The sequence below is a fragment of the Flagellimonas meishanensis genome, from assembly GCF_019880545.1.
Lineage (GTDB): Bacteria > Bacteroidota > Bacteroidia > Flavobacteriales > Flavobacteriaceae > Flagellimonas > Flagellimonas meishanensis.
Genome location: NZ_JAINVW010000003.1, coordinates 1 through 57,671 on the forward strand (window position 1 = coordinate 1; position 57,671 = coordinate 57,671).

Genomic DNA, 57,671 nt, shown 5'->3' on the forward strand with positions numbered 1-57,671 from the left:
CATTCCGAACAGGGAAGTTAAGCCCGTTAGCGCCGATGGTACTGCCACACCAGGTGGGAGAGTAGGTCGCCGCCTTCCTCGAACGCCCCCCCATCACGGAGGGGCGTTTTTTTGTTTTTATGCACTATCTTTAGCATAAAACCAAAACATGCGCACAATTCAACTTCTCCTAGTCCTCCTAATTATTTCTTCGTCTGTTTTTTCCCAAAACAATCCATTAAAAGCATTGGTCGGCGGGACATTGATTGATGGATATGGTTCAGACCCCATTAAAAATAGTGTAATACTTATAGAAGGCGAACGCATCAAAGCAGTAGGGACGGTCGAAACACTCACAGTTCCTGAAAATGCCGAGATCATATCCACAGAAGGAATGAGCGTATTGCCAGGATTATGGGACATGCACGTACACACCATGATCAATGGTCATGCGGACTATGCCCATTGGGACAAAATCTATCCGCCATTGTTCGAAGATGTGATAATGCCCTCTTCCGCCCATCAATTGTTAATGGCTGGAGTAACCAGCGCTAGGGATTTGGGTGCGCCCTTGGAAGAAAGTATTGCGGTAAGGGATGCCATCAATTCGGGAAAAATACCTGGAGCAACACTTTATGTTTCAGGTCCCTTTATACAACACGAACCTTACCCAGGCACAGAGGATTTTAGATGGGGTGTTGATGGCCCTGAAGATGGAAGAAGGAAAATCAGAAAACTGGCAAAGGCTGGAGTGGATGTCATCAAACTGATCGATCACGACCAGATGACCATGGAGGAATTAAAGGCAGTGGTGGATGAATCACATAAGAATAACTTAAAGGTGGTTGCCCATGGGCATCGACCTGAAGAGATACGGAGGGGATTGGAAGTAGGTGTGGATTGTTTTGAACATACGGGATTGTCGTCGGCCCCAAGATATCCGGATGATGTTATGGAAATGATCAAGGAAAGAACAGCACAAATGAACAAAGGACCTTTGTTTTGGTGTCCGACCGTTGAGGGACTTTACAATTACGAATATGTAAGGGACAATCCCGAGAAACTGGATAACGACTCATGGCATTTGGGCCTGCCCGACAGTGTTATCACGGACATCAAGAATAGCTTTAAACACCCTGACAGATTACCCTATTTTCAATTGACTCCTTCAAGAAGGCCTACATTACAAACCAAAATTAAACAATTATTGGATGCCGGTGTGGTACTTCTAATTGGCACGGATAGCGGTATCCCCATGAAGTTCCATAGTCAATCCACCTGGAACGAACTCGATGTCTGGGTAAACGAGTTTGGTATCGATCCCATGTATGCCATTCGTTCCGCAACCTACTGGCCCGCACTTTGGACAGGTGTGGCGGACGAAGTTGGAACTATCACCCCAGGTAAGTATGCTGACATTATAGCCGTTGATGGGGACGTTCTCCGTTATATCAGCTTGCTCCAGGATGTAGACTTGGTAATCAAACATGGTAAACGTTACAAATAGCTTGCCTTGACGTTTAAATCCGAGTCAATTTTACTGGAGGAAAAATGGAATGCCTATTCGCATGGGTTTGGAATTCTATTGGCCGTTCTTGGCGGGTTCGTACTTTTTCAAAAGAATTTGAGCGACACTCGGAATCTTTTTTGGAGTGTTTTAGCATACTGCATTTCATTGATTTTGTTGTTCACGGCATCCACAGTCTACCATGCAGTTCAAAATCCAAAATTGAAGCAGAAACTGCGGATATTGGACCATATAAGCATTTATTATTTGATTGCCGGAACCTACACCCCAGTGTGCCTAACAGTGCTCCTACCGTCAAAAGGTTGGTTGCTCTTTTATCTCGTTTGGGGTATCGCTTTGTTTGGAACCCTATTAAAAATCTTCTTTACGGGAAGGTTTGAAGTGTTTTCTTTGGTGCTTTATGCCATAATGGGCTGGGTAATAATTATCGATCTACCTTTTCTTCTACAGGCGATGTCCACGGAAGGATTGTTTTGGCTTTCCTTGGGAGGTGCTTTCTACACTGTTGGAATCCTTTTTTATGCGATAAGAAAAATTCCTTTTAACCACTTAATATGGCATTTTTTCGTATTGGGCGGTGCCATAAGTCATTGGATGATGGTTTACCAATTGTTTACATGATGAAGCCATGGAGGACTCACATGAAGTAGGCAACGGCGATTCCTAGAATAATCACCATCAGCTTTCGAAAATCAAAAGAATGCCCTTTAGAGCTTTCAAAAAGGATTATGGTGGAAATATGCAGGAACACACCAATGGCAACGGAGGTCAACAAATGTCCATAATCATCCACCCAAGGGGCGTTCAACGCCAAATAGCTTCCCAAAGGCGTCATCAATGAAAACAATAGCATAAAGAGCAAAATAAAGCGGACTTTCATCTGTGAGTTGATCAGAAAGATGCTCAAGATAAGTGCCACGGGAATTTTATGGACAACAATACCATAAAGCATGGAATTGGAACCATCCAAGGGCACTCCCTCTATCAGGGCATGCACAGATAAACTCAAAAAAAGCATCAATGGAAACTTGTTTTCCGTTAGCTCATGGTGCATATGACCGTGTTCCGCTCCTTTTGAGAAAAACTCAAGAAATACCTGGAACAGAATCCCTACCAACACGAATAGGGCAATATGTCTAGGGTTTCCCGTATCGTATACTTCTGGGAGCAACTCAAAAAAGGTGAGGGCCAGCAAGAACGCTCCACTAAAGGCCAATAAAAGATTGATTGCTCCTACGTTTTTGGGCCGGGTCCACCAAACCAAGGCAAAACTGACCCAAACGGCCAAGATGGGAATAAGGAGTACTAGGGCAAAAGGAATATTCATCGGTTATGTTGAAGGGTCAAAAATAGCCTATTTTTGTCGAAAGTCTTAGAGAGGAAATGGTGGGAAACTTTAAAATGCTGGCAAAAACCCTATATGGTTTTGAACCGATTTTGGCCAAGGAGTTAAGAAACTTGGGTGCTGGAAATGTAAATGAAGGGGTCCGGAACGTAACATTCGAAGGGGACCTTGGTTTTTTGTACAAGGCCAATCTTTGTCTTAGGACCGCGCTGAAGGTGCTAAGGCCCATCAAAACCTTTAAGGTTTTTACGGAAAGGGACCTTTATCAAAATGTTTATGCCATTGATTGGGCATCCTATTTTGATGTGGACAAGACCTTTGCCATGGATACTACCATGAGTTCGGAGGTTTTCAAAAACTCCATGTATGTCTCCCAAAAGGGAAAGGATGCCCTGGTGGACAAGTTTAGGCACCAGGTGCAAAAGCGTCCCAATGTTAACTCGCAAAATGCGGATGTTCGCATCAATATCCATTTGTTCGACAACACCTGTACGGTTTCTTTGGACAGTTCCGGGGATTCACTGCACCAGAGGGGCTATCGAATCGCCACGAACATTGCCCCCATCAATGAGGTGCTTGCCGCCGGACTTTTATTGATGACAGGGTGGGATGGCAGGACAGACTTTTTGGACCCGATGTGCGGTAGCGGCACCTTTTTGATCGAGGCAGCCATGATAGCATGCAACATACCGGCCAATATCAATAGGGAATCTTATGCTTTTATGCAATGGAAGGATTATGATGCCGAGCTACATGAAAAAATAGTGAATGCGAGCCTGAACAGGACCAGAGAGTTCCATCATAAGATAATGGGGTGCGACAAAGCCCCTTCCGCCGAGCGCAAGGCAGAGGAAAATGTGGAAAACTCCCAGCTATCAGAATATATCGATATTGAGCGGAAGGATTTCTTCAGAAGTGAAAAACCTGTGGATGGAAAACTGCACATGGTATTCAATCCACCGTATGGAGAGCGTTTGCCCATAGATGCGGATGAATTCTACAAAAAGATTGGTGATACCTTAAAACAAAATTATCCTGGAACGGATGCATGGATGATCACTTCCAACTTGGAGGCGCTTAAAAGTGTTGGACTTAAAACCTCGAGGAAAATAAAGGTCTTCAATGGCAAATTGGAATCCCGATTGGTTAAGTACGAGATGTACAGTGGCAGCAAAAAGGATAGGTTTGCCAAGGAGGATGGCTAAATCTGATTTGTAACCTCCTAGATCACTTGTCGGACCAAATCGCCAGTTCATTTCCCGATGGATCCAAAAAATGGAATCTGCGGCCACCTGGAAATGAAAAAATATCCTGTACCAGTGTACCTCCGAATTTTAGCACCTGATCTTTGATTGCGGCTAAATCTTCATGATACAAAACAACCAATACCCCATTGACTATCTCTTCTCCTTCTTCGATGGTTCTAAAACCACCTTCAATGCCGCTATTTTCAAACGCGGTATAGGTGGGGCCATAGTCCGTAAATTTCCAGCCAAAGGCGAAGGTGTAGAACTCCTTTATTTTGCTGATGTCCTTGGTCTTGAATTCCACGTAGTTGATTAACGTGTTTGGTGATTTCATGGCTATTACTTCTTAAGGTATCCCTTTATAAACATAGAAAAAATAAAAATCAAAATTGAATGTGCCGTCGGTATCGCAACAAGCAATATCAGTCGACCTATTCCATATGGGTCATTTCTTGCAAAAGATGACTTTCCGTAGATAATATACAGCCCATATAGTAAGGCCAGAACGAGGTTTATAATGATGAACGGCCAAAAAAAGGCCCATTTTCGCAATAAATAACAGCTAATGGCCCCAAAAAACAATGGCACCAAGAAAAAAAGCAAATATTTCATGACACATGATACTATAAAATGATTGGGGGCTGCTGCGCATTGAAAGTACCAGAAAGTTACGATTTAATTTGACTCATCAAATGTAGGTTTCTCCCTTTTCTTTTTAGATTTTTTGTACAATGGAAGGAAATAGGAAATGGAATAGTTGTACCCTACGCCAAAGTTACTTCCATCCGTAACCCTATTGAATCCGGGTATCCACAGATTTGGAAATCGGTCCGCTTCTTTGTTTGTTACCAGAAAGCCCAAGCGGGCACTCATCCCAATATAGATGTTGGCAAAAAGCTCAGCTTTTATTCCCAGAACGAACTCCAGCCAAGAAGCGTTCAATCCGCTGAACTCTTCCCCTGGGACCGCCCCCGGTAAAAACTCAGGATTAAAGAATCGGTCACTGTTGAAAACATTGTATTCGTTAAGGGTTTGGCTAAAGGAAGCCGCAGCAAATCGACCACCAAGGGTAATGGCATTGTTCATCCCGAACCAATTTTCATAGGTATTGACATCCACGCCTACCTTTAAATAGCTACCCGATGTGGTGAAATTATACAGTAGCGTATTACCCAGGTCTTCTGTCTGCGTCTTTTCCTCATTGCCCAGTTCAGCGGCCAAATACAGTTTTTGGGTAAGGCGATAATCCCCAACAAGCTCCAGTCCGGTGTAATCCTCATCGATAAAGGAAAAAACCAATCGGCTAATATCGGCACCTACCCTAAGACCATATTCTTCCTTGTATTCCACCGTGTCCTTAGGTTGAAGGTCAATGGGTTTGTCCTGTGCGGTCAACCAAAATGAAAACGAAATGGCAAAAAGGCTAATGAAATATCTTAACATGGATATTGTTGGAGTTTTCTACTGTGGGTTGAACAATTTGGATATCCTGGATCCAGTTTTCGGTACCCGTTGTTAATGTCACGGTCAATTCATCAAAATTAGAAACGAAACCACAGGCCCTGGAAACAAAGTTTTCCCGAATTTGGTACGAGATGGTCAACGTGTCGATATTTCCCGTTTCTTCCTGGGTATCAGCGTCATCCGAAGAATCAGAAATAAATGTATACGTAGTGGTCACCTCACTTGTCCGCAGGGGAACGGACAGGGAATCTGGTGAATCGCTTCTATCGTTGAAGGATTCGTTGTCCAAAATGGTCGCTATGTCCGAATTGATAATTCGAAGGGTAGGGACCTGTTTGGCTTCTGCGGTATCTACCACATCAAAAAAACCAATGACCAATAGGGGCGTGTCACCGTCAACACAGATATCGTCTTTTTCGCAGGATGAAACATGCACGAGCATGATTGTAATTAGTAAGATGGGGAGTATTTTTCTCATACCTGTTAAATAGGCTTCGGCTAAAATTGGTTATACCCTTCGTGTCAAAAGTACAACATTTTCCACGTGATGGGTCTGGGGAAACATATCTACTGGTTGCACCTCAGCTACCTCATATTTTTCTTTCATCAAAGCCAAATCCCTGGCCTGGGTGGCACTGTTGCAACTCACATATACAATTTTATTGGGAGCAACCTGCAATAGCTGGTCCACCACATTTTTGTGCATGCCGTCCCGGGGAGGATCTGTTATCACCACATCGGGATATCCATGGGTCGCAATAAAGGTGTTGTTGAAAACACTTTTCATGTCACCGACAAAGAACTCCACATTGTTGATGTTGTTATACTGGGCATTTGTCCTGGCATCGGCTATCGCTTCAGGCACGGACTCCACACCTATTACTTTTTTGGCGTGTTTGGCTACGAATTGCGCAATGGTGCCCGTTCCGGTATACAGGTCGTACACCAGTTCGTTTCCACCTAGTCCGGCAAAGTCACGGGTCACCTGGTATAGCTGATGGGCCTGTTCTGAATTAGTCTGATAAAAGGATTTTGCGGTGATTTTGAACTTCAAATCCTCCATCCGCTCAAAAATGTGGTCACGTCCAGAAAAGCAAATCACCTCTTGATCATAAATTGTATCGTTTTGCTTTGGGTTGATGACATAAAGCAAGGATGTTACTTCTGGGAATTGTTGTTGGATGTGCTCCAAAAGCAGTTCCCTTTTTTTCGCATCATCTTGAAAAAATTGGATCAACACCATAATTTCTCCAGTGGAGGATGTCCGAATCATAAGGGTGCGGAGCAGTCCCTCCTGTTTTCTTGGATTGAAAAAGGAAAGACCATTTTCGGTAGCAAAGCTTTTTATTTCCAATCGTATGGCATTGGAAGGGTCCTTTTGGAGATGACATTTTTTTATATCCAAGATCTTGTCCCACATACCGGGTATATGGAAACCAAGCGCATTTCTATCCTTGATTTCGTGGTCGGAAACAATTTCATTCGATGTCAACCAACGGCTATCGGAAAAGGAAAACTCCATCTTGTTCCGATAGAAATACTGGTTTTTTGAACCCAATATCGGACGTATTTGAGGCAATTCAAGACCACCAATGCGCTTGAGGTTGTTCTCCACCTCTTTCTGCTTGTAATGAAGTTGGTGTTCGTAACCCATATGCTGCCATTTGCAGCCCCCACAAACACCGAAATGGTCACAGACCGGTGAAGTTCTTTTTTCGGATAGTCTATGAAAATGTGTCGCAACCCCTTCAAAATAGGCTTTTCGTTTTTTGGTTGTCATCACATCAACCACATCTCCCGGCACGGCATTGGAAAGAAAAATAATACGCCCGTCTGGAGCCTTACCGACCGACTTTCCCTTGGCACCGGCATCGATAACCACCACATTTTCGAACGAGGTTCGTCTGTTTTTTTTGCGCATGAGGCAAAAGTAAGCATAGGTTTTCATAAAGAACAACTAACTTGTTGATTTGGGTTGAAGAAATGACCATCGCTTTTTTGAACCTTTTTCTCCTTTCCATGTCTATTGATTGGAAATAGTTATGAAAGCAACTGATAGAGTTTTTGATGGGTTACTTGTTTTAGAGTATCGGTCCGGTAACAAAAAGTCCTTGTCCTTATTGGTGAAACGACATCACCTTAGATTGTGCAGGCATGCTTATGGTTATACCAAGGATTTTGAAGCTTCAAAGGATATTGTACAGGATGCATGGAGCTCCATAATCCATAACATGCAATCTCTAAAAAAACCTAATAGTTTTGGAAGTTGGGCAACCATGATAGTAACCAGAAAATCATTGGATTACCTCAACAAGAAAAATAGGGATAGGATAAAATTGGAAGACTATTCCTATGATACGGAAACCTTGGAAGGACCTGACGAAACCGAACCGGAAATACAGCACCTTCTAGTGGCGATAAAGGAATTGCCAGAAAATCAGCGGATGGTCTTGCGGTTGTTCTATGTGGAGGAATATTCACTCAAGGAAATCGCAGACATCTTGGAAGTATCCGTGGGAACAATAAAATCCAGGTTGTTTCATGCAAGGGAAAAATTAAAAATGATTTTAAAAAACAATAAGAAATGAAAGATGACAGCAAAAAAATCGATGAATTGATCAAAGAAGCACTTACCGAGGAAGAAGCAAGATTCTACGATGAATTGGGTGAGCAAAATGTTCTTGAAAAGTTTGAAGGCGTGTTTAAAGGAAGAATGGGTTGGCTGAGCATTCTGATGAACTTTTGGATCTTGGCATTTTTTGTGCTACTGGTCTATTGTGCCGTTCAGTTTTTCGTTGCGGAGACCACGGAGGGGCTTGTTACCTGGGGTGTGGGCGTTCTGGTCTGCTCAATTTTGGTCAGTATGCTAAAACTTTATATTTGGATGCAGATGGACAAGAACGATATCTTAAGGGAACTAAAACGATTGGAACTCCAAGTTTCGGCACTTTCCCATAAAAAATAAGTTCGTAATGGGCCATTGTAACCAAAATTGACCAAATATTTAATATTTTAGCAGCTCTTCAAGGGGTGATTTCTCTCCCACGCTGCTTTTTCGAGTCCTCGAAAGAATAAAGGTACAGTAGGAATGGTTATTTTATTAATTTAAACACTATTAAAATGGCTGTTTTGGAACAATTGACATCGCAACAAGCGATTGATCTAGAAAACAAGTACGGAGCGCAAAACTATCATCCACTTCCCGTTGTCCTCAGTAGAGGAGATGGCGTATACGTTTGGGATGTGGAAGGTAGAAAGTATTATGATTTTTTATCCGCGTATTCCGCGGTAAACCAGGGGCATTGTCATCCTAAAATCATTAATGCACTAAAGAACCAAGCCGAAAGGTTGACCCTTACCTCAAGGGCTTTTTACAACGACATGTTGGGCCAATTTGAAGAATTTGCCACCCAGTTTTTCGGTTATGACAAGCTTTTACCTATGAACACCGGTGCCGAGGCCGTGGAAACGGCCATTAAGCTCGCAAGAAAGTGGGGCTATGAGAGAAAGGGCATACCTGCAAACCAGGCTAAAATTGTCGTTTGCCAGAACAATTTCCACGGAAGGACGATTTCCATAATCTCCGCCTCAAACGACCCTATTGCAACGGAGAACTTTGGACCTTTCACACCAGGTATTGTCTCTATCCGTTATAACGACATCAATGCTTTGGAGGAGGTGCTTAAAGATGACAACGTGGCCGCGTTTCTGGTAGAACCCATTCAGGGAGAGGCAGGAGTTTATGTTCCGGATGAAAATTACATCAAAGAAGCATTTGACCTGTGCAAGGCCAGAAACGTACTTTTTATGGCGGACGAGGTCCAAACCGGGATAGCACGTACCGGAAGGCTATTGGCAACCTGCGGAAACTGTTCGTGCCATGATAAGAACTGTTCAGGGACACCGGACGTGAAGCCCGATGTATTGATTTTGGGAAAAGCCTTGTCCGGAGGAGTGGTGCCCGTCTCCGCAGTTTTGGCAAACAAGGAGATCATGGATGTAATCCGACCTGGTAATCATGGTTCCACCTTTGGTGGAAACCCATTGTCCTGCGCAGTGGCCATGGCCGCGTTGGAAGTGGTTCGGGAAGAACGTTTGGCCGAAAATGCCGATGAGTTGGGCAAGATTTTTCGGGAAGAGATGGGGAAACTTATCCAGAAAACTGACTTGGTCCGATTAGTACGAGGCAAAGGATTGTTGAATGCCATAGTGATCAATGATTCTGAGGATAGTTCAACTGCATGGGATATTTGTGTTGCCCTAAAGGAAAATGGGTTGCTCGCAAAGCCAACACATGGAAATATAATCCGCTTTGCGCCGCCCTTGGTTATGACCAAAGAGCAGTTATTGGAATGTATTTCAATAATAGCAAAGACCTTGGATGCGTTTGAAAAATAAAAAAAGCCCCTAAGAAAGGGGCTCTTTTTTTTGTAATATCTTAGGGAGCGGATGCGGAACCATCCTTTGATCGTGCCCTGCGCAATTGACGCTGTATTTTTTTAATGGCGGACTCAATTGATTTTTCGGGTTCGATGATATTGTACTCACCCCAAAAATCTGGGTCTGAGAAACCAAGGGCCTCATCACTCAAGATAATGGATTTTTTAATCCGTTGTTTGTTTTTGGGGACTGTACCGGTGACATTCTTTTCCCAGTCGGTAATGGCCATTTCTGCCGTCATGCTGTATACCGAGTTGAAAAGTTTATCCTCCCAATCCACTTTAAACTCTAGAACCACATTGCTGTAACCATAGTACCATTTGCCATTTTTTTCCCTGTAATCCACCCGGTAGGCCACTTCGGTAGGCCATACATCCACTTTGGCCGGTTTTCTGCGCACGAAGAGTTTCGCCGCCTTAACCCTATCCGTTATGTTCAGTGTGTATATGGCACTGGTCAGGGTCCGGTTCTCCACATCGATATAGAGTTCTCCTTTATAGAGAGGGTCATCAATGGTCTCCAACTGATTGAACTTAATCACATAGATAAGCTTATCGTTGATTCTTGTAGAGCGGTCAAACGTGAACTTATAATCCGACACTGAGCCATCGGAAAAAATGAACTCTGGGTACTTCATAATGTCCACATAAAGTGTGTTGAAGGGCCCGCCCTGTAGTTTTAGGGCAACTGTGTCCAACTTGCTATAATCAGTGCTCTTTCTGGCTTTATAAAGTTCCACGGCATCCTGTCGCACCGAACTGTATGGCGATTTGTAAATATTGACCACAGCTTCGGAAAGGGATACATTCTTTCTGCGTTTTTTTATGGTCTCCCTATAAAATGCGGTCATCAAGGTAGGGTCGTCAAAATAATTCTCTCCCTTTCGTGCCAATGTTTCCCGTACCAAGGCGGCAGCATCCTTAGGCGCATTGATGTTAACCTCGGACAGTTGCATAACCGAAACCAAAAGTGGGATAGTGTTCTTATCCTCATTGAGCTGGCTCAAAGGCACATTCTTGCTTTGATATCCAAGAAAGGATACTACCACGGTTCCTTCGGACATGTCCATAGGAACTTTTAGGAGAAAATTACCTTCCGTATTGGTAATGGTACTAATGTTTGTGCCCTCCAATGTAAGGGTGGCAAAGACCAAAGGCTTGTTGGAGGATTGGTCCACAACCTCTCCCTTGTATTGCTTAAACTCGTTTTCTGATGCCGCATCTTGCTGGAATCCCCAAACTTTTGGGAACATACAAAGAGCGGCCAATATCAAAAACAGTGATGGATTTCTACTTTGTTTTATTGAAAAAACGACTCTTAAAGGCTGCATAGGAATATTTTTTTTGAATGAAACAACAACAATTAAATATACGAATTTTTGCAACGCCGTAATCGCTTTTTGGGAAAATAGAATTGGCTAATTCATTTAAAACCAGACACAAAAAGAATGTACAGAACCCTTTTTAATCTACCATGAAAAGGGCATTGGCCATAAAAAGCTTACCATTTTCCCAAAAACCCCTGAAAAGGGGATTGTCCACCATGTATATGACCTGTCCCTGTCCAAATTGCTCCACGCCAAAAATAAGGGAACCGTCCACTTTCTTTTGTGCTTCACTGCCTGCGAACCCGGAGACCGGCTTGGTACCCTCCTCAAGATATACCACATTTCCATTCTCAAGATATTGGTAACCCTTACTTCCCAATTTCAAGGTGAAATACTGTGAACCATAGCCGTAGGCGAGAGGATGGGTGTTGTCCACCTTTGCCTTGAAAATGGCACCTGTTATAATTTGCTTTAGCTGCTCCCTTTGCACATTTTCGTGCGGCATTGGCTTGTTGATGGAGTCTTTTTCCGCTTCTTTCTTTTTGATGCTGAAGCCCTTTTCGCCATCAATGGCGTTTATTGCACCGCCCATTGCGATAATTTTTCCGCCTTTTTTGACCCAATCCTTCAATTGGGCCAGCTTTTCTTCATTGAAGAAATCGCCATAACCACCTCCTGGTAAGATTAGGATATGGTAATCATTCAAATCAACTTCATGCATATATTCCTCATCAATTACAGTCAGGGGATAGTGCAATTGCTGTTCAAAAAAGTGCCAGATTTCACCAAAACGAAGTGTTGAGGTGGGTCCCCCGGACAAGACAGCAATCTTGGGTTCCACCACCATCTGTACATACTCCGAGCCAAAATCCTTTCCGGAATCCACAAATCCAGTGGAACTGCCCACTACATTCTTGTTGTGTTTCGTCGAAAGGGTGCGCAAGGTGGATATGAAATCTGCTTTATGTTGGTTGTCGCCTTTGGTAATGATTAAACTTCCCCTATCAAACGAGCGCCCTTCCACTGAAAAAGGATGATGCGCCCTACGGACGCGTATGCCATTTTTTAGCAAATCTGCCAAAAAGCGCGCATCCCTCATGCTGTTCCAGTCCGTAATATGGGCGTAATGATCTGTACTTATGTTTGATAGGACCCCTCCTGCATCGGTTCCCTGAGCTTTGTTTGAGGGAATCAAGGTGGTGGAGGCTACCGCATCCAGTCCGTATGCATAGGGCAATGACCAAGCGGTGATGTCATAAGTAAGGGAATCACTCAACTTGGCCGATGGTTCAAAAAGCACTTTTACCAAAGTACCCTTGGTCTGGTTGGTGGATACAACAAGGCTGTTTTCCGATGTAGTTAAACTACCATTGCCACCAGTATTGTAGTTGTAGCCTTTTGCAGACCCATTGGAACCCATGCCATATTCAATCCTATGGCTGTCCAAAAGGGATTTCAATGCATCAATTTTATCGGTATCGCCGTTCAGTACGTAACTTTTGTATTTGAAATTTCTGTTCTTATAGAATTTTTGAAATTCCGCATTCAACTTTTCAGCATTTTTTGAAGACACCTCAACCGTCGACAAACCTGTGGTGAAGTGATGCGCAATACGGTCTTTCAATGTAAGCGTGTCGCCAATTTTGGTTATAATCCCCAATCCGGCCTCACCACTTCCGCCTTGCTCATAGGTCATCCCAACAGCGCCGTTATAGGTCGGATAGGTGTCGCCATAACTGGGATAGAACAGGTCAAAGATTTCTTTTGTAAAATAGAACCAGCCATTGGCATCAAAATACTTGGCGTGGTTCTTTCCCAAGGTGACCTGAAAATCCCTTTGGAAATTGGTTATCACTTCGTGATAGGGTTCTGCTGCCGGAGCAAAATAGTAAGGTTCATCAACCCCTTGTTCATGAAAATCCACATGTACGTGCGGCAGCCAATCGTTGTATACTTTTATGCGCTGTTGGCTTTCCACTTGGGTGAGCCAGGCCCAATCCCGGTTCAGGTCGAACATGTAATGGTTGCTCCTGCCGCTCCACCAGCCTTCATGATGCTCTTTACTGTTGGGGTCGACCTGGTATGGATTGTTTTTGTATTGATTGTACCAATTGCTGTAACGGTCCCTTCCATCTGGATTGATGCAGGGATCAATAATGACAACGGCATCATCCAAATAGGCTTTTTTGTTGGTCAACAGTTCATGGATTGTTTTCATGGAAGCCTCGGTGCTGACACTTTCATTGCCATGCACATTGTAGCTCAACCAAACAATGGCCTTGGAATTGGAACCGGTGCCCTCGGTGTTTTTTAAATGCTCATTTCGAATGTTCTCTAGATTGGCCATGTTTGCCGCAGAGGAAACAAAGACCAACAACAAGGGCCTACGCTCGTTCGTTTGCCCATAGAAGGTAAGTTTTACCCTATCCGGGGCTTCTTTGGCCAAATATTCGTAATAATCCACCACTTCGTGGTGCCTGGTAAATTCACTGCCCAATTCATACCCCAAAAACTCGGAAGGGGATTTCAGTTGCTGGGCGGTTAGGGAAAAAACAAAAAGTGTGCAAAGGGAAAATAAAAATCTAGTCATAAATAAGTCAATTAGTCGTAATCAAAGCTAACAATAAATTATTCCCAAACCACAATTTTTGTTTTAGTGGCGGGGAAAGCCGATAAAAGTAATTAACGATTTTTTAGGAGGATAAAAAAAGAAGAAAACTATCTTTAGCACTTCATTTCACTTTTAATGGAAGTAGATTGTATACCTTTTAGGGAAACAGGTTATTTTTCAACATTGATTTGCGACTACCTGGACGAACATGAAACGTTGAAACCTTTTTATAACCGATTTCCCCACCTTCAAAATTTTAAAAAGCAAATAGAGGAAAAGAAGTCGAACTATAAAGCTGCGAACAGGAAGGTTTTGGTGGAGGCCTTGTATCGGCAGTATGAAGGACACACGCCCTCCAAATTGACCAAATCGCATATAGATTTACTACAGGACGGGGATACCTTTACGGTGACCACCGGCCATCAATTGAATATTTTTACCGGGCCGTTGTATTTCCTCTATAAGATTGTATCCACCGTCAACCTCTGTAAAAAACTTAAAAAAGAGCATCCTCAATACAATTTTGTGCCCATTTATTGGATGGCCACCGAGGACCATGATTTTGATGAAATCAACTATTTCAACTTTCAAGGGCAAAAGGTGGTCTGGAAAAAAAATGCAAGCGGAGCGGTAGGCGACTTCAATACCCACGGGCTGGATGAGGTGTCCGAGACGTTTTCCTCCCATTTGGATGATTCCATACGTGCGCGTGCGCTTATCAGTTTGTTCAAACGGGCCTATGTGCAGCACGAAACCCTGGCCGAAGCAACCCGCTTTTTGGTCAATGAACTTTTTGGGGAAACAGGGTTGGTCATTGTGGATGGCAATGATGCTGCGTTAAAAAAATTGATGGTCCCTGCTGCTACGCAAGATATTTTTGGCAATATCCCATTTCAGAAAGTCTCCGAGACCATTGAAAGTCTTACAAAGGCTTCTTCGGAGTACACTATTCAGGTGAATCCGAGGGAAATCAACTATTTCTATATAAAAAAAGGTCTCAGGGAACGCATTGAGAGAAAGGAGGGGGGCTTTCATGTGGTCAATACCAAGTTGAACTTTAGCCAAGAAGCACTTGAAAAGGAGTTGGATGCGCACCCAGAACGATTTTCGCCCAACGTGATCGCCAGACCGCTGTATCAGGAAATTATCCTGCCCAACCTTTGTTATATTGGAGGCGGGGGAGAGCTGGCCTATTGGTTGGAGCTAAGATCTTATTTTGAGGCCATGCAGATAACCTTCCCCATGTTACTGCTTCGTAATTCGGTGCTTTTGATGACGGAAAAGCAGCATGCAAAGATTGAAAAGCTGAATTTGAACGTTTCGGACCTTTTCTTGAAACAACACCTTTTGGAGGAAAAAAAAGTAAAGGACGTTTCAGAAATCAATATTGATTTTTCGTCACAAAAGCGGCTTTTGGAAGAACAGTTCCAGGACCTATATCGACTTGCCGAGAAAACGGACAAGAGTTTTTTGGGAGCGGTAAAGGCACAGGAGGTGAAACAGAAAAAGGGACTTGACCACCTTGAAAAAAGACTGCTCAAAGCCCAAAAGCGCAAACTGAAAGACCATGTGCACAGGGCCACCGAACTTCAGGATATGCTCTTTCCCAATCAGTCACTCCAAGAGCGGCAATTGAATTTTTCACAGCTTTACCTGGATCTCGGGGACAGAATGATTCCCTATCTTCTTCAACATTTGGATCCGTTGGAACAACATTTTTTGGTACTTCAATACTAACATCCATTGCTTTAAGGAGGGCTTAATCCATCCTTTTGCAAAAAAAAGCGCAAATGGGGGTAGGGTATTTTCCTATAGGATTGTTCTACTAGTGAAAATTGCTATGAAATTTTCAACTAAAATGAGTTGGTAACTCATATGTTTAGGTTGGTTTTGATTTTATTTGAAAAGCCCCGGAGTGGTTCCCGGGGCTTTTTGTATTTAACTAACCCAAATCAATGGAACACTAATTGCATGCATTTGCAATATCCCTAGTTTCAGTTGATGTTTCTATTATTCTGTCTATGGTGGTGGTGCCGCGAACCGTCACCTCAATAAAATTGTCCTGGACATCGGTGACAACCCCTGTAAAACTATTAAAGGCGAATTGGGTCAATATTTCTTGGCCAGACAACTCGCTGTTGTCCTCTTGATATTTTCCAGATATCCTGAAACGTTGGATAAAGGGAACCTTTATATTTATATACTGTTGATAGATATCAGCGACAGCAATGGCTATGCCTGGGGGAACCCCTACCTCCCTGGAAACAGAAACCTGCACTGACTTTTCAGTACTTAAGCTACCCGATTTGGTATTTGTCTCTGTCCGTGTTTTTGAGTACTCATAGGAACCTGTTATTGAACCTGAGGTTTTACCACCAGTTCCAAAAAATTTTGTCTCAGCTTCATGGGATATGGTTACCGAAACACTTCCTGTATTAGTTGTGGAAACGGACATGGTCTCTTCCCAACCAGCAGTTTGGGTTGTAGTAATGGTGGTGCTTTCCCCAACCGTTTGGGTCAACGAACCACTACTGCAATTTCTCAAGGTACTGTTATAGGCACTACTTGTGGCCGAAGGAGGCATGATGGGGTTCATGAATTTTGAATCAACAGCCACTATATCCCAATCAATATCAAATAGCAATATCCTAAAATATAGGGGTTCGTCTGGATTAATGTTGGTTGCAGGAACAAGGTTTGCACCCGAGTTGATCAATGGGTTATCTGCTCCGTTAGGAACTATTTTGAATAGGCCGGGAGCTTCCTTTTCAATCTTGAACCAGTAATTCGGAAAATTGGCTACACTCGTATTTCCCCCATTTCTATTTAAGTTGGCTTTGCTCTGGATTCTCAATATCCCTCCACCCATGTACAGGTAATGGATGTCATTGTTATTGTGAACCGAAATGGAGTAGAATTCCTCGTTGCCAGGAATTTTGGCAAAGCGATATGTTGTGAAATTTTCATAATAGTCGGGATCTGCGGAATAATCTAAATCTTCACGCACTCTAATATCTGTTGCCAGATTGCTTATATCTGGATAGCGTTGTGAACCGGGGACACCAAACACTTCATTGTCTTTGTTGACGAATTGCATATAGTATTTCAAGTCTTCCCTAAGGGAAACTTCTGCGTACAGATCATCCAGGCCATCCGATATAATTTCTTCCTCACTTGGACTTGCACCGAAGGATAATTTGGCAAAATTCTGAGTAGCCAGGACGGCATCATTTTCATCCCGCACAATTACTTGCACCGGAACGCCCTCTTTCAATTCGTTCTCAACTGCATCCTCCAGATCTTCGTTTTTGAAAGAAAGATTGGCCAAATTATTGAGCTCGTCAAAAAGTACAATTTGGTCATCGATATTGGATGTGGATTCTATCGAGATTACAGCAGTAAATGGCTTATACCCCTTTCTGGCAATATCCCTACCACTTATGCTAATACCGATTTCCCCTTCATCAGTTTCAAATTCAGATGTGGAAATGGTACTTGGAAGCACCTCTACTTCCTTACCTTCCTTCGGTGGGGGAGTGGATTCATCTTTACTACAGGCAAAGGCAACTAGCAGAAAGACAATCGAAAATAATCTACTGAATAACTTAATTGTTGTTTTCATCGCTTTTTGTTTTGTGGTTGAACTTCTTGTTTTATTTTGTGTGACCTGCCCGGTAACGGTCTGCAGCCCTTAGCCGAGCAAGACCACAAAACTGGTTGTCAGGATTCCATATGGAATTCGATGACAACACAAACCTAAGTTGTTGATTTTGAGCGATGAAAAAATGAGGATGGACAACAGGTGGACACCCTAAAAATAATTGCGGGACAATCGGTGGACGCCCTCGTTACGACTGGTGTTTAAAGGGACAGCACCAAATCTTGTAAAGAATCGTCAGTAGTGAGATCTAACTTTTTTCGAAGCCGATAGCGAGCTTTTTTGATGCCCTCTGGAGATATATTAAGGATATTGGCTATCTCTTTGGAGGACAGATTCATCTTTAAAAGGGCCAAAAGTCGAAGTTCATTTGAGGTAACCTCTGGGTATTTTGATTTCACATTGCTGTGGAAGTCCTTATGGACCTCTTCAAAATAACGGGAAAAGTTTTCCCAGTTATTATCGTCCTGTAGATCAAAATTGATGGTCCGGATCAACTGTTGGTAGCCATTTTTAGACTCCTCTTTTTCCTTGAGTTCCTGTGCTTTTTGCTTTAAACCTTCCAGAACTTCGTTCTTTTTGGCCAGATGCAGGGCATGGGTAGTGAGTTCCTTCTTTTTGAAGGCCAGTTCTACATCTACTTTTTCTTTTTCGAGTTTGTTGCGTTTCATTTTTTGGCGTATGGCATAGAAACCTAGTAGCGAAAGCAGAAGACCAATGCCCAGCAATAGCTTCTGAAGGTTACTTATTGCTGCTTCTTGTTCCAACAGGGTAATTTCCTTTTCTTGAAGAGCAATTTGCTGTTCTTTTTTTTCGGTTTCATACTGGGTTTTCAATTCATCAATTTGCTTGGCCTTTCTGGTATTGAATACACTGTCATTTACTTTTTGATAGTTTCTTTGGTCCGATAACGCATTTTTAAAATCTCCAAGCCCCTCAAAAGCAAGGGACCTTCCAAAGTAGCCATCGCGGAGCACATCAATAGCACGTATGGAATCCGCTAACTTTATGGCAATGGAATGATATGCTATGGAATTTTTGTAGTTGCCAATTTCAAAATATGCTGCTCCCAAATTGTTATGGTTGTTAATTTTGTTGTTGACTGAACCTACTCGTTTTTGTAACCGATTTGCCTCAAGAAGATGGGTGATGGCTTTATCGTATTGTTTTCGCTCCATTGAAACAAGGGCCAGATTATTCAGGTTCGAAGCTATGAAATCATCACGGTTCATTTTGCGACTAATTTCAAGACTGTTATTGTAGTTTTTATAAGATTCATCATACTTCTCCATATACCAATAAACGTTTCCAATTTCCACATATAGGGTAGCTAACCACTGGTCGTCTTTCAACTTTCTAAAAATATCCAATGCTTGTTTAATTGGTTCCAGCGCCTTGTTATAATTGCCCCTAAGCATTTCTATTCTACCTATATCAGCAACCGAAATTGCTTTTCTTTTAAGATCTGGTGGCGATAGGGTATCGGCAATTTTGGCTGCTTTCAACGTTTCTCTCATTGCCATCTCATAATCACCGATATCCATATATATAGTGGCCTTTCGCTGTAGGTTATCTATGAGTTTGGTGCCACTATTTAACGCTATGGCAATTTCTTGTCCATCATGGGCGAGCGAAATCGCTCTTTCAAAATTACCCGCCAAAGTCTCGAAAGTGGCGTACTCATTAAGTGATTTCCACTGTTCTTGTTTAACATTGATGTCACCAAGCAACTTCACGGATTTTTCGAAATAAAACCTTGCGGAATCAATGTTTGGAAGAAAGCGATAATAATAACCTTTATTTAAATAGCCAATGCCTTCACCTTTTGGATAGATTAGTTTTTTTGAAAGCAAAATGGATTCTTCATTATATTCATAGGCCTTTCCCCAATCCTTATGCCTTAATTCCAAAAAAAGTTGATGAAGGGTCTTTACCTTTAAAGTGTCTTCTTTTTGACCTTTATAAACACTTAAAAGACTATCAAGTTTTTTGTTTTCCTGTGCGATAGCACAAAAACAAAAGCTACAAACGAGAAAGACTAGAAGTTTTGAGGTTTTCATAGCGGTTGGATTACCTACTAAAAATAGGCAATTACCTCCAACTTTTTGAAAAAGAAATCCTTATGGGTAAAAGCCCCAGTCAATTTGCTGGGGCTTTTTTTAATGGATTACATATCGAACGGGCCTATAAACCCGTCATTATCAATATCGAAAAAGACATATTGGGTACCCGCTGCATTAAAAATGGCAAGTAGTGTCCTTGATTCGGTGTCGGGAAGATTTACGCGCATGGCCGCACCTACACTTTCAAATGGTATTTCAAAAGAACTGCCATTTGTTTTAATCTGAAAGTCGGCAATGGATCTAGCAGATTGAAACACACCTCCCTCACGTATACTATAGTGTGTGCCTTCTTTATTAAATACACATAGTAAACTTTGACGACCACCAAAAGAGACATCCATAGCTGCACCTATGGCATCAAATGTCAATCCTGATCCCAACGAACCAATACTGTCAGCACCTAAAAATACACCTTGTCCATTGGTACTATTTATCAAATATGCCAAGTACATTGTCCCTTCAGGATTAAAAAAGAGGATGCCATTGCTGAAACCGGGACCTTGGGGCCTGAATGCCGCAGCACCAATTCCACTAAATGGATAGCCTGCAACCCCATCCGGGCCAATCTGTCCAAGGCTATATTCACCCGAAGTTTCACCTTGATCGTTGATGTGGACAAAGAAATTATTAGAATCAAAAAGAAGATTGGAGGGAGTATCAACTGCATTCCCCCATGTTTGGGTATTAATTCCACCATATAGGGCCGCTTGCACGTTACTTCGTAAGTTAGTGTACACTGGTAGACCCTTACTAATGTTTACACAATCGACTGTATCGTAAGTCGTTGCTAAAGTTGTGCCTACAACAATATCTGGTCGCTCAACGCTCCTTACCACATAAGATAATGGTAAACCAGATCTAATGTCTGTACTTTCAGCAAGTCTATCAACAATTGCCGAGATATTGCTTTCACCTGCAAGTCGGGCAGAACCTGTTCCCCCATAGGCGATAACCTTTATTTTAACATCTTTTAGTTCATTAAAGGCCTCAACTTTGACTTCTCCAGAAACGTTATCTTCAAAAGCCCCGTATGCAAAGTCCAGTTTGGTATCCATCTCTTCGCGACTGGAAGTGGATTCAACCAGCATATAGAAAATTCTTCCATAATTGACCGATGATATAAATGTTGCAGGGTTATCTTCTTGAACGTACACACTCAATTGTTCCGGTGTGACACTTTCATCAAAAAAGTCTTCAAGACTTGTTGGAAGGTCAAAGACCATGGTGTAGAAAGATTGCTGGAGTTTGACCAACATACGATTGTATTGTTTATCAGTACTGAAAGACATATCTGCCGACACTCTAGTGGTAAAAGTATTCACATCCACTCCCATTTCAATGGCCAACTGATTTTCAGACTCAATTTGTTTTATGTCAAGGATGAAGTCATCGGGCACCATACCAGTTCCATCTCCAATGATTGCGTTCATTGCTTCTTGAATGGTGCTTCTTTTTACTTCATCTACCGTAAAACTGGATTCAATAGGGCTACTGTCAGTGCCATTTCCAATATTTAGGTTATAAGAAATAGTCCCGCCACCTCTTTTAACCACTATGGGTGATGGGGTCGCATTGGAGAGGGTCTTTCCCTGTAAAAGATTACCTGGATATATCACCTCAGCATTGGTGTCAAACAATGGAAACTCAGGATTTCCATCAAGGATACTGATTGTTTTTCTACTACAAACAAAAAAATCATTAATGATGTTACCGAGGCTATCAATACTCTGGTACGCTTCATTTTCAGCGCCTAGATCTTCGATAATCTCTTCGGTCGGGCCATCGGGAAACGAAGCAGGTTCAGATCCCAATGCTATAACTTCCTCAAAAGTGAGCGTTGTGGGTTCAGGATTTTCACTAGGGCCATTATCATCCTTGCTACAGCTAAGAGCAATAAGAACGATTGTGGCTAGAAAAAATCCAATGGGTAATCTGTTCATTGTTTTCATCATGTTTTGTTTTGTGGTTAAACTTTGCTTTGTGAGACCTGCCCAGTGCTGGTCTGCAGTACCTTACCAGGCAAGACCACAAAACGGTTGTCATGGTCATATAGCGTTCTCATGACATCACAAACCTAGAGTGCGGATTTTGGGAAGAAAAAAAATCAGGGGAGACAAATGGTATACTTTTCCAAATTTGTTAGGGAAAGTCAAGAATACTGTGGCGTTCGTTAAATGTTCAAAACAGCATTTTCTAGAGAATCCGAGGTGGAAAGGTTCATTTTTTTGCGCAATCGCTGTCGCGCTTTTTTAATTCCAGGAATGGAAATGTTCAAAATATTGGCTATTTCCTTGGAGGAAAGATTCATCTTTATCAAGGCCATTAAGCGAAGTTCATTTGGTGTGATTTCAGGGTATTTTTTGGCTACAGTGACATTGAAATCCTTATGGACTTCTTCAAAATAGCGGGCAAAATTTTCCCAGTTGTTATCATCCTGCAAATCAAAATTAATAGTGTTGATGAGCTGTGTAATGTTCTGTCCATTTTCATTGGACTTAAGCTCTTCTGCTTTTTGCCGCAAACTTTCCAAAGTCTCGTTCTTTTTGGCCAAGTGCAGCGCATGGGTGGTCAGTTCCTTCTTTTTAAAGGCCAATTCGGCATCTACCCGTTCTTTTTCTAGCTTGTTGCGCTTCATTTTTTGGCGAAGGGCATAAAAACCAATCCCAAAAACTAGGAGCGATAATCCAAGTCCAAGGCCCAACATGAGTTTTTGCAGGTTGTTTATTTCTGCTTTTTGTTCTAAAATGGCAATCTCTTGTTCTTTTTTTTCGGTATCATATATGATACGTAGTTCTTCTATTTGTTGGGATTTCACCCGGTTGAAAATACTGTCGTTCAAAGTATTGTATTCTTTGAAATCTGATAGGGCTGCACTGGGATCATCTAATAATTCTTTAGCATAGGAGCGATTTAAGTAAGCCTTAGCCAACTGACCTTTGGCATTTATAGAGTCTAAAATAGAGATGGCTTTATCCAAAAAAGATACCCCCTCTTTAGATTTTCCCATTTTAGTATGAAGGACACCCAAGTTGTTATAGGTATCGCTTATTTCACTAGGATGGTTACTCTTGAAAAGTGACAACGCTTTTTTCAAATGACGCAAAGCAGTTTCGTACTGTGTGATTTCTGTGTACGTCTTCCCCAAGGAATTATAGGCCCTCGCTTCTAAAAGTTTAAAGTCATTTTCCGACGCTATCTCCGTAACCCGTTTGAAATGTTCCAAAGCTTTTAAAGGATGCTCTTGATGAATGAAATTTTCTCCTAAATTAAGTCTAACCTCACATTCCCAGAGTAGGTCATCAAACTTTGTATAAGTGGCTAAGGCATTTTCCAAATACCCATTACTTTTTGAATAGTTGCCCAAATGGTTTTCTATTCTTCCCAATGCCGTATGGGCATCGGCAATAAACAATTCCTCGCCTGTCTCTTTGTAAAGTTTCAGGGCATGTAACTGATTCTTCAATGCAATATTGTACTGCCCTTGCTTTACATTGATTTCAGCCAGTTGATTGTAAGTGGAACCAATGTACCTAAAATCATTTTCTTTGACATTTGGTATACTATCTCTCTTTTTATACAGTTCAATATTTTCATTTAGATACTCTTTAGCCTTATTGTAGTCATTCATATTCGTAAACAAAACACCCATTTGGGTGTTCGCGGTTAAAATTCCCATGAGAGAGTTGATCTCTTTAGCGAGGTTTAAAGTGGCTTCCCTATAATATAATGCAGAATCCAGTTCATTTCTGTTCAGGTAATAAGATCCTAGGTTATTGGCACCTTGTAAAATACCGAACTTATAATTCAGTTTTTTTGAAATTGCAATCATTTCATGTCCGTACTTATAAACTTTTTCGGGGTCTGAATATGTGACTATCTGGCATATCAATCCGCCCAAATAAACTTTGGATGTATCGCTTGGTTTTGTGTTGTATAGGGCAACAAGACTGTCTAAGTTACTTGGATGTTGTGCCCATATTTTTGAACAGCCGAAAAGAAAAAAGATCAAATAAAGAAGAAATAGTCGTTTTGGGAGTTTCATTATCGTTGGTTTACCTATTAAAAATAGGTAATTACATCAACTTTCTGAAAAAGAACGGATTAACTAAATAAATCTTTGAAATATGCCTTTACTTCAAAAAGTGTGGCCTCCTTCATGCTGTCAAAGCGCAGGTCGGCATGGCCCACACGTTCTTCAGGACCGATACCCACACTATAAAATCCACCAGCTTTTGCAGCATCAATACCTTTTTCTGCATCCTCAAAAACAATGCAAGCGTCAGGTTGTAGTCCCATTTTTTCGGAACCATATAGAAAAATATCCGGAGCTGGTTTGCTTTTGGATACACTGGTTCCATCTCCAATCACATCAAAATAGCCATTGGCATTCAACTGCTGCAACACTTTTATCGCATTTTTACTGGCACTGCCCAAGGCCACTTTAAATCCTTCAGTCCTTAAATGGGTCAAAAGTTCCTTGGCACCGGGGAGGTAATCTTCCGGGGTCATACTGTCCAGGCTTGCCACATAGATTTCGTTCTTTTTGTTGGCCAACTCCTCAATTCTGGCGTCCTCAAGTTGAACATGATTGTGATCCATGATCACTTTTATGGAATCCAATCGGGAAATGCCCCGTAATTGCTCGTTGAGTTCCCGGTCAAAATCCCATCCCATCTCGTCCGATAGGTTCTTCCAAGCTTCATAGTGCAACTCCGCCGTATCGGTAATCACGCCATCCAAATCGAAGATGAATCCTTTGATCATGTCCTGAATTTTAGAATGGCAAAGAAATAATGAAAAATGTTAAGAAAAAAACTACAAAGGGCATTAATTGGATTATGTGGAAAAAAGTTTAACGACAGCAAGGGCCATTTACTGGAACAAAAATCCGTACACTGGCACATCAAAAAAAGTTATGATAAATATCCGTAACAGTATACTTTTTCAAACGCTGCAAATTGCTATTTTTGCCCATGCATAACAACGTACTTATCCTAGACTTCGGTTCCCAGTACACACAGTTGATTGCAAGACGCGTCCGGGAACTGAACATTTACTCCGAAATAAAACCATACAACAAAGTCCCTTCCGATCTATCGGACTATGGAGCGGTAATTTTATCAGGTTCCCCGCTTTCAGTCAGGGCAGATGATGCCCCTCATCCCGATTTATCCGGAATAAAGGGAAAGAAACCACTTTTAGCGATTTGTTATGGAGCCCAATATTTGGCTCATTTCAATGGTGGAAATGTGGCACCATCGAATACTAGGGAATACGGTAGGGCCAATTTGTCCTTTATTAAGGAACACGAGCCCTTTTTTCACATCATAAACGAGGGAAGCCAGGTTTGGATGAGCCATAGCGACACCATTAAGGAGCTTCCCGAGGGAGCAGTGCTCTTGGCCAGTACCCATGATGTACAAAACGCGGCTTTCAGAATTGAAGGTGAGGATTCTTATGCCATCCAGTTTCACCCCGAAGTGTACCACACCACGGACGGGAAACAATTGCTGAAGAATTTTTTGGTCGATATAGCGGGAATGAAACAAGATTGGACCCCGGATGCCTTTGTGGAGACCACGGTGGCCAATCTCAAGGGAAAATTGGGTAACGATAAGGTAATATTGGGACTTTCCGGGGGGGTGGATTCCAGTGTAGCGGCTTTGCTTTTGCACAAGGCCATTGGCAAAAATCTGCACTGCATTTTTGTGAACAATGGACTGCTCCGGAAAAATGAGTTCCATGAGGTGTTGGAGCAATACGAGGGAATGGGGCTCAACGTGAAGGGGGTGGATGCTTCGGCACGCTTTTTGGACGCCTTGGCCGGAGAAAGTGATCCCGAAACAAAACGTAAAACAATAGGAAGGGTGTTCATTGAGGTTTTTGATGATGAAGCGCACAAGGTTGAAAATGCCAAATGGTTGGCACAGGGTACCATTTATCCTGATGTCATCGAATCGGTATCGGTGTCCGGAGGGCCTTCGGCGACCATCAAGAGTCATCATAATGTAGGTGGACTTCCTGAGTATATGAAGTTGAAAGTGGTAGAACCCTTGAAATTGTTGTTCAAGGATGAGGTAAGGCGAGTGGGTGCAAGCATGCACATGGACCCCAATATTTTGGGAAGACATCCGTTCCCAGGTCCGGGATTGGGCATCCGTATCTTGGGCGACATAACCCCGGAAAAAGTGGCCATGTTGCAAGATGTGGACCATATTTTTATAAAGGGATTGAAGGATTGGGGCCTGTATGACAAGGTGTGGCAGGCCGGGGCGATGCTTTTGCCCGTAAATAGTGTAGGCGTTATGGGAGATGAGCGAACCTATGAGAAATGTGTGGCCCTACGGGCCGTGGAGAGCACGGATGGGATGACAGCCGATTGGGTGAACCTACCCTATAAATTTTTGCAAAAGATCTCCAATGAAATAATAAATAGGGTAAAAGGCGTTAATAGAGTAGTGTACGACATTAGTTCGAAGCCACCTGCAACTATTGAATGGGAATGAAAAAAATTGTCAAAATATTGCTTTTTGGAGCCTTTTTATTGGCTTCACTCCATGTTTCCGCACAAAAAAAGTTTGAAACCCATGTGGTGAAGCAAGGGGAGACGCTTCAAAGTATTTCCCAAAAGTATCGGGTCACCCCATACACCATTCTTCAATCCAACAAGGAGCTAAAGAGTGCTGCGGATATAAAACCCAACACCATTCTGATAATTCCTTTGGATGGTTCCGTGATTACCCAGGAAGAAAAACCCAAAGAGGAAAAGGTTGGGGAACAGATCCAACCCATCGGCTATAACAGGCACCGGGTGAAAAAAAGGGAAACTCTTTTTGGATTGACCCAACGTTACGACATCACCGAAGAGCAATTGAAACGCTACAATATCCAACTCTATTCCGAGCCACTAAAAAAAGGAATGGTTCTGCGTATCCCCAAATTTCCAAAACGAAGTCTGGAGGATGAGCGCGAATTGGATATGGAGACCTACACCGTGCAACCAAAAGAGACCCGTTGGAGCATAGCCCATAAATATGGCATTACCGTTGATAGTTTGGTGAAATTGAATCCCGAGTTGTCAAAAAATTTCAATTATTTGGCTGCTGGTCAGGAGTTGAAACTGCCACGACCCAAGGGGGATAGCCTCAAGGATCAGAAGGTTGAGTTGTTCACATCCTATACCGTTCCAGCAAAAATGACCCTTTATAGCTTGGGAAGGGAGTATGGAATTCCTTCCGATTCCATAGTAAAACTGAACCCAGAGATAATGAAACAGGGTGGGTTAAAGGAAGGAATGGTGATTCGTCTTCCCAAAAAACAGGATCGGTCCGGAGTGGTGAATACGGATAATTATATTTTTTATGAGGTCAAGCCAAAGCAAAATATCTTCCGTCTTACCCAAAACCTAAAAATGACCCGCGACGAACTTTTCCGGCTGAACCCTGACCTGGAAAATGGGTTAAAAGCGGGCATGGTGCTCAAACTTCCTAAGGAAAAAGCACAAGTATTGGATGTTAAAAATGCCTTGGTGCTGGACAAGATAAACCTGATTGACAGTATCGATATTGCGAACAAGCCCAAATTAGTGTTCATGCTTCCCTTCAGGTTGGATCGAATCGATCTAAACGATGACAAGAAAACCAGGAGCCAGATAGCCACTCGACGCGATTTGACCCTTAGCCTCGGTTTTTACTCCGGTGCCCTTGTGGCATTGGATTCAATCAAAAAGTTGGGCGTATCCGTCAATGTACAAACTTTTGACACGGAATTGAGCCAGGACAAGGTCAAGCAAATCCTGTCAAGGGAAAGTATGCAGGGGGTAAGTGCCATTATCGGCCCTGTTGCATCCGGAGCATTGAATGAGGTAGCCGTGCAGGCCGCAAGCAAGAACATTCCCGTTATTGCGCCCATCTCCTCAAACAGCAACCTGAGCCATGGAAACGTGTTCTTTTCCGTGCCAAGTGATGAGGTTTTGCGACAAAAAATGTTGACTTATTTGGGAAAAATCCATAGGGATGAAAACGTAGTCATCATAGCCGACTCCACCCATCAAGTGGCCTATGATTCCATTTTGCGTAAGTTTCCCGCGGCCCGGATCGCGAAGATCATTGACAACAAGTCATTGCACTTAGATCAATTTCTGATCCAATTGTCCGAGGACAAGGAAAACTGGGTCTTTTTGGAAACCGATCAGGCCAACATGGTATCCAGTGTGAGCTCTATCCTCAATTCGGCCAATACGGAAGAAGTCAAAGTGCGTATGTTCACCACCAATTACAACAGCGCTTTTGAGGATGAGGCCGTATCCAATACCCACCTATCCAATCTGCGGTTTACCTATCCAACATTTTATAGGGAGGTGGGCAATGATGCCTTTACCAAAGCATACCAGAAAAAGTATAATGGCCTTGTGCCGGACCGCTATGCCGTCCGTGGATTTGACGTTACCTTCGACGTATTGTTGAAATTGGCGCACAAGAATAACCTATTTGAAACCTCCAAGATCATTGGTCTTACCGAGTATACCGGAAATAGCTTCAATTACTATAACGATTGGACGTCAGGATATTACAATAGGGCCTGTTATCTTATGGAGTATGATAGTCTACGAATTAAAGAAGTACAACTGGATGACGTCAAAAGTAACTTATAACGGTGAACTGCGGACTACCTGTGTTCACCTGAAATCCCAAAACGAATTCATAACCGATGCCCCCACGGACAACAATGGCAAGGGCGAAGCCTTTTCCCCAACAGATACCGTGGCCACCGGACTGGCCAGCTGTATGCTTACCGTTATGGGCATAAAGGCACAGCAACTGGAAGAAGATTTGGCCGGAGCCACCGCAGAGGTAACCAAGCACATGGCATCGAATCCAAGGCGTATATCCAAGATTGAGATAAAGATGGACCTGCCCGGACCTGTTTCGGAAAAAAACAGAAAGATCCTGGAGCATACTGCCAATACCTGCCCGGTGCATCATAGTTTGCATCCCGACATTGAAAAAATAATTGAATTCCATTGGAAAAAATAAGCTTCATAGGATGTGTGTTGCTTTTTGGTTTTTTGGGATGGGGACAAGAAATTGAAGAAGGAATTCCCTGGAGTTTTGAGAACCGGCTTACTTGGGCCGATTTTAAGGGGAAGGTTCCCCCGGCCGCTGAACCAGCCGCTACCACAGCCAGTGGCCTTAGTTATTCCTACACCGCCAATTTGATTCATCACGAAGTTCATTTGAACTTTGAAGTAAATGCGTACTTCTATCCCAACGAGTCTTGGTATAAACCAGACCAATGTGATGAATTAACCCTGAGTCACGAGCAACTTCATTTTGATATTGCCGAGCTGTTTGCCCGTCAAATGCGGCAGAGGCTGGAAAGCACTTCGTTTTCAGACAATGTAAAGGAGGAAATTCGGAAAATCTACAGGGAGACTTTGGAGGAATTGCAAAAATTCCAGGAATTGTATGATTGGCAAACCGATTTTTCCCGCAATCGAGAAAAACAATTGGAATGGAACCAAAATATAGGTAGCTTACTGGAAAATTGATCAAACTAGAATTTTCGATCCCTTAAGCACAATATTAGGAGATTGAACACACCAACAAACATGAAAATTCTCAAAAAAGGGTCCTATTACGGGACAAAAAGATCAGAGTTACAAAATGATGGCTTTGTTCTCTCTGAATATGGATATCATGCACCTGAAACCGATTGGCATTACCATGAAAATCCTTATTTCATGTTTGTTTTGGAAGGAAACCTAAAGGACATTAACCGCAAGGGCACCAATTTATGCCCTCCAGGAAGTTTTATTTTCCACAATTGGCAGGATATCCATAAGAATACTAAAGAAACCCAGTATGCCAAAGGTTTTCATATTGAATTGGATAGTGCATGGTTCAATGAAAAAAGTCATGGTCCTTTACTATGGGAGGGAAGCACATTGCTAACAGATCCGAGGTTGTACCAGATTTTTCTAAATATATATAGTGAGTTCCATATTAATGACGACCATTCCGGCGTTTCCTTGGATTGTTTGATGCTTCAGTTGTGCAATGAACTGTGCGATATCAGTGAAGTTAAATTACAAAGAAGGCCTCAATGGGTTGGCAAACTTCAAGAAATCATTTATGATGATCCCATGCAGGTAACCTTGAAATCATTGTCCGATATTCTGGGGATACATCCCGTGCATTTATCCCGAAGCGTTCCCAAATATTTGGACACCACCCTGGGGGACTATATCAGAAGGAGTAAATTGAGACGATCTTTTCATTTGCTTATAGACTCCAAGCATTCTCTCACGGAAATCGCCTATTTATGTGGTTTTGCGGACCAAAGTCACTTTACGCGTTCTTTCAAGCAATATTTTAACAAAACTCCAAAGTCTTTTAGAAGACAATTGGGTGGATGTTAAATTCATTCTATTTTCAAAGAGAGCCATTGATTTTCTTTGTCCCTGTTAAATTTCGAAAAATGACTAAAAGGTTTTTGTGTATTGTTTGTTTTGCGTTCCCCGTGGTTTTAAGCGCCCAATTGGATTTTTCTGAAGGTAACCGCAGCTCAAATCCGTTGCTTAATCAGATGGAGGAAAATGTGATTAAGGGTGATTATGAATACATTACGAGTATACTAGTGGCAAAAAAGGGCAAATTGGTGTATGAGGAATACTTTAATGGCAGCACGGTGGACACCAAGCACAATACACGGTCCGCGACCAAGACCATAGCCACTATTTTGGTGGGACTGGCCTTAGAAAATGGACATATCGGTTCTGAAAAAGACAGGATATTTACCTATCTAAAACCCCGCAAACCCATCCAAAATGAAGACCCAAGAAAAGATGAGATTACCATTGAGGATTTGCTTACCATGAGTTCAATATTGGAATGTGATGACAATAATTCTTTTTCTAGGGGCAATGAAGAAAGAATGTATATCATTGAAGACTGGCTTCAGTTTTTTGTGGACCTTCCTGTGGGATCTTATCCATTTGGCCCCAAACCCGAGGAATCGCCCTATGGCAGGGTTATGCGTTATTGTTCTGCCGGGGCAGTGGCATTGGCCGAAGTGGTACAAGCCGCTGTTGGACAGCCAGCGGATGCATTTTTAAAGGAAAATTTTCTTGATCCTTTGGAAATCAAGGATTTTGAATTTGATTATACTCCCACCCATGTGTTGAACACGGCGGGAGGAAGCGGATACAAAAGCAGGGATTTTTTGAAGATGATACAAGTATTCCTTCAAAAAGGGCAATGGAATGGAGAAGAACTACTTTCTGAAGACTGGATAGCCAAGGCAACCCTGCCCAAAGTCAATGCAAGACCGGATGTGGATTATGGCTATTTGATTTGGTTAAAATCGTTCGGGTCTGAGAAAAAATATAGCACTTATTATATGTCTGGAAACGGAGGGCAGAAAGTATTGGCTATCCCAGAACTTGACTTGGCCGTGGTCATCACAACCACCAATTATGGCAATAGAAAAGCCCATGGATATACTGATGAGCTCATGGACCGCTATATTGTGCCAGCTTTTGAAAAATAATATCACCTGCTTAATGGATTAAAGAAAGTCATTGATTCCTTAACTGTAAAATGATATACATAACCTCAATTTTGGGAGCTTCCACCATCTCATAGCTTTAGGATCTCTTTTGGCCCAATCGGATTCCCGAAAAGGTCATCAATGATTCTTTATAATCTCAGATATATAATCATGTATACTGGTCTACACTGGGCAATTTCGTATAGTATTTCTGCAATAGACCCTGGATGGCCTTGAACTGAGGTTCCCGGTTCTTGGCCCTGCGCATCAATTCCTCATGGGATAGGGCACTTTTGAGTTTTACAATTTGCATCAGAATTGGTATGGATTTATAGGTTCCGCAGGTAATCGATACTCTTCTGTAAGGCAACGCTGGGATTTTCTACCAAATCTTGCTCCACAAAAAAGTGTTTAACACCAGATTTTTGTCCTTGGGTGATTATGGATGGAATATCCATGGCACCACTCCCCACCGTTGTCATTTGGGGCCAAAGTGCAATCCACTGGTCTGCCGTTCCACCGTCTCCTTCAAAATGGGTGATTTCCTTCATATCCTTCAAATGTAGAGCAATATAGCGGCCTGGATTGGCTTTCAGTAGCTCTACCGGGTCCATGCCACCTGCCGTGGTCCAATAAATATCCATTTCAAAAAAGACCAATTCAGGGTCGGTATTGTCCAGAATTATGTCCAACGGAATTCGTCCATCCATTTCGTGCAGTCCGTAGCCATGGTTGTGGTACAAAAACTTGAACCCTTCTTTTTTGGCATTTTCTCCAATTTTGTTGAAGCGGTCAGCCATACGTTTATAGTCGTCCAATGATTGCCTAAGGTCTTCTGGAATTGCTGAAATACCAAAACAATCCAGTCCAAGGGTACGAACGGCTTGGCCAACAGTTGGCATATCGGTTTCCAAGGTCACCAAATCAATATGTCCCGAGGTAGCTCTGAGTTCGTGCTCGTCCAACAGGGCTTTAAATTCCTCTGCGGTCTTTCCAAAAAAGCCGCTACCTGAAAACCCGATGCTGGGCACTATTTGTTTCCATCGGTCCCAAGCTGCGGTCGAACTGAAAGGGTAGGGACCATATATTTCAATTTCCGTGTAACCCATTTGGCGCAAAAGGGCCAAGGAGCCTTCCAAATCATTTTCCAATAGTTTCGGTAGAGAGAACAGTTGGATGCCAATGCTGGAGAGCCCTTTTTTGGATGGGGAGGCACCCGCACCCAGGCCCATGACCATGGTGGCGCTGGAAGCCAGGGCAGCACTCTGCAAAAATTTACGTCTTTTCATAACGGGTGTTTGTTAAGTTCTATGTACGCTCTACATCACACCGCAAAAAAGCATCTTTCAAAGCATCGATCTTATTCTCCCAAGTGACAATGAATTCCTGTGCCACATGACCAGTAAAACCAGTGTCCAAAATGGCCTTCATGATTGCCGGATAGTAGAGTTCTTGGGTCTCATCGATCTCGTGCCGGCCAGGAACCCCTGCGGTGTGATAATGCCCAAAATAAGGATGATACGTTTGTATGCTTCGGATAATGTCGCCTTCCTGAATCTGCATATGGTAGATGTCAAACAATAATTTAAAATGATCGCTTCCCAAACGTCGGCACAGTTCCACACCCCAAAGTGAATTATCGCACATATAGTCGGGATGGTCAATTTGATTGAACAATTCCATTTGGATCACCACCCCATGCTTTTCTGCCAAAGGCATAATTTTGGAAAGGCCGTCCACACAATTTTGAAGCCCCACATAATCGCTCATACCCTGTCGGTTTCCACTAAAACAGATAAGGTTGGTGTAACCTGCTTCTGCCACTTGAGGGATAATTTCTGTATAGTTTTGGACGAGCTGTTCATGGTATTTGGGATTATTCCAACCTTCAGTAAGACTGATTTCAGCGCCATTGCACATGGAACAATGTATGTCATATTTTTTCAATAGGGGCCAATCTTTTGGACCTATAAGATCTATAGCCTTGATTCCAAGTGCATTAAGTGTTTTGAGAAAATCTTCCAATGGAATATCGCTGAAACACCATTGGCACACACTATGGTTTATGTTGTACTTCAGTTGAAAGTCCTTTTGTCCATTGGGATGTCCAGCACTGGCATAGCCCGAGGCCAAGCCCGCTGAGCCAGCGGCAGCAGTGGCAAGAAAGTTTCTTCGTTTCATTTTGGATGGATTCTTACGGAAAGATAGTACTTTGGAGCTACAAATGGAAATACGTCCCAACACGGAACAACTGGTGGAAATGGCCCACTACCGAATGCCCTTTGGCAAATATAAGGGCCGTTATTTGGTGGATTTGCCCCTGCCTTATCTGGTATGGTTCAGGCAGAAAGGATTTCCGGATGGAAAACTTGGAGACTATCTCAACACCATGCTCACCATTAAGGATAACAATTTGGAGCCCATTATTAGAAAACTGCAAAAAGAATTTCCCAAGGAATCCTCCTGATTTCTGCGCTGCAATTTGTAACTTTACGCCCCGTAATAGAAAGTTCAATATGTCACAGACCAAGTACATTTTCGTTACGGGAGGCGTTACATCATCCTTGGGCAAGGGAATCATCGCCGCTTCTTTGGCCAAACTACTTCAGGCCAGGGGATACCGGACCACCATACAAAAGTTAGATCCCTATATAAACGTAGATCCAGGTACGCTCAATCCCTACGAACATGGCGAGTGCTATGTGACAGATGATGGAGCCGAAACCGATTTGGACCTGGGCCACTACGAACGCTTTTTGAACGTGCGTACTTCGCAGGCAAACAATGTGACGACCGGAAGAATCTACCAAAGTGTGATTGAAAAGGAAAGGAGAGGGGAGTTTTTGGGCAAAACGGTACAGGTGGTGCCGCACATCACCAATGAAATCAAGGAACGAGTCCAAATTTTGGGCAATAGTGGTGATTATGATATCATTATTACAGAAATTGGTGGAACTGTGGGTGATATTGAATCATTGCCCTATATAGAAGCTGTGCGACAGTTGCTTTGGGAGTTGGGAGAGCACAACGGCATTGTGATTCATTTGACCTTGGTACCCTTTTTGTCCGCAGCGGGCGAACTGAAGACCAAACCCACACAACATTCGGTAAAAACCTTGATGGAAAGTGGAATAAAGGCCGACATTTTGGTCTGTCGTACCGAACATGAGATTTCGGAGGAAATAAAAGAGAAATTAGCCCTTTTCTGCAACGTTAGAAAAGAGGCCGTGATTCAATCCATCGATGCCTCCACCATCTATGATGTGCCCATTATGATGCAGGAAGAAGGTCTGGATACCGTGGCACTTGAAAAATTGGCTTTGCCAAAAGATACCGAACCCAATTTGGAGCAATGGAACGAATTTTTGCAAAGACACAAAAATCCAAAGAACAAAGTGGTCATAGGCCTCATTGGAAAATATGTGGAACTTCAGGATTCCTATAAGTCCATCTTGGAGTCCTTTATTCATGCAGGTGCTGCCAACGAGGTAGAGGTGAAGGTACGTTCCATACATTCTGAACACCTTTCCACCAAAAACATTGACAAAAAGTTAATGGGATTGGATGGGATTTTGGTGGCCCCAGGTTTTGGTGAACGTGGAATCGAGGGAAAGATTGAGGCCGTGCGCTATGCAAGGGAAAACGACCTGCCCTTTTTGGGAATCTGCCTGGGCATGCAAATGGCCGTGATAGAGTTTGCAAGGAACATTTTGGGCATGGAGGGAGCCAATTCCACGGAAATGGACCCAAACACACCTTATCCGGTCATCAGTTTGATGGAAGAGCAAAAATCGGTAACCAATATGGGAGGGACCATGCGTTTGGGAGCATGGGATTGTCATCTGGAAGCGGATAGCCTCGTCCATGAGGTGTACGGTGCTTTGGACATTTCAGAACGGCACCGCCATAGATTCGAATTTAATAATGAATACAAAAAACAACTGGAAGAGGCGGGCTTGGTACCCACAGGGTTCAACCCAAAGACTGGATTGGTCGAGGTAATAGAGATACCTTCCCACCCTTGGTTCGTGGGAGTCCAATATCATCCAGAATATAAGAGCACTGTGGCCAATCCCCACCCACTGTTCGTAGGATTCGTGAAGGCCGTATTGGTCCAAAAACAGAAACAAAAGAATGCCAGTTTGGCATAAACTGCGGTTTTGGGCATATATTTGCCACCTGAAATACCGATAAAGATTTCGACTAAACAATTTTCATGGAAGAGAAGAAGCTGGATATCAATTCCATAATCGGATTTGTTCTGATTTTTGGGATTCTAATTTATATGTTCTACCAAAACCAACCCACACCGGAGGAGTTGGAGGCCCAAAAAGCGAAACAGGAACAAGTTGAGGCAGAAGCGAAAGTGGCCGAGAAGAAAGTGGACACGCCCAGAGTACAGCAGACCAAGCCCCTTGACATTAATGATTCCACTGCGGTGGCTGGCTATAAAAGTGCTGTAGGGGCTTTTGGCTTCACAATGGCGAATGAGGGAACCACGGTATTGGAAAATGAAGTGCTCCGGCTGGAAATCGCTAACAAAGGGGGTCAGATTGTGGAGGCCAAGATGAAGAACTTTGTCACATACGATTCTGTTCCTGTGTATCTGGTCAAAGATGGCAATGCCAACTTTGCGCTTAATTTTTCCACTTCAGACAATCGTGTGCTAAGCACTTCCGATTTATATTTTGAGCCAACGATTTCCAAAAATGGAAACAATGAGGTGCTTTCCATGAGAGCGAAGGTATCCGATAATCAGTATCTGGAATACCGGTATGAAATGAGACCCAACGAGTATTTGTTGGATTTTACGGTTCGTTCCCAAGGACTCAACGGGGTCATCAATGGTAGCAGACCTTTGGATTTGACCTGGGATATGAAAGGTATCCGCCACAATAAGAGTGTACAATACGAAAATCGCTACACCCGGTTGACATATAACCATGAAGACGGAAAAATCAGTAAGCTTTCCGAAAGTAGTGATTTGGATGAGGAGACCGAGGAAGACGTAAAATGGTTGTCGTACCGCCAGCATTTTTTCAGTTCCATTTTGGCCACGGAGAATCGTTTTAAAACAGCAGAGCTCAGTTCCAAGAATTTGGTGGAAGAAGAAAGCAAGGAAGAATTGTTCACTAAGGAATATAACTCAAAAGTGCCATTGGAACTCCAAGGTGGCGAACTGTCCCAACAGATGTATTGGTACTATGGGCCTACCGATGTAAAGATTTTAGACGATTACAAGGATTTGGCCCTGGCCGATTCCATCCCGTTTGGGTGGGGCATATTTGGTTGGATTAACCGCTATATTTTCACACCCTTTTATGGTTTCTTGAGCTCTTTCCTTCCCTACGGAATTGCCATTATAGTGATGACCATTTTGGTGCGATTGGCCCTTTCGCCCGTAACCTACAAATCGTATCTGTCACAGGCAAAGATGAAGGTGTTGAAACCGGAGATTACCGAGATCAATGAGAAGTACAAGGACAACGCCATGAAAAAGCAGCAGGAGACTATGAAGCTGTACAACAAGGCTGGTGTCAGTCCCATGAGCGGATGTATCCCTGCATTTTTGCAGTTGCCCATTTTCTATGCGCTGTTCATGTTTTTCCCTACCTCTTTTGAACTACGGCAGAAGTCCTTCCTATGGGCGGAGGATCTCTCCTCGTACGATACCATTTTCAATTTGCCGTTCACCATCCCATTTTATGGGGACCATGTGAGCCTGTTCCCGATTTTGGCCTCGGTAGCTATCTTCTTTTATATGATGATGACCACAGGACAGAGCATGCAGATGCAACAACAACCGGGAATGCCCAACATGAAATTCATTATGTACCTATCACCCATAATGATGTTATTCTTCTTTAACAACTATGCCAGTGGGTTGAGTTTGTACTATTTTGTTTCCAACCTGATCACAATCTTCATCATGTTGGCCATCAAAAGGTACATTTTGGATGAGGATAAAATCCATGCCCAGATCCAGGAAAACAAAAAGAAACCCAAAAAAGAAAATAGGTTCCAGCGCAAAATGCGGGAGATGATGGAGCAGGCGGAGGAACAAAAAAAGTTGGGCAAGCGATAATTTTCCATTTTTGGATTTTTTTTGGAGGTTCCATTAAACCTTTTGGTTTGGCAATGGTCTAATTCCAATAACCTACAAAATCCATTTTATGAAAAATTTGAAATACCTACCATTTATTTTAGCATTCACCTTTGTTGGGTCCACGGATTATGTTGAGGCACAGGTACGTCGCCCTATTGTGAAAACTGCACAAAAAAAGCGTAGAGTTGTAAAGCGTAAGGTCCGAAGGCACAACCGAAGGGTGGCCCGTAGAACTTTGCGATCCTTGCCGAGAAATACCCGGCCCATCGTATTTCGAAGAGTGTCCTACTACCCGGTGGGCGGAATGTACTTTGTGCAACGAAGAGGGGTTTATGTAAGAGCATTTCCACCACGGGGATTCCGATTGGGATTATTGCCTGCCACGGCCATTGCGCTCACCGTTCGCGGAGCTGCGTACAGGTATGCGGATGGGGTTTATTATCAAGAAGTGGATGGTGAATACGAAGTGGCACACCCTCCAGTGGGCGCCATTTTGAAGGAACTTCCCGAAGATGCGGAGGAAATCGACTTTGATGGGGTTCCCGCCTACGAACTTAACGCTGCTGTATACAAAGCTGTGGAAGATGGCTATGAACTTATTGATGTCTTGGAGGAGGAAGGGCAGGAGTAGACAGCAATCCTAGATTATCCCATAAAAAAACTCCCCCAGATTTTTGGGGGAGTTTGCCATTTATTGGTGTAGTTTGGAAAGATTTGGGACTTCAAAGATGCGGTATGATTTTCTCAAAAAAAATTAATAGTTGTCAAAGCCGCTGTTTTGTATGGTAACTGGATGGCTTTTGATGTGTCATCGACGAACGGTATCCCGTCATATGTCGTTATCAACTTTCAATACCACTAGAAAATAAAAAAGGGCCGTGTTTCCAGGGCCCTTTTCTCCTTTTTAGTTTGTCGTGTCGGGAATCAAAACCCCGTCCAAAACGTGAATAACTCCGTTAATAGCTTGCACATCCACAGCATCAATGCCAATTCCGGAATTACCAGCTCCATCGGTGACATCGGCAATGTTGTCTCCGGTACCAGAAAGATTGATGGTGATATTATCACCTTCCAAGGTGGGGGCCATGATTCCATCGGATAAATCACCTGAACGAATATTGGCTCCTGCGACCACATGGTGTTGCAATATAGGAATCAGGTCTGCTTCCCCTGGAACGGTTATGGCTGCAAAAGCAGCATTGGTGGGTGCAAACACGGTAAAGGGATCACTTCCGCTTCCTCCTTGTGCTGAGAGCACACTTACAAAATCGACACTGGGCGTCAATTCGGTAAGTGCTTGTACCAAGGTAGAGAAGTTGGGATCAGCCACGGCAAAAGTAACCACGGTTGGCAAATCGATCACGGCATCCACGGCATGGATTACACCATTTGTGGCCACAATGTCGGCTTCGGCCACATTGCTCACTCCATTGAGCGTTACTCCATCATCCACATTAATATACAGGCTTAGATTCTCATCGGCTGCAAACTCGGCTGCGGTATTCACATAAGTATTGCTCAACCCAGAAGAAAATGCCGCCGTGCCCACCACAACATGGTTGGAAAGTATGGCATTTATGTCGTTGGAATTTGGATTTGTAAAGGCATCAAAGGCTGAATTTACTGGAGCAAATACCGTGAACTCCTCCATTTCATCAGAAAGTAGATCCGTAAAAGTAGTGTTTGCTCCGGCAGTCAATGCGGCTACCAATGAAGAAAGATTGGGATTCGCCACGGCATGATCCACAATGTTTGGTAAATCTATAACAGCATCCACAATATGTACCACTCCATTAAGGGCCTTTACGTCAGCTATTTCCACTGTGGACACCCCATTGAAGGTGACACCGCCTTCGGTATTGAAGAAAATACTCATGTTCTCATCCTGCGCACCTCTTGCCAAGGTTTTGTAGTATCCTGAACCTAAGCTTTGTAAGTATGAGCTGAACAGTTCACCTTCGATTACGTGGTTCAATAAGACCTGGGTAAGCGTTTCCACTGGAATGTCCTCCAAGGCGGCTCCGCCCAAGAAAGTTTCAAAGGCGGTATCCGTGGGGGCCAATACTGTGAACGGGCCGTCTCCGCGCAAAGCGTTTGGCAGGTCTCCGTCGGCAGCAACCAAGGCGGCGACCAAGTTCTCCAAATTTTCATTGCCAATGGCCAAATCCGTGATGGGCACCAAGATGATATCCGCCAATTCATCCAAAAGAGTTTGGGGCAATAGCACTTTGTCAATAATATGTACAACACCATTGGTCGTAACCAAATTGGCCGTGGTAACTTCGGCATCGGTATCGGTGGCATCTCCTATAAAAACTCCTCCGGTGGTGGACACAGTAAGTGTGCCACCCTGAAGTGTGGTCAATGTTTGCCCATTGCTTAAATCCGTGCTTTGAGCGGCGGTACCAACAATCACGTGATACGTAAGGATGGTGGCCAACAGGTTTTGCAGCTCTTGGGTGTTAAAATCATCCAAGGAATCAAAACCGTCCAATTGTGCCAATAAATCTGCAAAAGCAGCATTGGTCGGTGCAAACACAGTAAAAGGACCAGGTCCGCTCAAGGCACTGATCAGGTCGTTGCTGGCACTTTCATCAGCTTTTTGCAAAGCACTTACCAAGCTGCTTAAATCCGCAGTGGCCTGGGCAGTTTCAACAATATTATTTTGATTGGAAGGCGGAGGAGTGCCATTGTCATCGTCTGAACAAGACGTTAAGGTCAGGAAAAATAGCAACAGCGTTGCTGTTTTGAAGTTGATCAGTGCTTTCATTTTCTATATTTTTTTGTTTAACATCCTAAAGATATGTCTAAACAAAAATGGTTGCTTTTGTTTTAACTTTTTTATTAAAAGTTTAACAAAAATTAATAAACTGTAAGAATGTAAAAGCTCATTCTAATATTCGGATGATTAATAATTCATTCAAATACAGCACTTTAAATGTATAAATTTATACCACAATTCGAATATAATTTGTATTGGAGCTATTTTTGTATCTATTTGAAGCTCTTTTATTTTGTTCATTTTTTTAGGAAAATTGATAATCATAATTAGTGTTGCTGATATCGCTGATAATCCTATGAAATTTCTATATAACGGCACGATTGTTATCGAAATCAATTCCGTTTCAACGACTTTAAATTCTGAAATGGTCATTAATCCTTTGAATGGTGATCATTTTGTATTTTTGCACGGAATTTGGATGTAATGAAAAAGGTTGTAATTGGTCTTTCTGGCGGAGTCGATTCAAGTGTTGCTGCCCATCTTCTAAAAGAGCAGGGTTACGAGGTAATAGGTCTTTTTATGAAGAATTGGGTGGACGACTCGGTTATTATTTCCGAGGAGTGCCCTTGGGTCGAGGACAGCAACGATGCCCTGATTGTGGCTGAGAAATTGGGCATTCCTTTTCAAACAGTGGATTTAAGTGCTGAGTACAAAGAAAGGATTGTTGATTATATGTTCAGTGAGTATGAAAAGGGAAGGACACCCAATCCCGATGTACTGTGCAATCGTGAAATCAAGTTTGATGTATTCCTAAAAATTGCCCTGCAACTTGGTGCCGATTTTGTCGCTACCGGGCATTATTGCAGAAAAGAGGTTATCAAAAATAACGATGGATCTGAAACCTACCGATTATTGGCGGGCAAGGATACGAACAAAGACCAATCTTATTTTTTGTGCCAACTTTCCCAGGAGCAACTTGCAAAAGCCTTGTTTCCGATAGGTGAGCTCACCAAACCCGAGGTCAGGAAAATAGCCGCTGAGAACAATTTGGTCACAGCCGACAAAAAGGATTCGCAAGGACTTTGTTTTGTGGGGAAGGTGCACTTGCCCGAATTTTTACAACAAAAGCTTAAACCCAAAAAGGGGATTATTGTGGAAGTTCCAAGTGAGGCTGCGCAGTTTTCAGTTTCAGCACCGGAATTCCATAACAAGAAAGAGGAATTGGCCTTTAATGCAGAAAAGCCCAGATACACAGAATTGGATGGAAAAGTGGTGGGCGAACACCAGGGCGCACACTATTTTACCATAGGTCAGCGAAAGGGCCTCAATGTTGGGGGTACCAAAGAACCTTTGTTCGTAATCGATACTGATGTGGATAAAAATATAATCTATACTGGCCAGGGTAAATTCCACCCCGGTCTTTTTCGAAACACGCTTTTTGTCAACGAAGAAGAACTGCATTGGGTGAGACCAGATTTGGCTTTGAAAACGGACGAAACCATGGAGGTCATGGCACGAATACGATACAGGCAACCCTTGCAAAAAGCTACCCTTTACAAAATTGACAAAGGCCTTTATGTCGATTTCAAGGAAAAGCAATCGGCCATCACTGAAGGACAGTTTGTGGCTTGGTACATTGATGATGAACTCATCGGTTCCGGTGTAATTTCATAAAATGAAAAACAGGATAACCCAACTTTTTGGAATTGAATACCCCATTGTGCAAGCAGGAATGATCTGGGCCAGTGGTTGGCGTTTGGCCTCTGCCGTTTCCAATGCCGGAGGACTTGGGCTTCTTGGTGCTGGGAGCATGTACCCCGAAGTATTGCTCGAACATATTCAAAAGTGCAAGGGGGCAACCCACAAACCCTTTGGCGTCAATATCCCGATGCTGTATCCAGATATTGACAAACTCATGGACATCATTGTGCAACAAGGGGTCAAAATAGTGTTCACTTCTGCTGGAAATCCCAAAACATGGACCGGTTTCCTAAAGGAAAAGGGAATCACGGTCGTACACGTGGTAAGCGGTGTCAAGTTTGCCCTAAAAGCCCAAGAAGCTGGGGTTGATGCCATTGTAGCCGAAGGTTTTGAAGCAGGGGGCCATAACGGCCGGGATGAAACCACTACTATGGTACTTGTACCCTCCGTTAAAGAACAAATAAAGATACCATTGCTAGCCGCCGGCGGTATTGCCACAGGTAGGGCCATGTTGGCCGCCATGGTATTGGGGGCAGATGGGGTTCAGGTGGGAAGCCGATTTGTGGCCAGTCCAGAAGCTTCGTCGCATGAGTTGTTCAAACAGCAGGTGGTGCTGGCCAAGGAGGGGGATACACAATTGACCTTGAAGGAGTTGGCCCCGGTGCGCATGTTGAAGAACAAGTTTTTTCAAGATGTCCAGAACGCCTATGCTAAGGGAGCAACTGCAGAAGAATTGAAAAAGTTACTGGGAAGGGCAAGGGCAAAAAAAGGTATGTTTGAGGGCGATATGGTTGAAGGGGAACTGGAAATTGGCCAGGTTTCCGGGCTTATCCATAATATTAAACCCGCTGCAGAAATTGTTCAAGATCTGATGGCCGAATTCCACTTGGCCAAACAAGAAGTGCAACGGTATTAGCACCTTGACCCCATTTCAAGGACATTTTTTTATATATTTAGCGTTGCGCATGAGAACACTGATCCCCACACTGGTATTTTTTATGCTCGTTTCCTATGCCCATGGTCAAGTGGAACGGGACAAAGCACTTCATTTTTTGGGGGGCAATCTGTTTGGGCTGGCAGGAGCTGGCATTGCCAAACAGGCTTCAGACGGTAACCGTATATGGACTTTTATTGGCTCCGTTGCGGGAAGTGCCATTATTGGAGTTGCCAAGGAGGCTGTGGATGCCGGGCAACGCGATAATGGATGGGACAACGATGATTTGGCCGCCACCGTTTTGGGCGGAGTGACCGTTGGGGTGACCATAGATCTATTTTCAAAAAAAGATGACAAGCGGAGATTACGGGGCAGCTATTCCCATAATCATTTTCAACGGCAAAAACTTAAACAAAAATCTCAAAACGTTGAGTTTGTGATGTTGGAAAACAAACTGCCCACTTTGAATGCGCTTGGATTGCCTGATGAGTTGCGTGGTTTGCCTTCTTCTTTTTAAAAAAGCCCCCTAGCTTTTAGTTCTAAATATTTGTTGATTGTGTTGACGGTCAGGTTTTCTGGTTTCGTCAATATGGTTTGGGAGCCCATGGTGATCGCTTTTTCAAATGCGATCCATTTTTCCTTATTTTGCTTCACAAAGGCAGCTTCGCGCATAAGTGGAAATTCCTAAAGCTAAAATTACGTTTATATGGGTAACCTGCAAATCAATACTTCCCAAAATGTCAATTTGGATTATAAGATTGTTAGCATTGGGGAGCGTATCGTTGCCTTTTTGATCGATGGTCTTATTTTGTATATGTATGCCTATTTGGTGAGTTTGATTAGCGATGCAATCGGCTACGTTTACGAAGACACCTGGACCCAACGCGGGCTAGCTTCCCTGATTTTTTTGCCGGCCATGTTCTATTCCCTGTTGATGCACAGCCTGTTCAACGGGCAGACCGTGGGCAAGATGCTTATGAAGATGCGGGTGGTGCGACTGGATGGCACTCCGGTGCATTGGAGCAATCTTCTCGTGCGTTGGATGCTTCGGTTGGTGGACATCTGGCTTTTTTTGGGTTCCATTGGTATCTTGAGCATTCTTTTTTCGGAAAAAAGACAGCGAATTGGCGATGCCGCCGCCGGCACGGTGGTGATCAGCACCAAGCAAAGGGCCAAGGTTTCCCATACCATTTTGGAGGAAATTGAAGAGACCTATGAACCACAGTTCACCAATGTGACGCTGTTGACCGACAAAGACGTTAGACTCATCAAGGAAACCTTCCATATTGCCAAAAAAAGTGGGGACTTCAAAACCATGAAGGCGCTACGTTCCAAGGTGGAAGGCATACTCAAGACCAATTCAAGGCTGTATGACGTTCCATACCTTGAAACCGTATTGAAGGACTACAATTACTTCACCCAAAAACTGTAAGCATGTTTTATTTGACCATTGATATTTTGGGAACCGTAGCTTTTGCCATTTCTGGGGTTTTGGTGGCCATGGAAAAAAGATTGGACCTTTTTGGGGTGTTCATTATTGCTTTCGTAACCGCCATAGGTGGCGGCACACTGCGTGACCTTCTCATCGGGAATACGCCTGTGGCATGGATGAAGGACCTCACCTATGTTACCACCATTTTTATCACCGTGGTTTTTGCCATTGTTTTTTCCGGAAAACTGAAATACCTAAGAAAATCATTGTTCTTGTTCGATACCATCGGGATAGGGCTCTACACCATGGTGGGAATTGAGAAGGGACTCCAAGCCGAATTGATGCCGGTAATGTGCATAGCCCTTGGCACCATGACGGCTAGCTTTGGGGGCGTTACCCGGGATATTTTATGTAACGAGATACCGGTAATCTTCAGAAAGGAAATCTATGCAACGGCCTGTATCTTGGGAGGAGTGGGTTATTTTTTGTTTGTGAGGCTGCCCATTCCCCAAAACTACGCCTATGTTGCCGGTATTTTGATTGTTATCATACTTCGACTTTTGGCGGTAAGGTTCGGCATAAGCCTGCCCACCATTTACAAAAAGCAGCAAGAAGGATAGGTCCTCTTTAATGGTGACTTAGTGGCCCACTTTCAGGATGAAGCCCCGCCCGTGGACATTTTCAATTTTTATGGTTGGATCTTTTTCAAGATGTTTTCGAAGGTGCGTAATGAATACATTGAGACTCTTTCTATTAAAATAATCGTTATTGCCCCAAATGCCCAAAAGGATATCTTTGTGGGAGCACAAATTGTTTTTGTGCTGTATCAAATGTTTTAGCAATTCTGTTTCACGGGCTGTTAGGCGAATGGAATCTCCTTTGTGCAAGAGCATATGGTTACGGCTATCAAAATCGTACGTCCCAATCGGAATGATGTCGTCCTGGGGGGGTACAGGAGATGTCTTTTCAAGTCGTGATAAATGGGCCATGATCCTGGCCACCAGTTCTTCCTCGTCTATGGGTTTTTTCAGATAATCGATGGCACCCAACGAAAACCCTTTCAGAACATCAATCTTAAGGGATTTGGCCGTTAGGAATATAAAAGGAATATTGGGATGCTTGTCCTTTATTTGGCTTGCCAGGGCAAATCCATCGGTATGCGGCATCATCACATCAAGCACGATGAGATCAAACAAGTTTTGTTCCATGATGGCCATGACTTTGGTTCCATTTTTTTCCCATACAACGTCCAATTGCTTCATCTTCAGATACTCCGATAGAAGATACCCCAAGGACTCATCATCCTCGACCAACAATATTTTATACATCATTCCCATTTTTTACCAAAGGTAATACCAAAGCTATCCGCGTGCCTCTTCCGGGTTCGCTGTCCAAAATGATTTTGCCCCTAAAGCTATGCATTATCCTTTTTACATAGCTTAGGCCCAGGCCATATCCCTTTACATTGTACTGGTCTCCGTTACCGACCCGGTAATATTTCTTAAAAATTCGCTCTTGTTCTTCTTTTTTGATGCCCATTCCATTGTCTTCGATCACGATTTCCAGCTTATTTTCTCCCAAACGTGCATTTAATGTGATTTTTGGGTTCTCAGCATATTTTTTGGCGTTGTCCAACAAATTATTGATGGCATTTTCCAAATGGAAACGTTCCACATTGATTCGGTAGCAACCCTCGTCCAGCACATAATCAAAAGTTGTTCCTTCAATGGAGGACAATGTTTCAAATTCCTTGCAGAGCTTCAATAGATGTGGCCGGAAATCAAGCTCTTGTGGGACCACCGCATTTTTTTTGTGTTCCAAGCTGCCCAGTTCCAGGACTTTGTCGATATGACCGCTCAAGCGTTCCGTTTGTTGTTTTATTAAGGAAATGACATGTTGCTGTTTGGGACCGGCGTCCTCTTCCAGCAATTTGGTGGCCAGACTGATGGAAAAAACAGGCGTTTTTAGTTCGTGCGTCAAGTTATTGATGAACTCGTTGGTAGTGGTGATAACGTTTCGTTGCCAATAATAGGTTCGCAATGCCCAGATAATGGCCACTACAATGCCCACTAGGAAAAGAAGACTGGGAAATGTCAATCCGTTCAATTGTCCCAAAAAATAATTGTTCAAATTTTGGAAATGTAGTTCCAGGACCAATCGTTTTTCCAACAAATTGGGTAAATAACCGTATAATTCAATGGGATAGGAAACCACATTGTCTTTCTTTCTTGACACTGAGGGCGATTGCAGATAGTAGATACTGTCCTTGGAAAAAAGATTGTAGGTAAAGTTTGCCTCAAGCCCATGTTTCACGAGATTCTCCGTGATGAAATCATTCAAAAAATAACTGGATGCATCCTGTATGCTGTCCAATCCCAGTTTAAAGTAGGAACCATCCTTTTGAATGGCTTTGCCCACCAAAAAGGTAAGTTGGTTTTGCGTGGCAAGCCCGTCCTTTACCTCTTTGGCCGCATCCTGCACCTTACGGTTGAACTGTACCTTGGCAAGACTGAGGCCTATTTGCAGATATTGGTACTGTACCACTGCCAGTCCCAATAATGACACGGTAAAAATGATAATATAAATGTTCCTCTTTTTCAAATCATCGGCTAAGTAAATCAAATATATCCATTCCTTAAGTTTCATTAATTTTTCATTAATGGAATTAACCCTTGGTTAAGGGAACTTACTTCTTCATTAACCACATTCTGCTGTTAATGGGACTATATTGGCAAAGGATATCGGATACGGTCGTGCTTTGATCCAATTTGGTTTGAACATGCCTGCTACTGTATTTGCAATTTAAGGACACCAAACCAGAAATAGCACTAAATGAGAGCAACAAACAAGAACAACATTTTGCCCATTTCCATAGGGTTGGTTTACCTGTGGTTTGGCATGCTGAAATTTTTTCCCGATTTGAGCCCTGCAGAGGGATTGGCAAAAAATACCATTCACGCCCTGACCTTGGGGATTATTCCCGATGATGTCTCTATCATGCTACTGGCGCTTTGGGAAACGCTGATCGGTATTTTCTTGATTGCTGGGCTTTTTCGTAGGACGGCCATTATTTTGGCACTGGTACACATGGTGTGCACTTTTGCACCATTAGTCCTGTTTCCTGAGGAAACCTTTAACCAAGGACCATTTTATCTGACCCTTTTGGGACAATATATTATGAAGAACCTGGTGATTATAGCGGCATTGGTCATTTTGTACAACGAGGAAACCAGCCGGGCAAAAAGTTACGCTGCCAAGCGAGGCCAAGTCACCGGTCTGTTAGGCATTAAGCTCAATCTTCAAAGATTTCTTCAAAAAAGTTGAGCATCCGTTGCCAACCACGCCCATCGGCCAAAGGATTGTAGTTCATTCCATTTTCTGGACTATTGGCATTTGGGTTGGTGAACGCATGGCCGGTGTGTCCAAAAATGTCCATTTCCCAAATGGCATTTCGTTCCGTAAGTTCTTCCGCTAGCATATTGATGTCCTTTGGCAGTGCCAATGGGTCCGCCCAACCATGGAGGACAAGAATTTTGGCTTTAATTTCTCCTTCATGGTCCAATCCTGGCGGGTCAAAAATACCATGAAAGCTTACGACCCCCTTAATGTTTATCCCAGAACGGGCCAAATCCAACGCACACTTTCCTCCAAAGCAAAAACCTATGGCGGCAACCTTGGCGCTGTCTGCCAATTCATGCTTTTTAATATTGTTCATCGCCAGTAGCAACCGATTTAATAATTCCTGTCGGTCGGCTAACATTTCATTCATAAGGGCCTCAGCTTCTGAAACATTGTTTGCTCTTCTGTCTTTGCCATAAACATCGATAGCGAGTGCCAAATAACCCATCTGGGCCAACTTTTTCGCCTTGTTTGTTTCAAATTGGGATTGTCCCACCCAGGTGTGGGCCACAAGTACCACTGGTCTTTTTCCAACAAGTGCGCTATCAAAAGCGACTACACCTTCGTAGAATTGTTGGTCGTCCGAGTAGGCATATTTTTCAGTTTTTATCATGGTCTTCTATTCTGATTTGTCTGCATTTTAAAGTACTTCCGCTTTTAAAATGTACACATTCTGCCAGGGCCAGTCTCCATCCCCCACGGGAACCTTGTTGATTGCATCCACCACATCCATACCTTCAATAACACGGCCAAAGGGAGTGTAAGATCCGTCCAAGTGGTAGGATCCAGGATTGGTGACAACGATAAAAAATTCGTACGGAGAGGCCAATTTGTGTGGATTGTCGCGCTCACTGCTGGGCATGGATATGGTGCCCCTATGGTGCTTATATCCCTTTTTGGCGTCCGGAGGCAGAAGATATCGTCCTATTTCCTTTCGTTTCTTCGAAGTACGCCGGTCATCCGAATTTCCACCTTGAATGATGAAGTCCTTTACCACCCGATGAAATTGGGTGCTGTCAAAGTATTTTTCCTTGGCCAGGTAAATAAAATTTGCTTTGTGATAGGGAACATTGTCGTACAATAGCACCGTAAAACTGCCCATGCTTGTGGTAACCTTCACCTTGTTTTTCTTTAGACCCTTGGCATAATTGAAAAAGAAATCTATCGCATTTTCCTCTGTGAGCACAAAACGTTCCTCTTCCTTTTCTTCCTGTTGGGAATCCTCGTTTCTCTCCAATATTGAATCTTGCTGAACTTCGATTTTTTTGGCAGGGGGTTCTGTTTTTTTGGCTTTCTCTCCGCAGGAGACCAAAAAAAATAATAGTATACTTGTAAATAAAGCCGATGGTTTTAGCAACATGGATTTTAAGGAATTTTGTCAAGCAGCTTTAAAAATAAAAAATCTACCACTTCCGGGTACGGATTCCCATTATAAAATGTCCCCGGCATCAAGGATTCAGTTGTTAAAGTCCAAACAGATTGAGAAGAGAAACCCCAAAAAAGCTGGGGTCATGGCGCTTTTTTATCCTGATGGGGACCAGGTGACCCGACTGTTGCTCATATTGAGGAAAGCTTATGAAGGCGTACATTCCAACCAAATAGGATTTCCTGGTGGAAAGGTGGAGGCCTCGGATAGGAATTTGGAGGAAACCGCGCTTAGGGAAACGCATGAGGAGGTTGGGGTTCTGCCTTCGGCAGTGGAAGTGATCAAGGAATTGAGCGATGTGTACATTCCCCCGAGCAACTTTATGGTGCGCCCTTATATGGGAATATACCATAGGCCCAAACCTTTTGTTATCCAGGAAGATGAGGTTGAACGTTTAGTTGAAGTATATTTGCATGATTTTCTGGATGATTCCAATCATATAGAGGAGGTTTTGAGCACTTCATACGCAAAAAAAATTCACGTACCGGCTTATAAATTAAACGGTTACACTGTTTGGGGCGCCACTGCGATGATGATGAGCGAAATGAAGGAACTCCTGCAAAAGGCACTTTGAACACGAATTTGTAAATTTACTTTTCAACATATACCCCTATGGGCCTATTCAAAAAGAATCCTTTTGGTCACATTTTGTTCTTGAAGCGTTGGTTGATCCGAATTGCCGGCATGATCACACATCAGCGGTACAAAGGCTTTAACACCTTGGAGATTGAGGGTTCTCAGGTGATTCGGGACCTTCCCGAAACCAATGTTCTTTTTGTGAGCAACCATCAAACCTATTTTGCCGATGTGGTGGCCATGTTCCATGTGTTCAATGCAAGTTTGAGCGGGAGGGAGGACAGTATCAAAAATCTTGGGTATCTGTGGCAGCCCAAGCTCAACATTTATTATGTGGCAGCAAAGGAGACCATGAAGAAAAGCCTATTGACCAAGATTTTGGCCTATGCCGGCTCCATTAGCATTGAGCGTACCTGGAGAGCGGATGGCCAAAACGTTCAAAGGCAGGTGAAGTTCAGTGACATCAGCAATATTGCCAAGGCCTTGGACGATGGATGGGTCATAACCTTTCCCCAGGGAACAACTACGCCTTGGAAACCTTTGCGAAAAGGTACCGCGCACATCATCAAACATTATAAACCTGTGGTTGTGCCCGTGGTCATTGATGGGTTTCGACGGTCTTTTGACAAGAAGGGACTTCGGGTAAAGAAGAAGGGCATTCTTCAATCCATGCACATTAAAGAACCTTTGGAAATCGACTATGAAAATGAATCCATTGATTCCATCTTGGAAAAATTGGAATACGCCATAGAGCAACATCCTTCTTTCTTGAAGGTTATTCCACAGGAGGAGTTGGCCGCCTACGAGGCTGAACACGAAAAAAGAAAGTACAAATACAAGGGAACCTAGAACTCTAATTTTTGTAATTCCCAGTAGTTTTTTCGAAGTTTTCTAGTCAGCAATCCGTACAGAAGAAAGTAAATACCCCCCAGGGCTACGGTAAATATCACGCCAAAAAACGCAAAACTGGCCATAATCACCCACTTGGCTTTTTCGGGTGCCAATGATGACATTTTTCCTGATAGGTCCAAGGCCTCCAGCACATTGTCCGTAAAATAAATGCCAACAATCAACAGAATAAAAGTGAGCATTACCATGGACAACGAAAATATGACGTAGTGCTTTACAGTCTTTCGTGTTCTCAAAATGTTGGAAGTGAGTTGTTTGGCGTTGTCCAACACCGAAATTTCCCTGTACCTTTTGTAGAATTGATAAATGAAGTAGAATATGACCGCATACTGAATGATGCTTACAACAAGAATAATATTTGAAAGCCCCAAATCCGAATACAAGCTAAGATTGTTCCGCATGGACGGAATCAAATAGAGCAAATGGGGAAGTATAAATTCAATTAGACTTATATAAAAGATCCATTTGACTATGGATGATGATTTTTTCCAGATCATCCTATAGATTTCATCATAGGACAGTTTGGGAAGCTCCGCTCCCTTCCTCTGCCAATCCTTTTTTAAGAGTTCCAGTTCATCCAACATTTTCTAGGGATTAAGTATGGTCCTTAACTTGTTTTTCACTCGGTTCATTTTCACCCGGGCATTTACCTCGGTTATGCCCAGGGTTTCAGATATTTCCGTATAATCCTTATCCTCAAGGTACAGAAATACCAGGGCTTTGTCCACATCGCTCAGTTGTTTGATCGCTTCGTACATAAGTTTGAGCTGTCTTTCCTCGGCATCGTCATATTCGTTTGCTTTGATTTTAAAGATAACCGAATCGTAATCTTGGGTGCGTACCCGTCTTTTTGATTTTCTGTACAACGTAATTGCCGTGTTCAGTGCCACTCTGTACATCCAGGTACTGAATTTTGAGTCCCCCCTGAATTTTGGATACGCCTTCCATAATTGGATGGTTATTTCCTGGAACAGATCATTGTGTGAATCCTTGTCATTCGTATACAGACTGCACACCTTGTGAACAATATTCTGATTGTTCTCGAGCTCCGTCACAAAACGATGTTCCAGTTCTTTGTTCACTTTGGTTGGTAAGTTTGCCTATCAGTACCCCTACATGGACTTTTGTTACAGTAAACGGGGATTATTTTCGATAATCAAGTGCTGGCGGCCTGTCACCCAAAAGAGGAATATACTTAAAGTCGGAACCTCTGCGCTCTTCCAGTTCGGCCTTTGCCTTTGTCACAATTTCTGGATTCTCATAAAGGTCTATTGCCATCATTGTCAATGTTTTGGCAGCTACCATCATTCCTTTGGTCCCAATGGAAGTTCCCCCAGCGGCAACAGCCTGCCAACTATGGGCGGGGGTTCCGGGAACCCACGTAGCCGCTCCCATGCCAACTGTGGGCACCGTGAAGCTTACATCTCCCACATCAGTAGATCCATAGGCCCTGGCTTCTTCTTGGTAGGGCTGAACCGAGGTAGCCCTTTCCATATCCAATTTGTCATATCCAAGACTTTTTGATATTTGCTCGGCAAAGGCTCTTTCCTCATCCGTATAGGTTACGCCTCCTACCTTGCTCAGATTATCGTGCATTATCTTTTGAAGGGTAAGGTTTGGCAACAGTTCATGGGTGCCACCGATCATTTCATAATCCATTGTTGTGCCCGTTCCCAACGCCGCTCCTTCGGCAGCTTTCACGATTCGGTCAAAAATATCGATGACAACATCTCTTTTTCCATGACGCGCATAGTAGTAGACCTCTGCAAAATCAGGAACCACATTGGGCGCCTTGCCGCCATCCGTGATCACATAATGGATTCTTGTCTCCTGCGGAATGTGTTCTCGCATCATGTTCACCATCAAGTTCATGGCTTCAACACCGTCCAAAGCGGAGCGACCTCGTTCTGGGGCACCCGCAGCATGTGCCGAAACACCATGAAATCTGAATTTGGCCGATTTATTGGCCAGCGCGGCACCGGCACTGGCTGCGTTTTGTGCTCCAGGATGCCAATGCAGGGCAATATCCACATCATTAAACACCCCTTCCCTTACCATATAGACTTTTCCGGAACCCCCTTCTTCCGCTGGACAACCGTAGAATCGGATGGTACCCTGTTTGTTGTTGGATTTGAGCCAATCCTTCACGGCGATGGCCGCTGCCGTGGAAGCGGTCCCAAAAAGATGGTGTCCGCAAGCATGTCCGGCTGCCTTGCCTGCTGACTTTTTTTCTGGAACGGCCTCTTGCGACAGACCAGGTAGGGCATCATACTCGCCCAAAATGGCAATAACGGGATAACCAGAACCGTATTCAGCCATAAAAGCAGTTGGGATTCTTGCAATACCATTGGTGATTGAAAAACCTGCATCCTTTAATGTGCTTTGCAGCAAAGCCGAGCTTTTTTCCTCTTGATAACCCATTTCGGCAAAGTTCCAGATGGTATGCGCAACGTCAACGTACTTTTGTGTTTTATCGTTCAATTCTTTTAAAACAACATCTCTGGTTTCTTGCGCTGGCAGTAAGGGAATGGTCAGAAAAAGAAGGCTACAAAAGGTCAGGATTTTTTTCATGAAGGTGTTTTTATAAATTAGCATTTAAAGATAGCAAAAAACCCATGCCATGGTTGGGTGGGCCATAGGGGAATGTGTAAATTTGCCCCCATGTCAGCCATGAATATCCCACAATCCAGCTTTCCCCGAATCATAATAATCGGAGGGGGCTTCGGCGGTATTGCTCTTGCCAAAAAATTGAGCAAAAAAGAAGTTCAGGTGGTGCTACTGGACCGTCATAACTACCACACTTTCCAGCCGCTTTTATATCAAGTGTCAACAGGGGGATTGGAGCCCGATTCCATTGCCTATCCCATAAGAAAGGTACTGCAAGGCTATCCCAATTTTTATTTTCGGTTGGCCGAAGTTTCAAAAATTGATACCGAACGCAAAAGTGTTGAGACCAATATTGGAAGCATAGAGTACGATTATCTGGTGGTGGCCGCGGGTTCACGGACCAACTTTTTTGGCAATAAAGCCATTGAGAAGAAAGGAATGGCCATGAAGACCATACCCCAATCACTCAATCTACGCAGTTTGATTCTGGAGAACTTTGAGCAGGCGCTGCTGACCGATGACCTACATGAAAGGGATGCCCTAATGAATTTTGTTATCGTAGGTGGAGGCCCAACGGGTGTGGAACTCGCGGGTGCCCTAGCCGAAATAAAAAGAGGTATCCTTCCCAAGGATTATCCAGATTTGGACACCCGTAGGGCCCAGATAAACCTGGTTCAGGGGAGTGATCGCATACTTCCGGCCATGAGCGAAATAGCTTCCCAAAAGGCGGAACGCTTTTTGGAAGGGCTCGGGGTGAATGTATGGAAGAACATAAGGGTCATGGACTATGATGGCAAACGGGTTACTACAGATACAAAGACCATTTTTGACACGGCAACCCTGATATGGACCGCAGGCGTCCAAGCGGTTAACATTCCAGGGTTGGATGGCAAGGAACTGCTTTGTAGGGGAAACCGGCTAAAGGTGAATCGCTTCCATCAAGTGGAAGGGTTTGACGAGATTTTTGCAATTGGTGATGTGGCCCAAATGGAAACAGAGGCCTTTCCCCATGGTCACCCGATGATGGCTCAGCCTGCAATCCAGCAGGGCAGGAGTCTGGGGGAGAACTTAGTGAAACTTTTGGAAGGCAAGCCCATGAAACCTTTTGTTTACCGGGACAAGGGCAGCATGGCCACCGTGGGCCGAAACAAAGCCGTTGTGGATTTGCCCCATGTTAAGTTCCAAGGAGTCTTTGCCTGGTTTGTTTGGATGTTTGTACATCTATACTTTCTAATCGGTTTTCGTAATAGGTTGGTGGTTTTCATCAACTGGGTCTATAACTACGTTCGCTTTGATCGTGAGGCCAGGCTGATCATAAGGCCTTTCAAAAAGCAGTATCGGGTTTCTGGAAGACGTAGTTAGCGACACAAGCCAGAATAAAATTACCTTCAATTTTTTCGAATAAAGGCTACATTTTTTGCCAAAATGTATTACAATTGCATGAATCATATCAAACTAAATACCATGAAAAAACTCTTTTTGTTACTTGCTATACTTCCTTTTTGTGTCCAAGCACAGGATAAAGGCGATTTTGAACTCGGAATCGGTGCCGGTATAAACTTTGGGAACTTTTACGGCGACAGTGCCTTTTTGTTCAGCACTAGGGTGTCAACACAAATTGGCGTGCTGGGAGAGTTTTATTTCAGCGACAGATGGGGTTTGAAAACAGGATTTGTTTATGATTCCAAAGGTGCCGATGGTTCGGGCAATGAAACCAAACTTGACTATTTGTTCATTCCAATTTATGCCAATTGGCATTTTGGCAGAAACAGGAACTGGTACCTCAATTTTGGGCCGCACATAGACTTTCTTCTATCGGCAGAGGATGAGATTGTAGGTGACCTAAAGAATGATACATCTTCCTTCGATGTGGGCCTTGGGGTTGGAATTGGCCATAAATTCAAAATTTCGGATACCACAGGGATATTTATTGAATACCAAGGCGCGGGAGGTTTTATTAATGTTGTTGACAACGATACAGGATTCGAGCTTTTGAATACTAGGGCAGCCCTGAATGTTGGGGTGGTCTTTCAGCCATGAATTAGATCAAGTGGTTTTCTGGGATGAAGAGCCAAAGAACCTTCTTCCCATCACTTTCAGTTTTTGAAATTTTTATGATTCAATAGTTGTGCGAAACAGCTTAAAAAGAGCTAATTTGTAACTATGTTGGACATAATTCGATTGCTATTGATTTTTTTCCTCTTTTCCGCGGCCCAGTTCGGCCATGGGCAAAACTTTGGCGCAAGTTCCTCCGGAAAAGAAACCCTGCCAATCTATATTGAGGGATTCAATTATCCAAGTTTCGAAAAGTATCATCACTATGGTTGGTTTAGGGTCAATTTTGGGGTGACTCCAACAACAGAAGTCAGTATAGGTGGAGAACATTACAGAAATTATATGGCGGATAGGTTTGCAATTCCTATCGAACTCCGGCAGTACGTAAGCAAGAACACCTTTTTGATTGGTGGATATGAAAGGGAATGGGACCTACTGAACAATGGGAAGGGAAAACCAAATCCAATCCCCAGGGAAGAAATTTATTTTGGTGTGGGACAAGATGTTGGCCCAAATATGTTGATGGAAGCCAAGTTTGCCCAGCCTTTGGGAAATCCAAGATTCTACAAAGTCGGCCTTGAAGGAGTAAAAACCAGATTGCAGGTTGGCACCAAATTGAAATTTTAGCGATTCTGTTATCTTCTTGGATGATAACGTTCAAGTACATCCGCCAAGTGTTTTCGGTTCACGTGCATATAGATTTCCGTGGTTGTGATGCTCTCATGTCCCAGCATTTGTTGAATGGCCCTTAAATCTGCTCCATTCTCGAGCAAATGGGTCGCAAATGAGTGCCGAAAGGTATGCGGACTAATGTTTTTCTTTAGGCCAATTTTTTCAGCCAATTGTTTTATAATGGTGAAGATCATGGCCCGTGTGAGCTGTTTTCCCCTTCGGTTAAGGAAAAGGTAGTCCTTATGGCTTTTCTCAATAGGTTGATGCACCCGTACCTCATCTTTATAAATGTTGATATATTTTTGGTTAAATGAGCTTATCGGCACAAAGCGCTGTTTGTTCCCTTTCCCTGTAACTTTTATAAAGTCCTCATCAAAAAAAAGGTCGGACAATTTAAGGCTGACCAATTCCGATACACGCAAACCGCATCCATATAGGGTTTCCAACATGGCCCGGTTCCGCTCCCCTTCATTTTTTGAAAGGTCAATGGCAGCAATAAGGTCGTTGATTTCTGCAACGGATAGAGTGTCCGGCAATTTTCTGCCCACTTTTGGGGTTTCGATCAAGTCCATCGGATTGTCCGCGCGATAGTCTTCAAAAATCAGATAGCTGAAAAACCCTTTCAACCCAGAGATGATTCGTGCTTGCGAGCGCGGGTTTACGCTCTTGGCCATATCATGTATGAACTGCTGGAGCGTTTCCTGTTCAATCTGCACTGGGGAAACCACCATCTGGTGCTCATCCAGATAATCAATCAACTTTTGTAGGTCCAAAGCATAATTGGCAATGGAATTCTCGGAAAGCCCACGCTCAATTTTCAGGTAGTGTTTATAATCCAGTAGCGCATTGCCCCATTTCATGGTCGTAAATATAGTTACATAAATTTTGTTCTGTACGTTTGGCGATTGGTCAAGTGAGAAGACCTTTTGGTCAATTGATTCAGGGAATATGCACTTCTTTGGGATAATTTCACCATGCCATTACCAAGTGTTTTTAACATTTTGTCATACTATTATCATCAAGGTGTCGTTTTAGCCTTATGTAAATTTTAACAATTATGAGAAAAACATTCTTGGTTATCGCAACCCTACTTTTTTTGGGAGGTATGAACAGCAACGCACAAGACAGGAGTAGTTTTAAGGCGGGTTTTAACGCAGGACTTCCCGTTGGGGATGCTGCCAATGTTTCAGATTTCAGCCTTGGATTGGATGTTGCCTACCACTGGGGGGTGTCCGAATTGTTTGATGTAGGTCTGGCCACCGGCTTTATCAATGCTTTTGGCAAGTCCGAGACCATTACTGAAGGGCCAATTACCATTGAGTCGGATTTTGAAAACATCCAGTTTATCCCTTTGGCGGGGTCTGTTCGGCTGTATCCCACGTACCATTTCAAGCTTGGTGCCGACTTGGGCTATGGTGTTGGAATAAACGCCGGCAATGAAGGAGGTTTCTATATCAGGCCCTCAATTGGGTATAATATAACTGGGAACACCGAATTGAATGTTTCCTATATGAATATCAGCAACGATGGAAGTTTTTCCATAGTGGCAGTGGGCATACTGTTTTTGTTCTAACGGTCTATTGATTAGGATAGTAGACACTTAAAGGCAAGATTAAGAGATTGAAGTTAATAACCCCGAATCGAATAATAGATATTAACCATTTAATTACTTATGAAATGAAAAGATTACTATTTGTTTTAGCATTTACATCACTATGTATGATTGGTTCAAACGCACAAACCAATTACAAGGCTGCCTTGGGTTTGGGTATTGACCTGTACGATGACGCCACCTTTTTTGGCGCCACAGGTAAATACTTTTTCTCCGACAATCATGTGGGGCAGGCCGATTTGGGCTTT

General features: G+C 43.2%; 54 protein-coding genes and 1 rRNA gene (1 of these 55 running past the window's edge). 31 read left to right on the forward strand and 24 right to left on the reverse strand.

The features are described from left to right. From rrf to trhA, 3 genes are all read left to right on the forward strand, one after another. A 5S ribosomal RNA gene (rrf, locus tag K7G75_RS14885) occupies positions 1-78 on the forward strand; the annotation flags it as partial. A gap of 70 nt (positions 79-148) precedes the next feature. Then, on the forward strand, positions 149-1,486 hold the full coding sequence (locus K7G75_RS07915) for an amidohydrolase family protein (protein ID WP_222983721.1): 1,338 nt from the start codon (positions 149-151) through the stop codon (positions 1,484-1,486). Positions 1,487-1,492: 6 nt separating this feature from the next. Next, positions 1,493-2,128, forward strand: coding sequence for a PAQR family membrane homeostasis protein TrhA (gene trhA, locus K7G75_RS07920; protein WP_262420293.1), 636 nt, complete (start codon positions 1,493-1,495; stop codon positions 2,126-2,128). 16 nt (positions 2,129-2,144) lie between these two features. Here the strand turns inward: trhA and K7G75_RS07925 are convergent, their stop codons facing one another. Further along, positions 2,145-2,834, reverse strand: a complete 690-nt coding sequence (locus K7G75_RS07925) for a ZIP family metal transporter (protein WP_222983722.1) — start codon at positions 2,832-2,834, stop codon at positions 2,145-2,147. Between the two features lie 56 nt (positions 2,835-2,890). Here K7G75_RS07925 and K7G75_RS07930 point away from each other — a divergent pair, with 56 nt between their 5' ends. Beyond that, positions 2,891-4,057, forward strand: coding sequence for a THUMP domain-containing class I SAM-dependent RNA methyltransferase (locus K7G75_RS07930; protein ID WP_222983723.1), 1,167 nt, complete (start codon positions 2,891-2,893; stop codon positions 4,055-4,057). 22 nt (positions 4,058-4,079) lie between these two features. Here the strand turns inward: K7G75_RS07930 and K7G75_RS07935 are convergent, their stop codons facing one another. From K7G75_RS07935 to rlmD, 4 genes are all read right to left on the reverse strand, one after another. Further along, positions 4,080-4,433, reverse strand: coding sequence for a VOC family protein (locus K7G75_RS07935; RefSeq protein WP_222983724.1), 354 nt, complete (start codon positions 4,431-4,433; stop codon positions 4,080-4,082). A 341-nt stretch (positions 4,434-4,774) separates the two neighbouring features. Further along, a complete protein-coding gene (locus K7G75_RS07940; RefSeq protein ID WP_222983725.1) occupies positions 4,775-5,542 on the reverse strand; it encodes a DUF6048 family protein in 768 nt (255 codons plus the stop codon). Then, positions 5,523-6,041, reverse strand: coding sequence for a DUF6452 family protein (locus K7G75_RS07945; RefSeq protein ID WP_222983726.1), 519 nt, complete (start codon positions 6,039-6,041; stop codon positions 5,523-5,525). The genes K7G75_RS07940 and K7G75_RS07945 overlap by 20 nt, the downstream gene beginning before the upstream one ends. Before the next feature lie 30 nt (positions 6,042-6,071). Then, positions 6,072-7,484, reverse strand: coding sequence for a 23S rRNA (uracil(1939)-C(5))-methyltransferase RlmD (gene rlmD, locus K7G75_RS07950; RefSeq protein ID WP_222983727.1), 1,413 nt, complete (start codon positions 7,482-7,484; stop codon positions 6,072-6,074). Positions 7,485-7,605: 121 nt separating this feature from the next. Between rlmD and K7G75_RS07955 the strand changes: the two genes are divergently transcribed. The 3 genes from K7G75_RS07955 (at position 7,606) to rocD (ending at position 9,961) form a co-directional block, all read left to right on the forward strand. Then, a complete protein-coding gene (locus K7G75_RS07955; protein ID WP_222983728.1) occupies positions 7,606-8,151 on the forward strand; it encodes an RNA polymerase sigma factor in 546 nt (181 codons plus the stop codon). After that, positions 8,148-8,528: a DUF6768 family protein gene (locus K7G75_RS07960; RefSeq protein WP_222983729.1), complete on the forward strand. Its 381-nt coding sequence runs from the start codon at positions 8,148-8,150 to the stop codon at positions 8,526-8,528. The genes K7G75_RS07955 and K7G75_RS07960 overlap by 4 nt, the downstream gene beginning before the upstream one ends. A gap of 155 nt (positions 8,529-8,683) precedes the next feature. Continuing rightward, complete coding sequence (gene rocD, locus K7G75_RS07965) at positions 8,684-9,961, forward strand: ornithine--oxo-acid transaminase (protein ID WP_222983730.1); 1,278 nt, start codon at positions 8,684-8,686, stop codon at positions 9,959-9,961. A 40-nt stretch (positions 9,962-10,001) separates the two neighbouring features. Here rocD and K7G75_RS07970 read toward each other — a convergent pair whose 3' ends face one another. Together K7G75_RS07970 and K7G75_RS07975 are read right to left on the reverse strand one after the other, a co-directional pair. Next, positions 10,002-11,255 (reverse strand): carboxypeptidase-like regulatory domain-containing protein, encoded by a 1,254-nt coding sequence (locus K7G75_RS07970; protein ID WP_262420353.1) that lies wholly within the window; start codon positions 11,253-11,255, stop codon positions 10,002-10,004. Positions 11,256-11,466: 211 nt separating this feature from the next. Then, complete coding sequence (locus tag K7G75_RS07975) at positions 11,467-13,920, reverse strand: M14 family metallopeptidase (protein ID WP_222983732.1); 2,454 nt, start codon at positions 13,918-13,920, stop codon at positions 11,467-11,469. Between the two features lie 156 nt (positions 13,921-14,076). Here K7G75_RS07975 and bshC point away from each other — a divergent pair, with 156 nt between their 5' ends. Beyond that, complete coding sequence (gene bshC / locus K7G75_RS07980; protein ID WP_222983733.1) at positions 14,077-15,678, forward strand: bacillithiol biosynthesis cysteine-adding enzyme BshC; 1,602 nt, start codon at positions 14,077-14,079, stop codon at positions 15,676-15,678. A gap of 226 nt (positions 15,679-15,904) precedes the next feature. Here the strand turns inward: bshC and K7G75_RS07985 are convergent, their stop codons facing one another. From K7G75_RS07985 to pgmB, 5 genes are all read right to left on the reverse strand, one after another. Next, on the reverse strand, positions 15,905-17,563 hold the full coding sequence (locus K7G75_RS07985) for a hypothetical protein (RefSeq protein ID WP_222983734.1): 1,659 nt from the start codon (positions 17,561-17,563) through the stop codon (positions 15,905-15,907). A gap of 239 nt (positions 17,564-17,802) precedes the next feature. After that, positions 17,803-19,659 (reverse strand): tetratricopeptide repeat protein, encoded by a 1,857-nt coding sequence (locus K7G75_RS07990; protein ID WP_222983735.1) that lies wholly within the window; start codon positions 19,657-19,659, stop codon positions 17,803-17,805. 107 nt (positions 19,660-19,766) lie between these two features. Then, positions 19,767-21,671, reverse strand: coding sequence for a thiol-activated cytolysin family protein (locus K7G75_RS07995; RefSeq protein WP_222983736.1), 1,905 nt, complete (start codon positions 21,669-21,671; stop codon positions 19,767-19,769). Between the two features lie 221 nt (positions 21,672-21,892). Next, positions 21,893-23,551 carry a transcriptional regulator gene (locus tag K7G75_RS08000; protein ID WP_222983737.1) on the reverse strand — a complete coding sequence of 553 codons (1,659 nt, stop codon included), beginning with the start codon at positions 23,549-23,551 and terminating at the stop codon, positions 21,893-21,895. Between the two features lie 272 nt (positions 23,552-23,823). Then, positions 23,824-24,486 (reverse strand): beta-phosphoglucomutase, encoded by a 663-nt coding sequence (pgmB, locus tag K7G75_RS08005; RefSeq protein WP_222983738.1) that lies wholly within the window; start codon positions 24,484-24,486, stop codon positions 23,824-23,826. Positions 24,487-24,695: 209 nt separating this feature from the next. On the opposite strand from pgmB, the gene guaA reads away from it, so the two are divergent. The 6 genes from guaA to K7G75_RS08035 all read left to right on the forward strand — a co-directional run bounded on the left by guaA (position 24,696) and on the right by K7G75_RS08035 (position 31,272). Then, the gene (gene guaA / locus K7G75_RS08010; protein WP_222983739.1) at positions 24,696-26,228 is read left to right on the forward strand and encodes a glutamine-hydrolyzing GMP synthase; all 1,533 of its coding nucleotides are present in this window, start codon (positions 24,696-24,698) and stop codon (positions 26,226-26,228) included. Continuing rightward, a complete protein-coding gene (locus K7G75_RS08015) occupies positions 26,225-28,375 on the forward strand; it encodes a LysM peptidoglycan-binding domain-containing protein (RefSeq protein WP_222983740.1) in 2,151 nt (716 codons plus the stop codon). The genes guaA and K7G75_RS08015 overlap by 4 nt, the downstream gene beginning before the upstream one ends. Beyond that, positions 28,353-28,757, forward strand: coding sequence for an OsmC family protein (locus K7G75_RS08020; RefSeq protein WP_222983741.1), 405 nt, complete (start codon positions 28,353-28,355; stop codon positions 28,755-28,757). The genes K7G75_RS08015 and K7G75_RS08020 overlap by 23 nt, the downstream gene beginning before the upstream one ends. After that, entirely contained in the window at positions 28,745-29,272 is a 528-nt protein-coding gene (locus K7G75_RS08025; RefSeq protein ID WP_222983742.1) for a DUF922 domain-containing protein, read from the forward strand. The genes K7G75_RS08020 and K7G75_RS08025 overlap by 13 nt, the downstream gene beginning before the upstream one ends. Before the next feature lie 60 nt (positions 29,273-29,332). Further along, positions 29,333-30,142 (forward strand): helix-turn-helix domain-containing protein, encoded by an 810-nt coding sequence (locus tag K7G75_RS08030; protein ID WP_222983743.1) that lies wholly within the window; start codon positions 29,333-29,335, stop codon positions 30,140-30,142. A gap of 167 nt (positions 30,143-30,309) precedes the next feature. Continuing rightward, the gene (locus tag K7G75_RS08035) at positions 30,310-31,272 is read left to right on the forward strand and encodes a serine hydrolase domain-containing protein (RefSeq protein ID WP_222983744.1); all 963 of its coding nucleotides are present in this window, start codon (positions 30,310-30,312) and stop codon (positions 31,270-31,272) included. 169 nt (positions 31,273-31,441) lie between these two features. Here the strand turns inward: K7G75_RS08035 and K7G75_RS08040 are convergent, their stop codons facing one another. Genes K7G75_RS08040 through K7G75_RS08050 form a run of 3 tightly spaced genes read right to left on the reverse strand, consistent with a single transcriptional unit; the run spans position 31,442 to position 33,453 of the window. Next, a complete protein-coding gene (locus K7G75_RS08040; RefSeq protein ID WP_222983745.1) occupies positions 31,442-31,585 on the reverse strand; it encodes a hypothetical protein in 144 nt (47 codons plus the stop codon). A 16-nt stretch (positions 31,586-31,601) separates the two neighbouring features. Next, positions 31,602-32,561 (reverse strand): sugar phosphate isomerase/epimerase family protein, encoded by a 960-nt coding sequence (locus K7G75_RS08045; protein ID WP_222983746.1) that lies wholly within the window; start codon positions 32,559-32,561, stop codon positions 31,602-31,604. Positions 32,562-32,580: 19 nt separating this feature from the next. Beyond that, positions 32,581-33,453 carry a hydroxypyruvate isomerase family protein gene (locus K7G75_RS08050; protein ID WP_222983747.1) on the reverse strand — a complete coding sequence of 291 codons (873 nt, stop codon included), beginning with the start codon at positions 33,451-33,453 and terminating at the stop codon, positions 32,581-32,583. Positions 33,454-33,496: 43 nt separating this feature from the next. On the opposite strand from K7G75_RS08050, the gene K7G75_RS08055 reads away from it, so the two are divergent. From K7G75_RS08055 to K7G75_RS08070, 4 genes are all read left to right on the forward strand, one after another. Beyond that, on the forward strand, positions 33,497-33,739 hold the full coding sequence (locus tag K7G75_RS08055) for a DUF3820 family protein (RefSeq protein WP_222984985.1): 243 nt from the start codon (positions 33,497-33,499) through the stop codon (positions 33,737-33,739). A gap of 49 nt (positions 33,740-33,788) precedes the next feature. After that, complete coding sequence (locus K7G75_RS08060; RefSeq protein WP_222983748.1) at positions 33,789-35,423, forward strand: CTP synthase; 1,635 nt, start codon at positions 33,789-33,791, stop codon at positions 35,421-35,423. Between the two features lie 65 nt (positions 35,424-35,488). After that, entirely contained in the window at positions 35,489-37,357 is a 1,869-nt protein-coding gene (yidC, locus tag K7G75_RS08065) for a membrane protein insertase YidC (RefSeq protein ID WP_222983749.1), read from the forward strand. A gap of 88 nt (positions 37,358-37,445) precedes the next feature. Next, entirely contained in the window at positions 37,446-38,009 is a 564-nt protein-coding gene (locus tag K7G75_RS08070) for a DUF6515 family protein (RefSeq protein WP_222983750.1), read from the forward strand. 273 nt (positions 38,010-38,282) lie between these two features. Here the strand turns inward: K7G75_RS08070 and K7G75_RS08075 are convergent, their stop codons facing one another. After that, positions 38,283-40,148, reverse strand: coding sequence for a fasciclin domain-containing protein (locus tag K7G75_RS08075; RefSeq protein WP_222983751.1), 1,866 nt, complete (start codon positions 40,146-40,148; stop codon positions 38,283-38,285). A gap of 435 nt (positions 40,149-40,583) precedes the next feature. Here K7G75_RS08075 and mnmA point away from each other — a divergent pair, with 435 nt between their 5' ends. From mnmA to K7G75_RS08100, 5 genes are all read left to right on the forward strand, one after another. Beyond that, positions 40,584-41,774 (forward strand): tRNA 2-thiouridine(34) synthase MnmA, encoded by a 1,191-nt coding sequence (gene mnmA, locus K7G75_RS08080; protein ID WP_222983752.1) that lies wholly within the window; start codon positions 40,584-40,586, stop codon positions 41,772-41,774. Position 41,775: 1 nt separating this feature from the next. Further along, on the forward strand, positions 41,776-42,717 hold the full coding sequence (locus K7G75_RS08085) for an NAD(P)H-dependent flavin oxidoreductase (protein WP_222983753.1): 942 nt from the start codon (positions 41,776-41,778) through the stop codon (positions 42,715-42,717). Between the two features lie 49 nt (positions 42,718-42,766). Continuing rightward, positions 42,767-43,252, forward strand: a complete 486-nt coding sequence (locus K7G75_RS08090) for a YfiM family lipoprotein (protein ID WP_222983754.1) — start codon at positions 42,767-42,769, stop codon at positions 43,250-43,252. 189 nt (positions 43,253-43,441) lie between these two features. After that, a complete protein-coding gene (locus K7G75_RS08095) occupies positions 43,442-44,167 on the forward strand; it encodes an RDD family protein (RefSeq protein WP_222983755.1) in 726 nt (241 codons plus the stop codon). A gap of 2 nt (positions 44,168-44,169) precedes the next feature. Beyond that, a complete protein-coding gene (locus K7G75_RS08100; protein WP_222983756.1) occupies positions 44,170-44,787 on the forward strand; it encodes a trimeric intracellular cation channel family protein in 618 nt (205 codons plus the stop codon). A gap of 18 nt (positions 44,788-44,805) precedes the next feature. Here the strand turns inward: K7G75_RS08100 and K7G75_RS08105 are convergent, their stop codons facing one another. Both K7G75_RS08105 and K7G75_RS08110 read right to left on the reverse strand, forming a co-directional pair. After that, positions 44,806-45,498 (reverse strand): response regulator transcription factor, encoded by a 693-nt coding sequence (locus K7G75_RS08105; protein ID WP_262420294.1) that lies wholly within the window; start codon positions 45,496-45,498, stop codon positions 44,806-44,808. Continuing rightward, on the reverse strand, positions 45,488-46,813 hold the full coding sequence (locus K7G75_RS08110; RefSeq protein WP_222983757.1) for a sensor histidine kinase: 1,326 nt from the start codon (positions 46,811-46,813) through the stop codon (positions 45,488-45,490). The genes K7G75_RS08105 and K7G75_RS08110 overlap by 11 nt, the downstream gene beginning before the upstream one ends. Positions 46,814-46,999: 186 nt before the next feature. Here K7G75_RS08110 and K7G75_RS08115 point away from each other — a divergent pair, with 186 nt between their 5' ends. Next, entirely contained in the window at positions 47,000-47,491 is a 492-nt protein-coding gene (locus K7G75_RS08115; protein WP_222983758.1) for a DoxX family protein, read from the forward strand. Here K7G75_RS08115 and K7G75_RS08120 read toward each other — a convergent pair. Beyond that, positions 47,460-48,179: a dienelactone hydrolase family protein gene (locus K7G75_RS08120; protein WP_222983759.1), complete on the reverse strand. Its 720-nt coding sequence runs from the start codon at positions 48,177-48,179 to the stop codon at positions 47,460-47,462. The two genes, K7G75_RS08115 and K7G75_RS08120, sit on opposite strands and share 32 nt — an antisense overlap. Positions 48,180-48,206: 27 nt before the next feature. Continuing rightward, positions 48,207-48,926, reverse strand: coding sequence for a peptidylprolyl isomerase (locus K7G75_RS08125; RefSeq protein ID WP_222983760.1), 720 nt, complete (start codon positions 48,924-48,926; stop codon positions 48,207-48,209). On the opposite strand from K7G75_RS08125, the gene K7G75_RS08130 reads away from it, so the two are divergent. Together K7G75_RS08130 and K7G75_RS08135 are read left to right on the forward strand one after the other, a co-directional pair. Next, positions 48,925-49,566, forward strand: coding sequence for an NUDIX hydrolase (locus K7G75_RS08130; RefSeq protein ID WP_222983761.1), 642 nt, complete (start codon positions 48,925-48,927; stop codon positions 49,564-49,566). The genes K7G75_RS08125 and K7G75_RS08130 overlap by 2 nt on opposite strands. Positions 49,567-49,604: 38 nt before the next feature. Then, on the forward strand, positions 49,605-50,417 hold the full coding sequence (locus K7G75_RS08135) for a lysophospholipid acyltransferase family protein (protein ID WP_222983762.1): 813 nt from the start codon (positions 49,605-49,607) through the stop codon (positions 50,415-50,417). Here the strand turns inward: K7G75_RS08135 and K7G75_RS08140 are convergent. The 3 genes from K7G75_RS08140 to K7G75_RS08150 form a co-directional block, all read right to left on the reverse strand. After that, positions 50,414-51,061 (reverse strand): hypothetical protein, encoded by a 648-nt coding sequence (locus K7G75_RS08140; protein WP_222983763.1) that lies wholly within the window; start codon positions 51,059-51,061, stop codon positions 50,414-50,416. The two genes, K7G75_RS08135 and K7G75_RS08140, sit on opposite strands and share 4 nt — an antisense overlap. A 3-nt stretch (positions 51,062-51,064) precedes the next feature. After that, on the reverse strand, positions 51,065-51,559 hold the full coding sequence (locus tag K7G75_RS08145) for an RNA polymerase sigma factor (protein ID WP_222983764.1): 495 nt from the start codon (positions 51,557-51,559) through the stop codon (positions 51,065-51,067). Between the two features lie 61 nt (positions 51,560-51,620). Then, positions 51,621-53,048, reverse strand: a complete 1,428-nt coding sequence (locus tag K7G75_RS08150; protein WP_222983765.1) for an amidohydrolase — start codon at positions 53,046-53,048, stop codon at positions 51,621-51,623. Positions 53,049-53,147: 99 nt separating this feature from the next. On the opposite strand from K7G75_RS08150, the gene K7G75_RS08155 reads away from it, so the two are divergent. The 3 genes from K7G75_RS08155 to K7G75_RS08165 all read left to right on the forward strand — a co-directional run bounded on the left by K7G75_RS08155 (position 53,148) and on the right by K7G75_RS08165 (position 55,766). Further along, complete coding sequence (locus K7G75_RS08155; RefSeq protein WP_222984987.1) at positions 53,148-54,446, forward strand: NAD(P)/FAD-dependent oxidoreductase; 1,299 nt, start codon at positions 53,148-53,150, stop codon at positions 54,444-54,446. A 102-nt stretch (positions 54,447-54,548) separates the two neighbouring features. Beyond that, entirely contained in the window at positions 54,549-55,124 is a 576-nt protein-coding gene (locus tag K7G75_RS08160) for a porin family protein (RefSeq protein ID WP_222983766.1), read from the forward strand. A gap of 123 nt (positions 55,125-55,247) precedes the next feature. Further along, the gene (locus K7G75_RS08165; RefSeq protein ID WP_222983767.1) at positions 55,248-55,766 is read left to right on the forward strand and encodes a hypothetical protein; all 519 of its coding nucleotides are present in this window, start codon (positions 55,248-55,250) and stop codon (positions 55,764-55,766) included. Positions 55,767-55,774: 8 nt separating this feature from the next. Here the strand turns inward: K7G75_RS08165 and xerD are convergent, their stop codons facing one another. Next, on the reverse strand, positions 55,775-56,671 hold the full coding sequence (gene xerD / locus K7G75_RS08170; protein ID WP_222983768.1) for a site-specific tyrosine recombinase XerD: 897 nt from the start codon (positions 56,669-56,671) through the stop codon (positions 55,775-55,777). Between the two features lie 197 nt (positions 56,672-56,868). Here xerD and K7G75_RS08175 point away from each other — a divergent pair, with 197 nt between their 5' ends. After that, on the forward strand, positions 56,869-57,384 hold the full coding sequence (locus tag K7G75_RS08175) for a hypothetical protein (RefSeq protein WP_222983769.1): 516 nt from the start codon (positions 56,869-56,871) through the stop codon (positions 57,382-57,384). A 104-nt stretch (positions 57,385-57,488) separates the two neighbouring features. Beyond that, a protein-coding gene (locus K7G75_RS08180; protein ID WP_222983770.1) for a hypothetical protein crosses the window boundary here: on the forward strand, positions 57,489-57,671 show its beginning. 279 nt of this gene lie beyond the right edge of the window; the window shows 183 of its 462 coding nt (coding positions 1-183); its start codon is at positions 57,489-57,491; its stop codon lies off the right edge, out of view.

Coding starts and splice junctions, on each gene's coding strand:
- K7G75_RS08085 (WP_222983753.1), top strand. CDS start 41,776: ATGAAAAACAGGATAACCCAACTTTTTGGAATTGAATACCCCATTGTG.
- K7G75_RS08055 (WP_222984985.1), top strand. CDS start 33,497: ATGGAAATACGTCCCAACACGGAACAACTGGTGGAAATGGCCCACTAC.
- K7G75_RS08000 (WP_222983737.1), bottom strand. CDS start 23,551: ATGATTGCAATTTCAAAAAAACTGAATTATAAGTTCGGTATTTTACAA.
- K7G75_RS07955 (WP_222983728.1), top strand. CDS start 7,606: ATGAAAGCAACTGATAGAGTTTTTGATGGGTTACTTGTTTTAGAGTAT.
- K7G75_RS08060 (WP_222983748.1), top strand. CDS start 33,789: ATGTCACAGACCAAGTACATTTTCGTTACGGGAGGCGTTACATCATCC.
- K7G75_RS08125 (WP_222983760.1), bottom strand. CDS start 48,926: ATGTTGCTAAAACCATCGGCTTTATTTACAAGTATACTATTATTTTTT.
- K7G75_RS07925 (WP_222983722.1), bottom strand. CDS start 2,834: ATGAATATTCCTTTTGCCCTAGTACTCCTTATTCCCATCTTGGCCGTT.
- K7G75_RS07970 (WP_262420353.1), bottom strand. CDS start 11,255: ATGTTCCCAAAAGTTTGGGGATTCCAGCAAGATGCGGCATCAGAAAAC.
- K7G75_RS07975 (WP_222983732.1), bottom strand. CDS start 13,920: ATGACTAGATTTTTATTTTCCCTTTGCACACTTTTTGTTTTTTCCCTA.
- K7G75_RS08070 (WP_222983750.1), top strand. CDS start 37,446: ATGAAAAATTTGAAATACCTACCATTTATTTTAGCATTCACCTTTGTT.
- bshC (WP_222983733.1), top strand. CDS start 14,077: ATGGAAGTAGATTGTATACCTTTTAGGGAAACAGGTTATTTTTCAACA.
- K7G75_RS08040 (WP_222983745.1), bottom strand. CDS start 31,585: ATGCAAATTGTAAAACTCAAAAGTGCCCTATCCCATGAGGAATTGATG.
- K7G75_RS07945 (WP_222983726.1), bottom strand. CDS start 6,041: ATGAGAAAAATACTCCCCATCTTACTAATTACAATCATGCTCGTGCAT.
- K7G75_RS08075 (WP_222983751.1), bottom strand. CDS start 40,148: ATGAAAGCACTGATCAACTTCAAAACAGCAACGCTGTTGCTATTTTTC.
- K7G75_RS07935 (WP_222983724.1), bottom strand. CDS start 4,433: ATGAAATCACCAAACACGTTAATCAACTACGTGGAATTCAAGACCAAG.
- K7G75_RS08155 (WP_222984987.1), top strand. CDS start 53,148: ATGAATATCCCACAATCCAGCTTTCCCCGAATCATAATAATCGGAGGG.
- K7G75_RS08110 (WP_222983757.1), bottom strand. CDS start 46,813: ATGAAACTTAAGGAATGGATATATTTGATTTACTTAGCCGATGATTTG.
- K7G75_RS08095 (WP_222983755.1), top strand. CDS start 43,442: ATGGGTAACCTGCAAATCAATACTTCCCAAAATGTCAATTTGGATTAT.
- K7G75_RS07930 (WP_222983723.1), top strand. CDS start 2,891: ATGGTGGGAAACTTTAAAATGCTGGCAAAAACCCTATATGGTTTTGAA.
- K7G75_RS08030 (WP_222983743.1), top strand. CDS start 29,333: ATGAAAATTCTCAAAAAAGGGTCCTATTACGGGACAAAAAGATCAGAG.
- K7G75_RS08165 (WP_222983767.1), top strand. CDS start 55,248: ATGTTGGACATAATTCGATTGCTATTGATTTTTTTCCTCTTTTCCGCG.
- K7G75_RS07960 (WP_222983729.1), top strand. CDS start 8,148: ATGAAAGATGACAGCAAAAAAATCGATGAATTGATCAAAGAAGCACTT.
- rlmD (WP_222983727.1), bottom strand. CDS start 7,484: ATGCGCAAAAAAAACAGACGAACCTCGTTCGAAAATGTGGTGGTTATC.
- yidC (WP_222983749.1), top strand. CDS start 35,489: ATGGAAGAGAAGAAGCTGGATATCAATTCCATAATCGGATTTGTTCTG.
- K7G75_RS07990 (WP_222983735.1), bottom strand. CDS start 19,659: ATGAAAACCTCAAAACTTCTAGTCTTTCTCGTTTGTAGCTTTTGTTTT.
- K7G75_RS08130 (WP_222983761.1), top strand. CDS start 48,925: ATGGATTTTAAGGAATTTTGTCAAGCAGCTTTAAAAATAAAAAATCTA.
- xerD (WP_222983768.1), bottom strand. CDS start 56,671: ATGAAATGGGGCAATGCGCTACTGGATTATAAACACTACCTGAAAATT.
- K7G75_RS08160 (WP_222983766.1), top strand. CDS start 54,549: ATGAAAAAACTCTTTTTGTTACTTGCTATACTTCCTTTTTGTGTCCAA.
- K7G75_RS08105 (WP_262420294.1), bottom strand. CDS start 45,498: ATGATGTATAAAATATTGTTGGTCGAGGATGATGAGTCCTTGGGGTAT.
- pgmB (WP_222983738.1), bottom strand. CDS start 24,486: ATGATCAAAGGATTCATCTTCGATTTGGATGGCGTGATTACCGATACG.
- K7G75_RS08120 (WP_222983759.1), bottom strand. CDS start 48,179: ATGATAAAAACTGAAAAATATGCCTACTCGGACGACCAACAATTCTAC.
- K7G75_RS07915 (WP_222983721.1), top strand. CDS start 149: ATGCGCACAATTCAACTTCTCCTAGTCCTCCTAATTATTTCTTCGTCT.
- K7G75_RS08035 (WP_222983744.1), top strand. CDS start 30,310: ATGGAGGAAAATGTGATTAAGGGTGATTATGAATACATTACGAGTATA.
- K7G75_RS07940 (WP_222983725.1), bottom strand. CDS start 5,542: ATGTTAAGATATTTCATTAGCCTTTTTGCCATTTCGTTTTCATTTTGG.
- K7G75_RS08045 (WP_222983746.1), bottom strand. CDS start 32,561: ATGAAAAGACGTAAATTTTTGCAGAGTGCTGCCCTGGCTTCCAGCGCC.
- K7G75_RS08140 (WP_222983763.1), bottom strand. CDS start 51,061: ATGTTGGATGAACTGGAACTCTTAAAAAAGGATTGGCAGAGGAAGGGA.
- K7G75_RS08020 (WP_222983741.1), top strand. CDS start 28,353: ATGACGTCAAAAGTAACTTATAACGGTGAACTGCGGACTACCTGTGTT.
- K7G75_RS08150 (WP_222983765.1), bottom strand. CDS start 53,048: ATGAAAAAAATCCTGACCTTTTGTAGCCTTCTTTTTCTGACCATTCCC.
- K7G75_RS07985 (WP_222983734.1), bottom strand. CDS start 17,563: ATGAAAACAACAATTAAGTTATTCAGTAGATTATTTTCGATTGTCTTT.
- guaA (WP_222983739.1), top strand. CDS start 24,696: ATGCATAACAACGTACTTATCCTAGACTTCGGTTCCCAGTACACACAG.
- K7G75_RS08115 (WP_222983758.1), top strand. CDS start 47,000: ATGAGAGCAACAAACAAGAACAACATTTTGCCCATTTCCATAGGGTTG.
- K7G75_RS08175 (WP_222983769.1), top strand. CDS start 56,869: ATGAGAAAAACATTCTTGGTTATCGCAACCCTACTTTTTTTGGGAGGT.
- K7G75_RS08100 (WP_222983756.1), top strand. CDS start 44,170: ATGTTTTATTTGACCATTGATATTTTGGGAACCGTAGCTTTTGCCATT.
- rocD (WP_222983730.1), top strand. CDS start 8,684: ATGGCTGTTTTGGAACAATTGACATCGCAACAAGCGATTGATCTAGAA.
- K7G75_RS08135 (WP_222983762.1), top strand. CDS start 49,605: ATGGGCCTATTCAAAAAGAATCCTTTTGGTCACATTTTGTTCTTGAAG.
- K7G75_RS08090 (WP_222983754.1), top strand. CDS start 42,767: ATGAGAACACTGATCCCCACACTGGTATTTTTTATGCTCGTTTCCTAT.
- K7G75_RS08050 (WP_222983747.1), bottom strand. CDS start 33,453: ATGAAACGAAGAAACTTTCTTGCCACTGCTGCCGCTGGCTCAGCGGGC.
- mnmA (WP_222983752.1), top strand. CDS start 40,584: ATGAAAAAGGTTGTAATTGGTCTTTCTGGCGGAGTCGATTCAAGTGTT.
- K7G75_RS08015 (WP_222983740.1), top strand. CDS start 26,225: ATGAAAAAAATTGTCAAAATATTGCTTTTTGGAGCCTTTTTATTGGCT.
- K7G75_RS07995 (WP_222983736.1), bottom strand. CDS start 21,671: ATGAAAACAATGAACAGATTACCCATTGGATTTTTTCTAGCCACAATC.